The organism is Cupriavidus pauculus, from assembly GCF_002858765.1.
In the GTDB taxonomy this organism is placed as follows: Bacteria; Pseudomonadota; Gammaproteobacteria; order Burkholderiales; family Burkholderiaceae; genus Cupriavidus; species Cupriavidus pauculus_B.
Window position 1 is genome coordinate 1 of record NZ_PJRP01000010.1, and the last position, 56,138, is coordinate 56,138.

At 65.3% G+C, this 56,138-nt stretch carries 55 protein-coding genes (1 of these 55 running past the window's edge); 19 read left to right on the forward strand and 36 right to left on the reverse strand.

The window, feature by feature from the left end:
• Positions 1-212: 212 nt before the first annotated feature.
• Entirely contained in the window at positions 213-1,292 is a 1,080-nt protein-coding gene (gene aroG, locus CYJ10_RS19945; RefSeq protein ID WP_180862996.1) for a 3-deoxy-7-phosphoheptulonate synthase AroG, read from the forward strand.
• 115 nt (positions 1,293-1,407) lie between these two features.
• Here aroG and CYJ10_RS19950 read toward each other — a convergent pair whose 3' ends face one another.
• Entirely contained in the window at positions 1,408-1,806 is a 399-nt protein-coding gene (locus CYJ10_RS19950; RefSeq protein ID WP_101683209.1) for a c-type cytochrome, read from the reverse strand.
• A gap of 13 nt (positions 1,807-1,819) precedes the next feature.
• A complete protein-coding gene (locus CYJ10_RS19955) occupies positions 1,820-2,164 on the reverse strand; it encodes a c-type cytochrome (RefSeq protein ID WP_066738862.1) in 345 nt (114 codons plus the stop codon).
• Between the two features lie 506 nt (positions 2,165-2,670).
• Between CYJ10_RS19955 and CYJ10_RS19960 the strand changes: the two genes are divergently transcribed.
• Genes CYJ10_RS19960 through CYJ10_RS19970 form a run of 3 tightly spaced genes read left to right on the forward strand, consistent with a single transcriptional unit; the run spans position 2,671 to position 5,351 of the window.
• Positions 2,671-3,549, forward strand: coding sequence for an AAA family ATPase (locus CYJ10_RS19960; RefSeq protein ID WP_101683210.1), 879 nt, complete (start codon positions 2,671-2,673; stop codon positions 3,547-3,549).
• A gap of 19 nt (positions 3,550-3,568) precedes the next feature.
• Entirely contained in the window at positions 3,569-4,162 is a 594-nt protein-coding gene (locus CYJ10_RS19965) for a GNAT family N-acetyltransferase (RefSeq protein ID WP_101683211.1), read from the forward strand.
• A 13-nt stretch (positions 4,163-4,175) separates the two neighbouring features.
• Positions 4,176-5,351: a vWA domain-containing protein gene (locus CYJ10_RS19970; RefSeq protein ID WP_101683212.1), complete on the forward strand. Its 1,176-nt coding sequence runs from the start codon at positions 4,176-4,178 to the stop codon at positions 5,349-5,351.
• Between the two features lie 30 nt (positions 5,352-5,381).
• Here CYJ10_RS19970 and CYJ10_RS19975 read toward each other — a convergent pair whose 3' ends face one another.
• Positions 5,382-6,284 carry a LysR family transcriptional regulator gene (locus CYJ10_RS19975; protein WP_101683213.1) on the reverse strand — a complete coding sequence of 301 codons (903 nt, stop codon included), beginning with the start codon at positions 6,282-6,284 and terminating at the stop codon, positions 5,382-5,384.
• A 198-nt stretch (positions 6,285-6,482) separates the two neighbouring features.
• Here CYJ10_RS19975 and CYJ10_RS19980 point away from each other — a divergent pair, with 198 nt between their 5' ends.
• From CYJ10_RS19980 to CYJ10_RS19990, 3 genes are all read left to right on the forward strand, one after another.
• Positions 6,483-7,469 (forward strand): Bug family tripartite tricarboxylate transporter substrate binding protein, encoded by a 987-nt coding sequence (locus tag CYJ10_RS19980; protein WP_101683214.1) that lies wholly within the window; start codon positions 6,483-6,485, stop codon positions 7,467-7,469.
• A gap of 18 nt (positions 7,470-7,487) precedes the next feature.
• On the forward strand, positions 7,488-8,360 hold the full coding sequence (locus CYJ10_RS19985) for an N-formylglutamate amidohydrolase (RefSeq protein WP_101683215.1): 873 nt from the start codon (positions 7,488-7,490) through the stop codon (positions 8,358-8,360).
• A gap of 251 nt (positions 8,361-8,611) precedes the next feature.
• The gene (locus tag CYJ10_RS19990; RefSeq protein WP_257993430.1) at positions 8,612-9,388 is read left to right on the forward strand and encodes a BspC domain-containing protein; all 777 of its coding nucleotides are present in this window, start codon (positions 8,612-8,614) and stop codon (positions 9,386-9,388) included.
• 84 nt (positions 9,389-9,472) lie between these two features.
• Here the strand turns inward: CYJ10_RS19990 and CYJ10_RS19995 are convergent, their stop codons facing one another.
• Complete coding sequence (locus CYJ10_RS19995) at positions 9,473-10,615, reverse strand: M14 family metallopeptidase (RefSeq protein WP_101683217.1); 1,143 nt, start codon at positions 10,613-10,615, stop codon at positions 9,473-9,475.
• Positions 10,616-10,633: 18 nt separating this feature from the next.
• Positions 10,634-11,419, reverse strand: coding sequence for a peroxide stress protein YaaA (gene yaaA / locus CYJ10_RS20000; protein ID WP_101683218.1), 786 nt, complete (start codon positions 11,417-11,419; stop codon positions 10,634-10,636).
• 40 nt (positions 11,420-11,459) lie between these two features.
• Between yaaA and CYJ10_RS20005 the strand changes: the two genes are divergently transcribed.
• Together CYJ10_RS20005 and CYJ10_RS20010 are read left to right on the forward strand one after the other, a co-directional pair.
• A complete protein-coding gene (locus tag CYJ10_RS20005) occupies positions 11,460-12,008 on the forward strand; it encodes a putative toxin-antitoxin system toxin component, PIN family (protein WP_101683219.1) in 549 nt (182 codons plus the stop codon).
• Positions 12,009-12,056: 48 nt separating this feature from the next.
• Positions 12,057-13,244: a pyridoxal phosphate-dependent aminotransferase gene (locus CYJ10_RS20010; RefSeq protein ID WP_101683220.1), complete on the forward strand. Its 1,188-nt coding sequence runs from the start codon at positions 12,057-12,059 to the stop codon at positions 13,242-13,244.
• 118 nt (positions 13,245-13,362) lie between these two features.
• Here the strand turns inward: CYJ10_RS20010 and CYJ10_RS20015 are convergent, their stop codons facing one another.
• Positions 13,363-14,004, reverse strand: a complete 642-nt coding sequence (locus CYJ10_RS20015) for a glutathione S-transferase (RefSeq protein ID WP_101683221.1) — start codon at positions 14,002-14,004, stop codon at positions 13,363-13,365.
• A gap of 176 nt (positions 14,005-14,180) precedes the next feature.
• On the opposite strand from CYJ10_RS20015, the gene CYJ10_RS20020 reads away from it, so the two are divergent.
• The 4 genes from CYJ10_RS20020 (at position 14,181) to CYJ10_RS20035 (ending at position 19,020) form a co-directional block, all read left to right on the forward strand.
• A complete protein-coding gene (locus tag CYJ10_RS20020) occupies positions 14,181-15,704 on the forward strand; it encodes a 3-hydroxyacyl-CoA dehydrogenase (RefSeq protein WP_101683222.1) in 1,524 nt (507 codons plus the stop codon).
• A gap of 110 nt (positions 15,705-15,814) precedes the next feature.
• A complete protein-coding gene (locus CYJ10_RS20025; RefSeq protein ID WP_101683223.1) occupies positions 15,815-16,594 on the forward strand; it encodes an oxepin-CoA hydrolase, alternative type in 780 nt (259 codons plus the stop codon).
• Positions 16,595-16,661: 67 nt separating this feature from the next.
• Positions 16,662-17,738, forward strand: a complete 1,077-nt coding sequence (locus CYJ10_RS20030) for a phosphotransferase (RefSeq protein ID WP_101683224.1) — start codon at positions 16,662-16,664, stop codon at positions 17,736-17,738.
• Between the two features lie 277 nt (positions 17,739-18,015).
• Entirely contained in the window at positions 18,016-19,020 is a 1,005-nt protein-coding gene (locus CYJ10_RS20035; RefSeq protein ID WP_101683225.1) for a Bug family tripartite tricarboxylate transporter substrate binding protein, read from the forward strand.
• A gap of 125 nt (positions 19,021-19,145) precedes the next feature.
• Here CYJ10_RS20035 and ggt read toward each other — a convergent pair whose 3' ends face one another.
• A complete protein-coding gene (ggt, locus tag CYJ10_RS20040; protein WP_101683226.1) occupies positions 19,146-21,059 on the reverse strand; it encodes a gamma-glutamyltransferase in 1,914 nt (637 codons plus the stop codon).
• A 249-nt stretch (positions 21,060-21,308) separates the two neighbouring features.
• On the opposite strand from ggt, the gene CYJ10_RS20045 reads away from it, so the two are divergent.
• From CYJ10_RS20045 to CYJ10_RS20055, 3 genes are read left to right on the forward strand one after another with little or no spacing between them, the layout of a single operon-like run.
• On the forward strand, positions 21,309-23,096 hold the full coding sequence (locus CYJ10_RS20045; protein WP_101683227.1) for a vWA domain-containing protein: 1,788 nt from the start codon (positions 21,309-21,311) through the stop codon (positions 23,094-23,096).
• 22 nt (positions 23,097-23,118) lie between these two features.
• Positions 23,119-23,724 carry an RNA polymerase sigma factor gene (locus CYJ10_RS20050; protein ID WP_101683228.1) on the forward strand — a complete coding sequence of 202 codons (606 nt, stop codon included), beginning with the start codon at positions 23,119-23,121 and terminating at the stop codon, positions 23,722-23,724.
• A complete protein-coding gene (locus CYJ10_RS20055) occupies positions 23,721-25,181 on the forward strand; it encodes a hypothetical protein (protein ID WP_101683229.1) in 1,461 nt (486 codons plus the stop codon). The genes CYJ10_RS20050 and CYJ10_RS20055 overlap by 4 nt, the downstream gene beginning before the upstream one ends.
• 93 nt (positions 25,182-25,274) lie before the next feature.
• Here the strand turns inward: CYJ10_RS20055 and CYJ10_RS20060 are convergent, their stop codons facing one another.
• Complete coding sequence (locus CYJ10_RS20060) at positions 25,275-26,429, reverse strand: CAP domain-containing protein (protein ID WP_257993431.1); 1,155 nt, start codon at positions 26,427-26,429, stop codon at positions 25,275-25,277.
• Between the two features lie 242 nt (positions 26,430-26,671).
• The gene (locus CYJ10_RS20065; protein WP_101683231.1) at positions 26,672-27,616 is read right to left on the reverse strand and encodes a LysR family transcriptional regulator; all 945 of its coding nucleotides are present in this window, start codon (positions 27,614-27,616) and stop codon (positions 26,672-26,674) included.
• A 171-nt stretch (positions 27,617-27,787) separates the two neighbouring features.
• Here CYJ10_RS20065 and CYJ10_RS20070 point away from each other — a divergent pair, with 171 nt between their 5' ends.
• From CYJ10_RS20070 to CYJ10_RS20080, 3 genes are all read left to right on the forward strand, one after another.
• A complete protein-coding gene (locus tag CYJ10_RS20070; protein ID WP_101683232.1) occupies positions 27,788-29,050 on the forward strand; it encodes an acyl-CoA dehydrogenase family protein in 1,263 nt (420 codons plus the stop codon).
• A gap of 121 nt (positions 29,051-29,171) precedes the next feature.
• Positions 29,172-29,864, forward strand: coding sequence for a glutathione binding-like protein (locus CYJ10_RS20075; RefSeq protein WP_101683233.1), 693 nt, complete (start codon positions 29,172-29,174; stop codon positions 29,862-29,864).
• 486 nt (positions 29,865-30,350) lie between these two features.
• Complete coding sequence (locus CYJ10_RS20080) at positions 30,351-30,692, forward strand: helix-turn-helix domain-containing protein (protein WP_257993432.1); 342 nt, start codon at positions 30,351-30,353, stop codon at positions 30,690-30,692.
• Between the two features lie 32 nt (positions 30,693-30,724).
• Here the strand turns inward: CYJ10_RS20080 and ureG are convergent, their stop codons facing one another.
• From ureG to CYJ10_RS20220, 27 genes are all read right to left on the reverse strand, one after another.
• The gene (gene ureG, locus CYJ10_RS20085; protein WP_092594629.1) at positions 30,725-31,348 is read right to left on the reverse strand and encodes an urease accessory protein UreG; all 624 of its coding nucleotides are present in this window, start codon (positions 31,346-31,348) and stop codon (positions 30,725-30,727) included.
• A gap of 17 nt (positions 31,349-31,365) precedes the next feature.
• Positions 31,366-32,058, reverse strand: a complete 693-nt coding sequence (locus tag CYJ10_RS20090) for an urease accessory protein UreF (protein ID WP_101683235.1) — start codon at positions 32,056-32,058, stop codon at positions 31,366-31,368.
• On the reverse strand, positions 32,055-32,687 hold the full coding sequence (locus tag CYJ10_RS20095; RefSeq protein WP_257993433.1) for an endonuclease domain-containing protein: 633 nt from the start codon (positions 32,685-32,687) through the stop codon (positions 32,055-32,057). The genes CYJ10_RS20090 and CYJ10_RS20095 overlap by 4 nt, the downstream gene beginning before the upstream one ends.
• 12 nt (positions 32,688-32,699) lie before the next feature.
• The gene (ureE, locus tag CYJ10_RS20105; RefSeq protein ID WP_101683236.1) at positions 32,700-33,308 is read right to left on the reverse strand and encodes an urease accessory protein UreE; all 609 of its coding nucleotides are present in this window, start codon (positions 33,306-33,308) and stop codon (positions 32,700-32,702) included.
• A 10-nt stretch (positions 33,309-33,318) separates the two neighbouring features.
• Positions 33,319-35,037, reverse strand: a complete 1,719-nt coding sequence (ureC, locus tag CYJ10_RS20110; protein WP_101683237.1) for an urease subunit alpha — start codon at positions 35,035-35,037, stop codon at positions 33,319-33,321.
• Positions 35,037-35,342, reverse strand: coding sequence for an urease subunit beta (locus tag CYJ10_RS20115; RefSeq protein WP_092594635.1), 306 nt, complete (start codon positions 35,340-35,342; stop codon positions 35,037-35,039). Before CYJ10_RS20115 ends, ureC begins: the two co-directional genes overlap by 1 nt.
• Positions 35,343-35,363: 21 nt before the next feature.
• Complete coding sequence (locus CYJ10_RS20120; protein ID WP_101683238.1) at positions 35,364-36,002, reverse strand: HupE/UreJ family protein; 639 nt, start codon at positions 36,000-36,002, stop codon at positions 35,364-35,366.
• A 69-nt stretch (positions 36,003-36,071) separates the two neighbouring features.
• Complete coding sequence (locus CYJ10_RS20125; RefSeq protein ID WP_066738892.1) at positions 36,072-36,374, reverse strand: urease subunit gamma; 303 nt, start codon at positions 36,372-36,374, stop codon at positions 36,072-36,074.
• A 49-nt stretch (positions 36,375-36,423) separates the two neighbouring features.
• The gene (locus tag CYJ10_RS20130; protein WP_180862997.1) at positions 36,424-37,305 is read right to left on the reverse strand and encodes an urease accessory protein UreD; all 882 of its coding nucleotides are present in this window, start codon (positions 37,303-37,305) and stop codon (positions 36,424-36,426) included.
• Positions 37,306-37,409: 104 nt separating this feature from the next.
• Positions 37,410-38,102 carry an urea ABC transporter ATP-binding subunit UrtE gene (gene urtE / locus CYJ10_RS20135; RefSeq protein WP_101683240.1) on the reverse strand — a complete coding sequence of 231 codons (693 nt, stop codon included), beginning with the start codon at positions 38,100-38,102 and terminating at the stop codon, positions 37,410-37,412.
• Between the two features lie 2 nt (positions 38,103-38,104).
• Positions 38,105-38,953, reverse strand: coding sequence for an urea ABC transporter ATP-binding protein UrtD (urtD, locus tag CYJ10_RS20140; RefSeq protein WP_101683241.1), 849 nt, complete (start codon positions 38,951-38,953; stop codon positions 38,105-38,107).
• Positions 38,950-40,149: an urea ABC transporter permease subunit UrtC gene (gene urtC, locus CYJ10_RS20145; RefSeq protein ID WP_101683242.1), complete on the reverse strand. Its 1,200-nt coding sequence runs from the start codon at positions 40,147-40,149 to the stop codon at positions 38,950-38,952. Before urtC ends, urtD begins: the two co-directional genes overlap by 4 nt.
• Before the next feature lies 1 nt (position 40,150).
• Positions 40,151-41,785 (reverse strand): urea ABC transporter permease subunit UrtB, encoded by a 1,635-nt coding sequence (gene urtB / locus CYJ10_RS20150; protein ID WP_101683243.1) that lies wholly within the window; start codon positions 41,783-41,785, stop codon positions 40,151-40,153.
• Between the two features lie 203 nt (positions 41,786-41,988).
• Positions 41,989-43,248, reverse strand: coding sequence for an urea ABC transporter substrate-binding protein (gene urtA, locus CYJ10_RS20155; protein ID WP_101683244.1), 1,260 nt, complete (start codon positions 43,246-43,248; stop codon positions 41,989-41,991).
• A 389-nt stretch (positions 43,249-43,637) separates the two neighbouring features.
• Complete coding sequence (gene cyoD, locus CYJ10_RS20160; RefSeq protein ID WP_101683245.1) at positions 43,638-43,988, reverse strand: cytochrome o ubiquinol oxidase subunit IV; 351 nt, start codon at positions 43,986-43,988, stop codon at positions 43,638-43,640.
• Complete coding sequence (cyoC, locus tag CYJ10_RS20165; protein WP_101683246.1) at positions 43,989-44,633, reverse strand: cytochrome o ubiquinol oxidase subunit III; 645 nt, start codon at positions 44,631-44,633, stop codon at positions 43,989-43,991. It lies immediately after the preceding gene.
• A gap of 5 nt (positions 44,634-44,638) precedes the next feature.
• Positions 44,639-46,612 (reverse strand): cytochrome o ubiquinol oxidase subunit I, encoded by a 1,974-nt coding sequence (gene cyoB, locus CYJ10_RS20170; protein ID WP_101683247.1) that lies wholly within the window; start codon positions 46,610-46,612, stop codon positions 44,639-44,641.
• 8 nt (positions 46,613-46,620) lie between these two features.
• The gene (gene cyoA, locus CYJ10_RS20175; protein ID WP_101683248.1) at positions 46,621-47,589 is read right to left on the reverse strand and encodes a ubiquinol oxidase subunit II; all 969 of its coding nucleotides are present in this window, start codon (positions 47,587-47,589) and stop codon (positions 46,621-46,623) included.
• 592 nt (positions 47,590-48,181) lie between these two features.
• Positions 48,182-48,655, reverse strand: coding sequence for a MaoC family dehydratase (locus CYJ10_RS20180; RefSeq protein ID WP_101683249.1), 474 nt, complete (start codon positions 48,653-48,655; stop codon positions 48,182-48,184).
• A 64-nt stretch (positions 48,656-48,719) separates the two neighbouring features.
• Positions 48,720-49,172, reverse strand: coding sequence for a MaoC family dehydratase (locus CYJ10_RS20185; RefSeq protein WP_101683250.1), 453 nt, complete (start codon positions 49,170-49,172; stop codon positions 48,720-48,722).
• A 64-nt stretch (positions 49,173-49,236) separates the two neighbouring features.
• The gene (locus CYJ10_RS20190) at positions 49,237-50,355 is read right to left on the reverse strand and encodes an acyl-CoA dehydrogenase family protein (protein WP_101683251.1); all 1,119 of its coding nucleotides are present in this window, start codon (positions 50,353-50,355) and stop codon (positions 49,237-49,239) included.
• A gap of 13 nt (positions 50,356-50,368) precedes the next feature.
• Complete coding sequence (locus tag CYJ10_RS20195; protein ID WP_101683252.1) at positions 50,369-51,571, reverse strand: acyl-CoA dehydrogenase family protein; 1,203 nt, start codon at positions 51,569-51,571, stop codon at positions 50,369-50,371.
• 90 nt (positions 51,572-51,661) lie between these two features.
• Entirely contained in the window at positions 51,662-52,129 is a 468-nt protein-coding gene (locus tag CYJ10_RS20200; protein ID WP_101683253.1) for a DUF1178 family protein, read from the reverse strand.
• A gap of 206 nt (positions 52,130-52,335) precedes the next feature.
• Positions 52,336-52,980, reverse strand: a complete 645-nt coding sequence (locus tag CYJ10_RS20205) for an NUDIX domain-containing protein (protein ID WP_101683254.1) — start codon at positions 52,978-52,980, stop codon at positions 52,336-52,338.
• Positions 52,981-53,020: 40 nt separating this feature from the next.
• Positions 53,021-53,329 carry a DUF2818 family protein gene (locus CYJ10_RS20210; protein WP_029050838.1) on the reverse strand — a complete coding sequence of 103 codons (309 nt, stop codon included), beginning with the start codon at positions 53,327-53,329 and terminating at the stop codon, positions 53,021-53,023.
• A 17-nt stretch (positions 53,330-53,346) separates the two neighbouring features.
• Positions 53,347-54,822, reverse strand: coding sequence for an NADH-quinone oxidoreductase subunit NuoN (nuoN, locus tag CYJ10_RS20215; protein ID WP_101683255.1), 1,476 nt, complete (start codon positions 54,820-54,822; stop codon positions 53,347-53,349).
• Positions 54,823-54,841: 19 nt separating this feature from the next.
• A protein-coding gene (locus CYJ10_RS20220; protein WP_101683256.1) for an NADH-quinone oxidoreductase subunit M crosses the window boundary here: on the reverse strand, positions 54,842-56,138 show its 3' portion. The gene runs 170 nt beyond the window's last position; only the last 1,297 of its 1,467 coding nucleotides appear in the window; its start codon lies off the right edge, out of view; its stop codon occupies positions 54,842-54,844.

Here is a 56,138-nt window from a genome sequence, read left to right on the forward strand (position 1 = left end):
AGCCAGCTACAGCCGATCCGATTTCCGCCATGTCCGCCAAGTTTTACTTTTACTTTTTTTGGCATCTCACACCGCTGGCGGATAGAGAGGGACAGCTGTAAGCAACCCCGAATACAAAGAAACCGCCAGCAACCCTGGCGGTTTTTTTATGCCCGCCGGTCGCCGCGCAGAACCCCAACCAGACCAACGACCTCACAAGACCCGGAGCCATCATGCTGAAGAACACCGACGACCTGCGTATTCGAGAACTCAAGGAACTGCTGCCGCCCGCGCACCTGATCCGCGAGTTCGCCTGCTCCGAGGCGGCGTCCGACGTGATCTACGGCGCCCGCCAGGCCATGCACCGCATCCTGCATGGCATGGATGACCGCCTGATCGTCATCATCGGACCGTGCTCGATCCATGACACGCGCGCGGCGCTGGAATACGCCAAGCTGCTGAAGGTGCAGCGCGATCGCTTCGCAGGCGAGCTCGAGGTCGTCATGCGGGTCTATTTCGAGAAGCCGCGCACCACGGTGGGCTGGAAGGGGCTGATCAACGATCCGCACATGGATGGCAGCTTCAAGATCAACGACGGCCTGCGCACCGCACGCGAAGTGCTGCTGAACATCAGCGAAATGGGCGTGCCGACGGGCACCGAGTACCTGGACATGATCAGCCCGCAATATATTGCCGACCTGGTCAGCTGGGGTGCCATCGGCGCCCGCACCACGGAATCGCAGGTGCACCGCGAACTGGCGTCGGGACTGTCGTGCCCGGTCGGCTTCAAGAACGGTACCGACGGCAACGTGAAGATCGCCGTCGACGCGATCAAGGCCGCCTCGCAGCCGCACCATTTCCTGTCGGTGACCAAGGGCGGCCACTCGGCCATCGTGTCGACGGCGGGCAACGAGGACTGCCACATCATCCTGCGCGGTGGCAAAACGCCGAACTACGACGCCGCCAGCGTGGCGGAAGCGTGCGACGCGATCTCCAAGGCCGGTCTGGCCGCGCGCCTGATGATCGATGCTTCGCACGCCAACAGCAGCAAGAAGCATGAAAACCAGCTGCCGGTCTGCGAGGACATCGGCCGCCAGGTGGCCGGTGGCGACCAACGCATCATCGGCGTCATGGTGGAATCGCACCTGGTGGCCGGTCGCCAGGACCACGTCCAGGGCACGCCGGTGGAAGACCTGACCTACGGCCAGTCGGTGACCGACGCCTGCATCGGCTGGGACGATTCGCTGTCGATCCTGGAAACGCTGTCCAACGCGGTGAAGCAGCGCCGCCTGGCCACGGGCAGCGGCAACTGACTGGCTGCCGCGCGATAAGGCACAACGCCGACCCTCGGGTCGGCGTTGTTTTTTGGCGTCTCCACGAAAAAACCGCCCCGGAGGGCGGCTTTCTGCAACGGCACCGCGACGGCGCTTACTTCTTCAGCACCAGATCGCCTTTCAGCGAGCCGATATAGGCGGCGATGTCCTTCAGCTCGGCACGCGTGAACGGGCGCGGCTTGCCATGCTTGTCGGTCACGGCCGGATTGCTGTTGACCTGGCCGGCCATGATGGCATTGGTGCGGCCCACCAGCGGGTTGCCGCTGATCTGGTAGGACGCCAGCGCGTGATAGAGGTAGTCCGGATGCTGGCCAGCCAGCTTCGGATAGTCGGGGGAAATCGGCGCGTTCAGGTCCTTGCCATGGCAGGCCACGCAGCCGCCCTTTTCCACCAGCGCCTTGCCGGCCGTGATATCCGCCGCCGAGGCGGACATGGCAGCGGCGCCAAGCGCGACAGCACCCAGCACGAACGAAACAGCTTTCAGCATCTTCATGATCGGGGGCCTTTTACTTGAGCGGATTGTTCTGCGTGTCGCCCTTCTGCTGCGAGTAGTACGCAGCCACGGCGGCGATGTCCTGGTCGGACAGGCTGTCGGCAATCCCCCGCATGGTCGGATGCTTGCGATCACCCTTCTTGTAGCCGTGCAGCGCGTTCTCGATGTACTTGGCGCTCTGGCCGCCAAGCATGGGCACCTGATAGACCTCGGGGAACGACGCACGGTAACCCGGAATGCCATGGCAGCCGATGCACATGGCCACTTTGTCGCGGGCGGTGTCGACATTGCCCTTGTCCTGGGCATGCGCTGCCGTTGCGGCCGCGCCCAACACTACCATCGTGAGGAGCTTTTTCATTTTCGTAGCTGATTGGGAAGTGTTAAACCGCGTGTGACCTGCCCCTGCTGGAGCGCCAGACGATTTGCTACGAATGGGGATGGGGAGCGGATTGCCGGAGATCTGTCACGGGCGAAGCCGGTCAGACAAAGGCGCAGCCGGGGCGATATGTTGATGTGCCGCGGTGCTCTAACACCATTCTGCAACCATCTCGCGCTGTTGCCGCCTCCCGGTGATCTGCCATGTCTCTGGTGACAGAACTGCCGGGCGTGAGGAGGATATTGACTGGGGGGCGCGTCAAACCGGCGCATTGTACCGCAGCGTGCACGCGCCAGTCCACGGCGTGCGCCTTGGGGTGAGCCCCACTGAACGCGAATGTCGATCTGCTCTTATACTGGCCCATTCCGGCCGAATTTCGGGTTGTTGCCGCCCGTTGTTGCAGGATTTCGGCCCAGCCGGTTGTTGTTTCCCATTGTCATTCGACCGGCCTGCCTGGCAGGCCGGCAGCGATACACCCAGGTTGCCTCATGTCCACCTCCGCCAACGCCAATCCGTCCCAGCAGGTCAAGTTCGAGGGTAGCGCCCAGTATGTGGCCACCGACGACCTGAAGCTGGCCGTCAACGCCGCCCGCACGCTGCAGCGTCCGCTGCTGATCAAGGGCGAGCCCGGCACCGGCAAGACCATGCTGGCCGAGGAAGTGGCCGCCGCCCTGGGCATGCCGCTGATGCAGTGGCACATCAAGTCGACCACCAAGGCCCAGCAGGGCCTGTACGAATACGATGCGGTGTCGCGTCTGCGCGACTCCCAGCTTGGCGACGACCGCGTCCACGACATCAAGAACTACATCGTCAAGGGCGTGCTCTGGCAGGCTTTCGAGGCCGAGCAGCCCGTGGTGCTGCTGATCGACGAGATCGACAAGGCCGATATCGAATTCCCGAACGACCTGCTGCGCGAACTGGACCGCATGGAGTTCTACGTCTACGAGACGCGCGAACTGATCAAGGCCCGCCACCGCCCGCTGGTCATCATCACGTCGAACAACGAGAAGGAACTGCCCGACGCCTTCCTGCGCCGCTGCTTCTTCCACTACATCAAGTTCCCCGACGCCGAAACGATGCAGCAGATCGTCGACGTCCACTACCCCGGCATCAAGCGCGAACTGGTGACCGCGGCGCTGGAGGCGTTCTACGAAATGCGCAACCTGCCGGGCCTGAAGAAGAAGCCCAGCACGTCGGAACTGATCGACTGGCTCAAGCTGCTGATGGCCGAGGACATCCCCGCCGAAGCGCTGCGCAGCCCTGACCGCAAGGCCGCCATTCCGCCCTTGCATGGCGCTTTGCTTAAAAACGAGCAGGACGTGCACCTGTTCGAGCGCCTGGTGTTCATGAACCGCGCCAACCGCTGACCAAGATAGGCGAATGACGATGACGAAGTTCGTCCAGCCCGTCACGCTGACCGGGCAACACGCCACGCTGGCGCCGCTGTCGGCCGAGCACCTGCCCGGCCTGCGCGAGGCCGCCGCCGACGGCGAACTGTTCCGCCTGTGGTACACCAGCGTGCCCTCGCCCGACCGCATGGCCGCCGAGATCGAGCGCCGCCTGGGCCTGCAGACGCAGGATTCGATGCAGCCTTTCACGGTGCTCGATGCCGATGGCCGCGTGGCCGGCATGACCACGTACATGAATATCGACGGCAAGAACCGCCGTGTGGAAATCGGCTCCACGTGGTACGCCAAGCGCGTGCAACGTACCGCGCTCAACACCGAGTGCAAGCTGATGCTGCTGCGCCATGCGTTCGAGACGCTCGACTGCATTGCCGTGGAATTCCGCACGCACTGGATGAACCACCAGAGCCGCGCGGCCATCGCGCGCCTGGGCGCCAAGCAGGACGGCGTGCTGCGCAACCATCTGCGCATGCCCGACGGATCGTTCCGCGACACGGTGGTCTTCTCGATCATCGCCAGCGAATGGCCCACGGTGCGCGCGCATCTGCAGTACCAGCTCGAACGTCCGCGTTGATCGGAGTCAAGCCATGCTGATCGACTTTTTCTTCTCGTTGCGCCACGCCAAGCTGCCGGTATCGGTCAAGGAATACCTGACCATGCTCGAAGCGCTGCGCGCGCAGGTCATTTCGCCGTCGATCGACGAGTTCTACTACCTGTCCCGCATGACGCTGATCAAGGACGAGAAGCACTTCGACAAGTTCGACCAGACCTTTGCCGCCTACTTCAAGGGCGTGGAAAGCCTGGTGGACTGGAAGAGCGACATTCCGCTGGACTGGCTGCAGAAGACGCTGGAGCGCGAGCTGTCCGCCGAGGAAAAGGCCAAGATCGAGGCCATGGGCGGGCTCGACAAGCTCATGGAACGCCTGAAGCAGCTGATGGACGAGCAGAAGGAAAAGCACGAAGGCGGCAACAAGTGGATCGGCACGGGCGGCACATCGCCGTTTGGCCATGGCGGCTACAACCCCGAGGGCATCCGCATCGGCGGCCCGTCCAAGGGCAACCGCACCGCGATCAAGGTCTGGGAAACGCGCGCCTACAAGGACTACGACGACCAGGTGGAACTGGGCACGCGCAACATCAAGGTGGCACTGCGCCGCCTGCGCCGGTTTGCGCGCGAGGGCGCCGACACCGAACTTGACCTCGACGACACGATCCACTCCACGGCGGCCAACGCCGGCATGCTCGACATCAAGCTGCGGCCCGAGCGCCACAACAAGGTCAAGGTGCTGATGCTGATGGATGTGGGCGGCTCGATGGACGACCACATCAAGCGCGTGGAAGAGCTGTTTTCGGCCACCAAGACCGAGTTCAAGCACCTGGAGTACTACTACTTCCACAACTGCCTGTACGACTACGTGTGGAAGAACAACCGGCGCCGTCACGCGGAAAAGATCGCCACGTGGGATCTGATGCACAAGTACACGCCGGACTACAAGGTGATCTTCGTCGGCGACGCGACGATGAGCCCTTACGAAATCCTGCAGCCGGGCGGCTCGGTGGAGTACAACAACCCCGAAGCCGGCGCGGTCTGGCTCAATCGCATGATCGAGCAGTTCCCGCGCTTCGTCTGGCTCAATCCCGAGCCGGAAGGCCTGTGGCAATACCGCCAGTCGATCACGGTCATCAACCAGATCATGAAGAACCGCATGTATCCGGTAACGCTGGCGGGGCTGGAAGAAGCGATGAAGGTGCTGTCGAAGTAATCAGCCGGTGGCGGTGGCGCGGCTGGCCGGTCACGCCACCACGTCGACGCCTTCCATCAGCCACTTCCGGAAGGTCAGCAGCGCCGGCAGGTGGGCCTTCTGCTCCGGATAGCACAGGTAGTAGCCCTTCCTGGCCAGCACGCGCGCCGGGTGCGCCACGATCAGCGTGCCGGTGGCCAGTTCCTCCTCGATCAGGCAGCGCGGGATCAGCGCAATGCCCAGCCCGGACATGGCCGCCTGCGTCAGCAGCGTGAACTGGTCGAAGCGCGCCCCGCTCCATGCCTTCCGCGTCGATACCCCAAGCTCCGACAGCCAGTCGGGCCATGCCTCGGGCACGGTCGTGTGGTGCAGCAGCGGATATTTGAGCAGCGCGGCCGGCGCCTTCGCCACGCCATCGGGCTCCTGGACGAGCAGTCCCGGGCGGCAGACCGGCAGCACCTCGCGGCCGGTCATGTAATCGGCCAGGCTGCCCGGCCAGACTCCATCGCCAAAGCGGATAGCCGCATCGAGATCGGGTTGGGAAAAATCGTAGCCCTGCGCATGGGGCACGAATTCCAGCGTGACCTCGGGATGCCTGGCAAAGAACTGTGGCAGCCGAGGAATCAGCCATTTCGCACCGAGCGTGGGCATGCTGGCGATATGCAGGATGCCGCCGCGCCCCTGGCGTGCAATCAGTTCCACGCTGGCGGCCTCGATCTCGCCAAGACTGGGCCCGATGCGCTCCAGATAGCGCGCGCCGGCCTCGGTCAGCAACAGCCGCTGACGTACCCGCTCGAACAGTTCCACGCCCAGGAACGCCTCCAGGCTCCGCACCTGCTTGCTGACCGCGCCCTGCGTCACATGCAGTTCGCGCGCCGCCACCGTAAAACTGCTATGCCGCGCCGCCGCCTCGAAGGCCATCAACTCGGTCATCGACGGACACAAGCGCCGCATACCGCACCCCTTACTTCAATACCAGATGGAATGAGCTAGGGATTTTAAATCGTTTGCGACGAACTTGCATGGCGCGCAGAATCAGGACGCACGATTTTTGCATTGCCCCCTTATTGCAAGGCATTCGAGGCTAACCATCAGGTCCGCAGAGACCGGCCTTTCCCTCCTTTCCATTACCTTTCGACCGGATTCCTTTCGATGCAACGCCGTCCCCTGCTCAAGATCCTGGCCGCCGCCACTGCCTTTGCTGCTGCCGGCCTGACCCTGCCCGCCTTTGCCCAGGGCACCTACCCGACCAAGCCGATCACGCTCGTCGTGCCGTTCCCGGCCGGCGGCACCACCGATATCGTCGCGCGTATCGTTGCCGACAAGCTGGGCCAGCAACTGGGCCAGGTCGTGGTGGTGGATAACCGCGGCGGCGCCGGCGGCAGCATCGGCACCGGCTACCTGGCCAAGGCCACGCCGGACGGCTACACGCTGGGCATTGCCACCGCTTCCACGCATGGTATCAACCCGGCCGTGTACCCGCGCCTGTCGTACGACGCCACCAAGGACTTCACCACGATCACGAACCTGGCATCGGTGCCGAACGTGATGAGCATCCACCCGGGCGTGAAGGCCACCGACATGAAGTCGTTCATCGCGCTGGCCAAGTCCGAGCCGAACAAGCTGGCCTACGGCTCGGCCGGCAACGGCAGCGTGTCGCACATGATGGGCGAGCTGTTCAAGATGAGCAGCAAGACCGAACTGCTGCACGTGCCGTACAAGGGCGTGGGCCCGGCGCTGAACGACGCGCTGGCCGGCCAGGTGCAGATCCTGTTCGACAACCTGCCGTCGTCGCTGCCGTTCATCGAAGGCGGCAAGCTGCGTGCGCTGGCCGTGGCCGCACCCAAGCGCGTGGCTGCCCTGCCGAACGTGCCGACCTTCGCCGAACTGGGCCTGCCCGAAGTGAACGACGCCGCCTGGTTTGGCCTGATCGCACCGGCCAAGCTGCCGGCCGACATCCAGGCCAAGCTGAACGCCGCCGCCATCAAGGTGCTGGCCATGCCCGAGGTGAAGGCCAAGCTCGAAAAGCTGGGCGCCACCCCGGTGGGCGACACGCCGCAGCACTTCGCGCAACAGATCGCCACCGAAGTGGCCAAGAACAAGAAGGTGGCAGCCGCCGCCAAGATTTCGCTGGACTAACCCTCACCGGCAGTTCGTATGACCGACGCAGAACGAAAGACCGCGGAAAGCCCTTACTTCCTGCAGATGCCGGAAGGCGAGAGCGGCCCGCTCTTTCTTGACTCACCCCATAGCTGCACCACGTACCCGGCGGACTTCCGCTTCGCCAGCAACCTGCCCCTGCCGCTGCTGCGGCAGGCGGAAGACACGTTCGTGGAACAGCTCTACGCCGATGCCCCGGCACGCGGCATCCCGCTGCTGGCCGCCGGCTGTCCGCGCAGCTACCTCGACGCCAACCGCGGCCTGCAGGAAATCGACGAGGCGCTGCTGGACGCGCCCTGGCCCGGCCCGAAACAGGAAACGTCCAAGACGCGCCTGGGCAAGGGACTGGTCTGGCGCGTGCTGGACACCGGCGAGCCGATCTACGACCGCAAGCTGAGCGTGGCGGAACTGCAGGCACGGATCGACAACTACTACCTGCCGTATTACGCGCAGCTGCAGAAGTTGTCGGACGCCGCCGTGGCGCGCCATGGCCACGTGTTCCACATCAACTGCCACTCGATGCCCAGCGAGGCCGCGAAGTTCGCCACCGAGCATCCGGGCCTGCAGCATCCGGACTTCGTGGTGGGCGACCGCGACGGCACCACGTGCGACACGCGATTCACCGATCGCGTGGAAGCCGTGCTCAAGGAGATGGGCTACGACGTGTGGCGCAATCACCCTTACAAGGGGGTGGAGATCGTGCGCGTGGTAGGCCAGCCGCAGGCCAATCGTCACAGCCTGCAGCTCGAAGTCAATCGCAAGCGCTATATGGACGAGGTGGGCCTGACCCACTCGGCCGGCTTCGACAAGCTCAAGCGCGACCTCAACGCGCTGATGGACGACCTGCTGCGCTTCGCCAGCACGTTCTGAGATCGTCCGGAACGGGCGCTGCAATGGCGCCCTGCGCCTCGGGACACGCTTCTTGCGTGTCTCGGGGTTCGCCTGAGTTGCATGAGGACTGGCACATCTGCTATCGCGCGAAGGTAATGGCGCGTGATGCGCGCAAGATGTAAGCAGTTAGAACGAAGGGTAACAAGATTTAGGAACTTCGCCGGCAGGCTTTCCTCTATCATGGCAATCCTTCACCCACCCTCCTTGCTGACTCAAGCAAAGACGATCCCGTGATCAAACGAATTTCCAGACTGTTTGGCAGCCAGCTTCGCTTGCTGACTGCCGCAGTGGCAGGCGCGATTGCGCTGGCCGGCTGCGCCACCGCGCCGACCGACGACACCGCCCAGGCTGCCGCTACGCCAGCCGGCACGCCCGCCACCGCATCGACCGCATCGACCGGCGCCCCCGGCGTCAAGCCGCCCCCCGTCGTCAACAAGAACCCGCCGACCACTACTGTCACGCTACCCGACAAGGGCCGCGTAAGCCTGGCCGAGTATCGCGCGCAGATGCGCGAGCAGTTGATGAAATCGGAGAATGCCTCGGCCGACGTGGCCGACTGCGCGGCACATGCCAGCTGGGTGGTACCGCGTTCGGCCTCGTATGATGCGCTGAAGATTCCCACTGGCGCGCTGTCGGCAAGCCAGGCCACCGAGGAACGCTGGGAGGGCCGCTTCTCGCCCGGCAAGCAGGCGGTGCCCGTGAGTTCGGTGGTGACGTTCAATGCCACCGCCCACAAGCGCAAGGGCGAGGCCCAATGGCAGCCGGTCAAGGTGCGCTGCGGCTACAACGAGGGGATGATGCTGGCCTACGAGCTGCTCGACAGCAACGGCGACACGATCACCGAGCCGGCCGCGGCACCGGCCGTATCCACGGCGTCGCACAGCAAGAAGAAGGGCAAGAGCAGCGCCAAGGCGTCGTCTTCGTCGAAGTCGTCGGCATCGAAGTCAACGTCGACGTCGAGCGCCAAGAGCACGTCATCGTCCTCCAAGACGAAAAAGAAGAACTGAAGCCGCCGTCATGCGGTTGTGCGCGCCCCTCTCCCGCTCGCGGAAGAGGGGCGCAAATCGTCAGCACTCCGCCTCAGCCCGTTCTCAGCCCAGGTACTCCAGAATCGCCTGCAGCATCGCCGTGCCCAGCAGCGCGCTCTTTGCGCCGTTCCAGCCCACGGCCGGATCGGGCAGGTCGGCGTTGTCCTTGAACGGCATTTCCAGCGTCAGCGCCAGGCAGCTAAAGGTGTGGCCGATGTACTTCGAGGCCAGCTTCAGCGCGTCGGCGTTGTACTTGCTGGCGGCGTAGCCATGCATGTCCTGGAAGTCGGGCGTGGCGCGCTTGAAGGCTTCGATAAAGCGTGACTGCTGCTCGCGCTGGACTTCGGTGAAGCCGGGCAGCATCTCGCTGCCGGCCACGAAGTTGTAGGGCAGCGCCTCGTCGCCGTGGATGTCGAAGAACAGGTCCACGCCGGTGCGCTCGATGGCGCGACGCACGTGGTAGACCTCGGGGCTGGTCTCCGGACTCGGCTGCATCCACTCCCGGTTCAGGTTCGCGCCGGCCGCGTTGGTGCGCAGGTTGCCGCGCGACGAGCCGTCCGGATTCATGTTCGGCACGATATGGAACACCGCGCGGTCCAGCAGCTTGCGCGCGACCGGATCGCCATGCCAGGCGCCGGTGCCGGTCAGCCGCTGCAGCACACCTTCGCAGAACCACTCGGCCATGCTTTCGCCCGGATGCTGGCGGGCGATCATCCAGATTGTCTTCTTGCCTGGCCCGGGCTGGCCCAGCGTCACGCAGGTCAGGTCGCGGCCATCGACGGTGCTGCCAAGGTGCGACAGCTTCGCCAGTGGCGACCGCTGGCACGTGGCCAGCAGCGACAGGTGCCGCTCGTCGGAATACGGCTCGAAGTACGCCAGCCACACGCTGTCGTGTTCGGGCGTGAAGTCGACGGTCATCGTGGTGCCGTCGTACTGCGTCGGCACGCGGAACCAGTGCGCGCGGTCGTACGACGCCACGGCGTGGTAGTCGCGCCAGCCATCGGGATAGGTGCATTCGCCGGCGTTCAGAAACTTCAGCCGGCACGCCTGGCCCGCCGCGCCCTGCAGGCGGAAGTGAAACCATTGGCGGAAATCGGCGTGGGAATCGGCGCGGATGCGCAGGCGGATGTCGTCGGCGCGGTCGAGCGCTTCGACTTCGATCGCACCCGAATCGAACAGCGAGGAAATATGGAGTGCCGAGGTCATCGAATTTGTCCTTTGTTCTCAGTCTTCCAGGCGGCGGCGGAATACCCAGCGCGCGTCATCGGAAGCGGCCTTGTCGAAGGCGTAGCCGTCTTCCTTGAAGCGCTTGAGCTGCGCGGGGTCGGTGACCCGGTACGTGACCGCGTAGCGGGCCATCGTACCGCGCGCACGCTTGGCATGGAACGAAATGATCTTGTAGCGGCCGCCCTTCCAGTCCTCGAACACCGGCGTGATGACGCGGGCATCGAGCACCTTGGGGCGCACCACCTTGAAATACTCTTCGGACGCCAGGTTCACCAGCGTGGGCGCGCCCTCGTGCTTGAGGTCGGCCATGTCCTTGTTGAGCAGTCTGGTGACGTCGTCGCCCCAGAATGCGTACAGGTCGCGGCCGGCGGCGTTGTCCAGGCGGGTGCCCATTTCCAGGCGGTACGGCTGCATCCAGTCCATCGGGCGCAGCACGCCATAGAGGCCGGACAGGATGCGAATGTGCTTCTGGGCGAACGCCAGGTCATCGGTGGACAGCGTTTTGGCGTCCAGGCCATCGTAGACGTCGCCATTGAAGGCCAGCACGGCCTGCTTGCTGTTGGCGGCCGTGAACTCGGGCGACCAGTCCCCGTAGCGGGTCACGTTGAGCACGGCCAGCTTGTCGGAGATGTCCATCAGCGACGCCACGTCCTGCGGCGCCAGCTTGCGCAGGCGCTCGATCAGCGTGGCGGAACGGTCGATAAAACGCGGCATCGTATGGGTCTTGACGCGCGGCGGTGTCTCGTAGTCCAGGGACTTGGCGGGAGACAGGACGATGAGCATGGCAAAATCGCGGGCAGAAACAAAGCTGAGATTGTAGCGAATGCCCACCGAAATCACCGCCAACGCCCTGCCCGGCACCTCCGCCCCCCGTGTCGTACTCGATTCCAACGTCTGGGTCGACCTGCTGGTTTTCCGCGATCCGCACGTCGAGCCGATCCGCGCCGCGCTGGCGTCAGGCGCCATCGCACCGGTCATCCGGGCCGACTGCCGCGAGGAATTGCGCCGGGTGCTGGCCTATCCGCAATTTGCCCGGTTCGCAGTCGATATCGACGCCGCGCTGGCCGAGGTGGACCGCCTCACCACGCTGGCCCCGGCCCCGGCCGCCGAAGACGCCGGCGCCATCCGCCTGCCGAAGTGCCGCGACACCGACGATCAGAAGTTCATTGAACTGGCGCACTTTGCGCGGGCGGTGCTGCTGGTGTCGAAGGACAAGGCCGTGCTCAAGCTCAGGAGCCGCCTGCGCCGCACCAGCGGCGTGGACGTGCTGACGCCGCTGGCCTTCTCCGGCTGGCTGGCTGCCCGGACGGCCGCAGATGCCGCAGCGGCCGCCGAAGCGCCCGAAGCCGCCCCGGCGGGCGATCCCCGCTAGAATGTCGCTCTGGTTTCCTGCCCGGTCCTATCCCGTTTCCGCCCAGCCATGTCCGAATCGACCCCTGCCCCGCTGAATCCGCTGAATCCGCTGAATCCGCCGCTGTCCCGCCTGCCCAACGTGGGCACCACGATTTTCACCGTGATGTCGGCGCTGGCCGCCGAAAAGAACGCCGTGAACCTGGGCCAGGGCTTTCCGGACTTCGACTGCGACCCGCGCATCGTCGACGCCGTCACCGGCGCCATGCGCGCGGGCCACAACCAGTACCCGCCGATGGCCGGCGTGCCGAAGCTGCGCCAGGCCATCGCCGGCAAGATCGCCACGCTGTACGGCCACCAGTACGACTGGAACACCGAGATCACGATCACGGCCGGCGCCACGCAGGGCCTGCTGACGGCCATCCTGTGCGCGGTGCACCCGGGCGACGAAGTCATCGTGCTGGAGCCCTGCTACGACAGCTACCTGCCGTCGATCGAACTGGCCGGCGCCAAGGCCGTGCCAGTGCGGCTCGAAGCCCCGCTGTTCCGCATCCCGTTCGACAAGCTGGCCGCCGCGATCACGCCGAAGACGCGCATGATCATGATCAACACGCCGCACAACCCCACCGGCACGATCTGGCGCGCGGAAGACATGCAGCAGCTGGCCGACCTGCTGGCCGGCACCGACATCCTGCTGCTGTCCGACGAAGTCTACGAACACATGGTCTACGACGGCCAGCCGCACGCATCGGTGTCGCGCCACCCGGAACTGGCGCGCCGCAGCTTCGTGGTGTCGAGCTTCGGCAAGACCTATCACGTCACGGGCTGGAAGGTGGGTTATGTGGCCGCGCCGGCCGCGCTGATGAACGAATTCCGCAAGGTGCACCAGTTCAACGTGTTCACCGTGAACACGCCCGTGCAGCATGGCCTGGCCGACTACATGGCCGACCCGGCCCCGTACCTGGACCTGGCGGGCTTCTACCAGGCCAAGCGCGACTACTTCCGCGCCGGGCTGGCCCATACGCGATTCAAGCTGCTGCCGTCGGACGGCACGTACTTCCAGTGCGTCGACTATTCGGCAATTTCCGATATGAGCGAGGCTGATTTCTCGATGTGGCTCACGCGCGAAATTGGCGTGGCGGCCATTCCGGTATCGGCGTTCTATTCCGAGCCGCGCGAATCGGGCGTCGTGCGCTTCTGCTTTGCCAAGAAGGAAGAGACGCTCAAGCTGGCGCTGGAACGGCTGGCCAGGCTGTAAGCGGCCGGCCCGGCTATAAGCGCCGCGCATTCCCGCCATGAAGAAAAGCCCCGCTGGCTTCCCGCCGCGGGGCTTTTTGCTTAATTTGGCGCGTGGTCGTCGCGCCCGCTGCCGGCGCTTACTTGTTCCGGCTCAGCATCAGCTCGGTGTTGGCCTTGCGCTCGGCGTTGACCTTCTGCACGCTCGGCCGTTCCGCCATCGCCTTCAGGTAATCCTTGACCGGCAAACCCGCGAGCAGGTCTTCGCCGTAGATGATCTTGGTGCAGGACGCAATCAGCGGCAGATGGCACACGGCGGCGCAGTCGGCCAGCGTGAAGGTGTCGCCGGCGACATACGGCGAGAACTTGGCCAGGCGGCCGAACGCGGGAATGTACTTGTCCAGCAGGCTGCGCTGGCGTTCCTTGACGCGGTCGCTGACCTTGCCGCCGAAGAACGCTTCGGCATACAGCTCGCGGGCGGTCAGTTCCAAGTAAAGCTCCAGGAACGTGATGATCTCGCGCACCTTGCCGGCCTGGAAGGCGTCCTGAGGCAGCAGCGGCGCCTGGATGTAGGTGGCTTCCAGGTACTCGACGATGGTTTCGGACTCGCACAGCGGGCCGGCATCGGTGATGATGTAGGGAACCTTGCCCAGCGGCGATGCCGCCTGGTCGGTCTCGCCGATCCAGGCCAGCACCTCCTCGAACGGCAGGTTCTTTTCCAGCAGCGCCAGCTTGACCTTGTTGTAATAGTTGCTGGCGGCAAAACCGCAAAGCTTCAGCATGTCGTCTCTCTCCGTATTGGGATGGAATCGGTGGTGTCGACCCGGGGCCGCACCGTCGCCGTCTGCCCTGCCTCACATGGCCGATCAGCGCACGCCGCATGCGCGGCGCCTCTGTCGCGAAAGGTGCAGAAAACGTACGATCGTGCTAATTTAGCCACAACTTTTTTGGACGAACAATGAGCAATTCCACTATCCAGACGCTCGGCATCGTTGGCACTGGCGCCATGGGCCGCGGCATCGCCCAGATCGCCGCGCAGGCCGGCCTGACCGTCCACCTGTTCGACACCAACGCCCAGGCCGTGGCCGCCGCGCGCCAGTACCTGCAGGATACCTTTGCCAAGCTGGCCGACAAGGGCAAGATCAGCGCCGCCGACAGCGACGCCGCACTGGCCCGCGTGAAGGCCGCCAGCGCGCTGGAAGACCTGGCCGCCTGCGACATGGTGGTGGAAGCCATCGTCGAACGCCTGGACGTCAAGCGCGACCTGGTGGCCAAGCTCGAAGCCATCCTGCGTGAAGACGCCGTGATCGCATCGAACACCTCGTCGCTGTCGATCACCGCCATCGCCGTGGGTGCGAAGAAGCCGGGCCGCGTGGTCGGCTACCACTTCTTCAACCCGGTGCCGCTGATGAAGGTCGTGGAAGTGATCGACGGCCTGTCTGGCGATCCCGCCGTGGGCGACCGCCTGATGGAGCTATCGCGCCGCATGGGCCACACGCCGGTGCGCTGCAAGGACATGCCGGGCTTCATCGTGAACCATGCCGGCCGCGGCATGAACATCGAGGGCCTGAAGGCCGCTCAGGAAGGCGTGGCCGAGTTCGTCGACATCGACAACGTCATGCGCGAGCAAGCCGGCTTCCGCATGGGCCCGTTCGAGCTGATGGACCTGACCGGGCTCGACGTGTCGCACCCGGTGATGGAATCGATCTACAACCAGTTCTACCAGGAGCCGCGTTACCGTCCGTCGCCGATCACGGCGCTGCGTTCGGTGGGCGGCCTGCTGGGCCGCAAGACCGGCGCCGGCTTCTACGCGTATCCGGAAGGTCAGAAGCAGGTGCCCGCCGCCCGCGCGGTGCCGGATGCCCGCCCGGCCAGCGTGTGGGTAAGCCGTGCCAATGAGCGCGGCCATGCCATGACCGTGAAGCTGCTGACCGCGCTGGACGTGACCGTCGAAGCCGGCAACCAGCCGTCGTCCGATGCCCTGATCGTGGTCACGCCTCTCGGTCTGGACGCCACCACCGCTGCCCTGGAAGAAGGCCTGGACGCCACGCGCGTGGTAGCCATCGACACGCTGCTGCCGTATGACGCAACCAAGCGCCGCACGCTGATGACCACGCCTGCCACCAGCGCCGCCGCCCGCGACGCCGCGCACGGCCTGTTCGCCAGCGATGGCGTGCCCGTGACCGTGATCCGCGACTCGGCCGGCTTCATCGCCCAGCGCATCATCGGCTGCATCGTGAACATTGCCAGCGACATCGCGCAGCAACGCATTGCCACGCCGACCGACATCGACCTGGCCGTGAACCTGGGCCTGGGCTATCCGAAGGGCCCGCTGGCGCTGGGCGACACGATCGGCGCCAATGTGATTCTGGAAGTGCTGCGCAACATGAACCGCCTGACTGGCGACATGCGCTACCGTCCGAGCCCGTGGCTGTGGCGCCGCGCCGGCCTGGGCCTGTCGCTGCTGACCGAGGAAGCCTGATCGAGTGGGCGCCCCGCGAAAGACACGGGGCGCCCTTTTTGCATGTGCCCCCTGGCATCTGCCGCAAGGCTTCCGCCGCAAGCATTCCGTTTCAAGATAACGAGGCTGCCATGACTGCCCAGTTGCTGTCCGAACGCGTCGACGCGACGCTCGTGCTGACCATCTCCAACCCGGAAGCGCGCAACGCGCTGCATCCGGACATCTACGCCGCCTCGCAGGAAGCCCTCGAAGTGGCCACGCGGGACGACTCGATCCGCGCCGTGGTGCTGACCGGCGCCAACGGTGTGTTCTGCGCCGGCGGCAACCTGAACCGCCTGCTGGGCAACCGTTCGCAACCGCCGGCGGTGCAGGCCGAGAGCATCGAGACCCTGCACCACTGGATCGAATCGTTCCACGCCTTTCCCAAGCCCATCATCGCCGCCGTGGAAGGCCCCGCCGCCGGCGCCGGCTTCTCGCTGGTGCTGGCCTGCGACTACGTGGTGGCCGCCAGCGACGCCAAGTTCGTGATGGCCTACGTCAAGGTCGGACTGACCCCCGACGGCGGCGGCTCGTATGAAATCGCGCGGATGCTGCCGCGCCAGCTGGCCAGCGAAATCCTGATGGAAGGCAAGCCGGTGGACCCGGCTCGGCTGGCACACTTCGGCATCGTCAATCGCGTGGTGCAGCCCGGCCATGCCCTGACCGAGGCGCTGCGCATCGCCGAAAACCTGGCCAAGGAATCGCCCAACGCCGTGCGCGGCATGAAGGCGCTGATCAACCATGCCGGCACCGCCACGCTGACCGAACACCTGGGCGCCGAACGCGACAGCTTCGTGGCCGCGCTGCATCACAGGGACGGCGGCGAAGGCATCACGGCTTTCCTTGAGAAGCGCAAGCCGAATTACAGGTAATCCCACACACCTGTAACGCACCTTCGACAATGATCACAAAATAAAGACACTGCGGAGAGAGACAAACATGAGCAGCAACGTATCGCACTTTGAAGGTACGCGCCCCGTGGCAGACCAGCAGCGCTTTGACGTAGGCGCGCTGGAAACCTGGATGCGCGAGCATGTCGAGGGCTTTGCCGGCCCGCTGACCGTCGAGCAGTTCAAGGGCGGCCAGTCCAATCCCACGTTCAAGCTCATCACGCCGGGCCAGACCTACGTGATGCGCGCCAAGCCGGGCCCGAAGTCGAAGCTGCTGCCGTCCGCCCACGCCATCGAGCGCGAATACCGCGTGATGAAGGCGCTGGCCGGCACGGACGTGCCCGTGGCCCACATGTACGCGCTGTGCGAGGACGAAGACGTGATCGGCCGCGCGTTCTACATCATGGAGTTCGTCAGCGGCCGCGTGCTGTGGGACCAGTCGCTGCCCGACATGAGCACGGCCGAACGCGGCGCGATCTACGACGAGATGAACCGCGTCATCGCCGCGCTGCACACGGTGGACTACAAGGCCATCGGCCTGGCCGACTACGGCAAGCCCGGCAACTACTTCCAGCGTCAGATCGAACGTTGGAGCAAGCAGTACAAGCTGTCGGAAACCGAATCGATCCCGGCCATGGACCAGTTGATGGCCTGGCTGCCCGATCGTATTCCGCAGGAAGATCTGGACCTGACCTGCATCGTCCACGGCGACTACCGGCTCGACAACCTGATGTTCCATCCCACCGAGCCCCGCGTGCTGGCCGTGCTGGACTGGGAACTGTCCACGCTGGGCCACCCGATGGCCGACTTCGGCTACCACTGCATGAGCTGGCATATCGCGCCGGGTCAGTTCCGCGGCATCGCCGGCCTGGACCACAAGGGCCTGGGCATTCCCGACGAGGCGACCTATCGCCGCCTGTACGAGCAGCGCACCGGCCGCCCGATCACCGGCGACTGGAATTTCTACCTCGCCTTCAGCATGTTCCGCATCGCCGGCATCCTGCAGGGCATCATGAAGCGCGTGGTGGACGGCACGGCATCGTCGGCGCAGGCCCTCGACGCCGGCAAGCGCGCCCGGCCCATGGCGGAAATGGGCTGGGAATACGCCAAGAAGTCGGGCGCCTGAACGAAACTCGCACCCGACGGGTTGCGCCCCTCTCCCGCAGGCGGGCGAGGGGCGCAACCCGCTCATGTCATCAGACAACTGAGCACAAACCCGCACATCGTCCGGCTTTCCGCCACCTCGCGCCACGCCAGCCCGCACCCCTCTCGGCCGCTTTGTTGCCACATTTAGCGGCAACTGTCTACGTGTTTTCCCGATAGACCCAATTGAAAAGCGCGCCTACACTCCCATCCAAATCGTTGTACGACGACTGATGATAAGTGTAGACTGGAGACACAGCATGACCTCTTCTCGCCGCCAATTTCTTGGCCAGCTTCCGGGCCTTGCGGCTCTTGGTGCCGTTGGCACGTCCGGCATCCTGGCGCCGGCTTCGGCCTGGGCGCAGGACAAATGGCCGACCCGGCCGATCCGCCTGGTGGTGCCCTATCCCGCCGGTGGTTCGTCGGACATCATCGCGCGCCTGATCAGCAAGCAGCTGGGTGAAGCGCTGGGCCAGCCGATCGTGGTGGACAACCGCCCCGGCGCCAACGGCAACATCGGCGCCGCCATGGTGGCGCAGGCCGGCACCGAAAACCACACGCTGCTGCTGTGCGACGTCGGCGCGCTGGCCATCACCCCGTCGGTCTATACCAAGCTCACGTTCAACCCTGAGAAGGATCTCAAGGGCGTGGCGATGCTGGCCTATTCGCCGCACCTGCTGGTCGTGCATCCGTCGGTGCCGGCCAACAACCTGAAGGAACTGGTCGACCTGTCGCACAAGCAGTCGCTGAACTTTGCCGTGACCGCCATCGGCAGCGCGCCGCACCTGGCCGGCGTGGCCGTGCAGCAGGCTACCAAGGCCGGCTGGCAGTACGTGCCCTACAAGGGCGGTGCGCAGGCGATTGCCGACACGGTTGGCGGCACCGCGCAGGTGCTGATGAACGGCATGCTGGCCACGTACCCGCACGTGCAATCGGGCAAGCTCAAGCTGCTGGCCGTGTCCAAGCGCACCCGCATGGCACTGGTCGGCCAGACGCCGACGATTGCCGAAAGTGGCGTGCCGAACTTTGAATCGGGTACTTGGCAAGGCGTGATGGCGCCGGCCGGCATGCCCGATGCGCTGGTCCAGCGCATCAACACCGAACTGGTGAAGATCATCCGCACGCCGGAAATCCGCGCCAACCTGGCCGGCCAGGGCGCCGAGGTCGTGACGATGTCCCCGGCCGAAACCACCAAGTGGTTCCAGGCCGAGGAAAAGCGCTGGGCACAAGTCGTGAAGGCGGCGGGGGTCAAGCTGGACGCATAAATCCAGCCATCACAACAGGTAGAACTGAAACGGGCGCGAATTTCGCGCCCGTTTTTTCTTGCCGGCCACCTCGGGCTGGCGTTACAGCCGGCGGCCCTCGGCGGACCACCGGACTTGCGCACGGCTCAGTCGCCCAGTGCCACGCCCTCGCGGCGCGGGTCCGCGCCACCGGCCCAGACCGCCTTGCCGTTGACCGTCTTGCGCATGATGGCCTGCGTGCCGCTGGTCATCTCGATCTCGGCCACCTGATGGCCCTGCTGCTTCAGCGCCTGCACCAACTGCGGCGTCACCAGGCCCTTCTCCACCTCGGTGGGGCCGTTACGGCTGCCGAAATTGGCCATGCCCACGGCCTGCTGCACGTCCATGTCCCAATCGAGCAGGCCCACCAGCGTCTTCGACACATACTCGATGATCTGCGAGCCACCCGGCGAACCCAGCGCGGCCACCAGCTTGCCGCTCTGGCGGTCGAACACCAGCGTCGGCGCCATCGACGAACGCGGACGCTTGCCCGGCTGCACGCGGTTGGCCACCGGCTTGCCGTTCTCGGTCGGCGTGAACGAGAAGTCGGTCAGCTGGTTGTTGAGCATGAAGCCGCGCACCATGATGTGCGAGCCGAAATACGACTCGATGGTGGTCGTCATCGACAGCGCGCCACCACGGTTGTCCACGGCCACGATCTGCGACGTCGAAATGCGCGGCGGCGAGCGGTCCGGCGCGAACGACACCTTCACGCCCGGCGGCGTGCCCGGCTGCGCCTTGCCCATGCTCTTGTCACCGATCAGCGCCGCGCGCTCGGCCAGGTAGTCGGAGTTGACCATCGCGGCCACGTCCACCGGCACGAAATCGGCATCGGCCACATAGAGGCCACGGTCCGCGTAGGCCAGCCGGTCGGCTTCGGCGATGGCGTGGACGGCCAGCGGATTCGGCTCCATCAGCGACGGCAGGTCAACCTTCGTCGGCTTCAGGCTGGCCAGCGCGTAGCGCGGATCGCGCTTTTCCAGCGCCTCCAGCGTGCCAAGGATCTGCGCGATGGCGATGCCGCCCGACGACGGCGGCGGCATGCCGCAGATCTTCCACTGCCGGTAGTCGGTGCAGACCGGCACGCGCACCTTGGCCTTGTAGCCCTTCAGGTCCGCCTCGGACAGGCTGCCCGCGTTCTGGTGGCCGTTGACCTTGGCCGCGATGTCGCGCGCGATCGGCCCGTTGTAGAACACGCTCGGGCCGCTCCTTGCAATCTCGCGCAGCGTCTGCGCCAGTTGCGGATTCTTGACGATCGCGCCAACCGGCTTGGCCTTGCCCTGCGCGTCCAGGAAGTAGGCCGTCATCTCGGGCGATCCGCCCATGAACTTGTCCGCCGCCACCTGCGTGTAGAGCCGCTGCGACATCGGGAAGCCCTTGTCGGCCAGGCGAATGGCCGGCTGGAACAGGCGCGCCCAGGGCAGTCGCCCGTGATCGCGGTGCGCCATTTCCAGTGCCCGCAGCACGCCGGGCACGCCGACCGAACGGCCGCCGATCTGTCCTTCCGAGAATTCCATCGGCTTGCCATCGGCACGCATGAACAGGTTTTCGGTGGCGCCGGCCGGCGCGGTTTCGCGCCCGTCGTAGGCCTGCACGCGCTTGCCGTCCCAGTACATGATGAACGCGCCGCCGCCGATGCCGGTGGCCTGCGGCTCCACCAGTGTCAGCACGGCCTGCATCGCCACGGCGGCATCGATAGCCGAGCCGCCGGCCCGCAGGATCTCGCGGCCGGCCTCGGTGGCCAGCGGATTCGCGGCAGCCGCCATGTGCTTCTGCGCATAGGTGGTGGTCATGTCCGGGCGATAGCCCGACGACACTTCGGGGGCTGCCGGCATTGCCACCTGCGCGGCGGGCGCAGAGGCGGGCGCGGCCGAGGCTGCAGGTGTGCCGGCGCCCTTGTCCGGCGTCCCGCAGGCCGCCAGCAGCGCGGTCAGCGCCACGGCCAGCGCGCCGCGCCAGCGCAGGGAATCGGAATGGTGCGCGGTCGGGTCCGCGGAACGGGGTGCCACTGCTTCAGTCATGCCGTGTCTCCTGGTGGAAATCTCCGGCGATTGTAGCGGCGAAAGAGGCTGACGGATGTGCGAATCGTCTGAAAGCCGGCCTTGCGTTTCGCGGCATTTTTTCCTATGCGGCCGCGCCATCGGCTGGGGGAGTCGTATGGCCGACGCGGCATCAGATTTTGTCCATTGATCTCAACCCCATCTGTCCGTCTGCGCCGTTTCATGCCCAGGGCGCGCGTTGCGCCGGTTGCATGCCACAAGGAGAACACCATGCGCACAGGGCTTTCCGCATCGCACATCACGCCGTGGACGGCAGCGCTTGGCGCCGCCCTGGCGTTGGGGCTGGCCGCATGCAGCGGACCGCCGCCGACCGGCCCGGCAGCGCCGATGCCGCCCCCGGTGCCCGCACCCACGCCGCCGTACATCCTGCAACCCCCGACAGACAAGCCCGGCAAGCCCGCGGCATCCCAGGACAGCAGCCGATTGCGCGAGCCTGCCGTGGAGTCCCGCGCGGAAGCCCACAAGGCCATGCGCGCGCCCGCCCCAGTTTCACCTGCGCTGATGGCGATGCCCGCCCCAAGTTTCGCCCCGTCATTCGCCCCGGCGCCGCAGGACCGCGAACGCTATGGTGCGATCGACGAAAACGGCGTGCGGCAGGTGGCGCAGGCGCCAGTCTCCACGTTCAGCATCGACGTCGACACCGGCAGCTACAGCAACGTGCGCCGCATGCTCAATGCGGGACGCCTGCCACCGTCCGATGCGGTGCGCGTCGAGGAACTGGTCAACTACTTCCCCTACGACTATGCCGGCCCCGCCGACGGCAAGCCGTTCGCCGTGCATGCCGCGCTGGCGCCGGCACCCTGGCAGCCGCGCAATGTGCTGCTGCGCATCGGCATCAAGGGGCAGGACGTGGCGCGTGCGAACCTGCCCGCCGCCAACCTGGTGTTCCTGGTCGATGTGTCCGGCTCGATGCACGCGCCCGACAAGCTGCCGCTGCTGAAGGCATCGCTGAAGCTGCTGGTCAACGCGCTGCGGCCGCAGGACCGCATCACGCTGGTCACCTACGCGGGCACCACGCGTGTGGCGCTGCCCCCAACCCCCGGCAGCGACAAGACGGCGATTGCCAGCGCCATCGACCAGCTCGTGGCAGGCGGCAGCACGGCCGGCGCCAGTGGCATCGCGCTGGCCTATCAGGCGGCGCAGCAGAGCCATATCGCGGGCGGCATCAATCGCGTGCTGCTGGCCACCGATGGCGACTTCAACGTCGGCATCACCGACTTCCGCCAGTTGAAAAGCCTGGTCGAGGAAAAGCGCAAGTCGGGCGTATCGCTGTCCACGCTCGGCTTCGGCACCGGCAACTACAACGACCAGCTCATGGAGCAACTGGCCGATGCCGGCGACGGCGCTTACTCGTACATCGACAACCTCATGGAGGGCAACAAGGTGCTGGTCAGCGAAATGAGTTCGACGCTGGCCACCATCGCCCGCGACGTGAAGATCCAGGTGGAATTCAACCCCGCCACGGTTCGTGAGTACCGGCTGATCGGCTATGAAAACCGCCTGCTGGCGCGCGAGGATTTCAACAACGACAAGGTGGATGCCGGCGATATCGGCGCCGGGCATACCGTGACGGCGCTGTACGAACTGACGCTGGCCGACGGCCCGGGGCTGATCGACGACCTGCGCTACCAGCCTGCCGATCGCGGCAGCCCGCCCGTTGCCAGTCGGCACAACGAACTCGCGCATGTGAAGCTGCGCTACAAGCGTCCCGGCGCCAGCGCCAGCGAACTGACCGACATCACGGTCGCCCGCGACGCCATCCGGCCGCTGGCCCAGGGCGATGCCGACTTTCGCTTCGCCGCAGCCGTCAGCGGCTTTGGCCAGGTGCTGCACGGCGGCAGGTTTACCGGCGGCTGGACGCTCGATGACGCACGCACCCTGGCGCAAGATGCGCGCGGCGCCGACCTCTTTGGCTATCGGGGCGAGTTCCTGAAGCTGGTGGCACTGGCACAGTCGCTGCAGACGGCGCCGATGCCGGCGAGTGCCAACGCACGCTGACCGGCGTTCTATACTCGATGCCATGACGCGTGCCAGCCCCGCCCCCGACATTGCTGCGCTGCCCGACGCCGACCTGATGCTGCTGGTGGCCGGCGGCGTCATCGAGGCCCCGATCGGCGAACTGTTCCGTCGCCACAAACACGGCCTGTTCAACTATGTGGCCTGGCTTTGCCGGGGCGACACCGGCGAGGCCGAGGATATCGCGCAGAAGACGTGGATCCAGCTGATGACCCGCTGTGGCGACTACACGCCCACCGCCGCATTCCGCACATTCCTGTTCCAGATCGCGCGCAACGCCTGGCTGGACCAGGTGCGCAGCGCGCATGCCCGGCTGCGCGAATCGATCGACGAGCACGAACCGGCGATGCCGGTCGACGACCTGACGCCCGAGACCGAGGCGCAATTGCGCGAGCATCTGGCCAGCGTGCGCCAGGCGCTCCTGCAGTTGCCCGTGGCACAGCGCGAAGTGGTGGTGCTGCGCTTCTTCAGCGAGATGAGCGTCGAGGAAATCGCCGCGATGCTGGGCGAGAAATTCGAGACGGTGAAGAGCCGGCTGCGCTATGCGTTTGCCCGGCTGCGCACGGTACTGGCCGATGGCGGCATGGTGCCTGGGGAGCCCCGGCCATGACGACACCTCGCCCCGACGACCGCCACCGCGACGCCGCCGAACGCTTTATCGCCGGCGAAGACCGGCTGTCCGCGCTGCTGCGCGACGTGCCGCGCTTTGAAGCGCCCGCAAGCCTGGCCAGTGCCGTGGCCACCGCCGCACGTGCGGTGCAGGCGCGCATGGCAGCCGAAGCGGAACGCGATGCGGTGCGGGCATCGGCGCCGCCTCCTGCTTTCAATGCCCCGCCCACGCTGTCCGACAGCGTGCTGCGCGAGGCCGCGCGGCTGCAGACGGCGCAAGCCGCGCGCCGCGATGTCGTGTTCGAGCAGGTGTTGCAGGGCAAGCCTGCCGACGCCGTACTCGGCGCACCGGTCAGCGCCCCCACCGAGGCATGGTTGCGGACGCAGGCGATGCAGCATCGCGACGAAGCCGCTGCCGTGGCATCTGCCGTGCCACCACCCGCCAGGCGCGCGTCTGCCGTGGCGCGCTGGTGGCGGTCGCTGGGCGTCGCGGCCACCGCGTTTGCCGTGGCGGGCCTGGCCACGAAGATCGTGCTGAGCCAGCTTGACGACGGCACGCCGATGACGGCCTCGCTATCGTCGAATGTCGTCATTGCGGATAAGGCGGGCCCGGCAGTGCAGGGCGAAGCCGCGCTGGCGTCTGCGCCCGCACTCGCCGCCACGCCATCCACGTCATCCACGCCACCGGCGCAGGAAGCGCAGACCGAGGGCGCGCCGTCGACACCCGGCCTGGCGCGCACGGCACCGCCAGCAGAGCCCGTGCGTCGACCGACTACGCCATCGCCGGCAGCCCGCAAGGAGCGCGCACGCGAGCCATCGCCTGCCTTTGCGCCCTCGCCCTCGCCCGCGCCTTCGACTCCACCGGTAACAGCTACTGCGGAACCCGTGCCCCCGACGCCGGCCGCACCCGCCGCTCCGGCTATCCTGGCCGCGCCACCGCCGATGGCATCGATGCAGGCACAAGCCGACGCGGCGCCGGCGCCACCATCTGCACCCGCGTTGGCACCGGCACCGGCACCGCCGCCAGCCGCCGCGCCCGCGCCCGCGCCAGGCGTAGCCGCCGACGCCCGCGCGCGGCGCGTGCCGCAGTCGGCGTTCCTGGCAGCGCCAGCGGCGGCTGGACTGACAGCCGAATCGGCGTCTGAGTCGGCAGCTGAATCGGCTGCCCCCGCGAAGGCCACTGCGAAGGCCGCCGCCCCCGTGGCGCGGAAATCGGCCACCGTCACGCTGGAGGACGATCCCGCTTCGGTCGCCATGCAGTGGCGCCCCGGCAGGGGTCTGCATGTCTGGAGCGCCGAGCCCGACAATGCGGCCGTGCGCGACTGGGTGGCTCGCCTCTGGGCGGCCATGCCCGCCGATGCCCGCCCCGTGGCGCCTTACGGCATCCAGCGCGACGATGCGCTCGCGCGTGGCCAGCTACGCATCGAACAGGGTGCCGAGCGTCCGGACGTCAGGTAGCGGCATCAAGCACGGGCGCCCAATGAAAAACGGGAGGCAGATTGCCTCCCGTCTTCCTTCCCGGCCTCGATCAAGGCGCGATGGATCGCAGCGTCAGAGCGTGGTGAACGACCAGTTCAGGTTCACGCCCTGCCCGTTCAGCGTACCGCTGACGGTTACGTTGTAGCGTGTCTTGCCAGCCAGCGGCGCTGTCGGCGTGCAGATCGCGAGCCCACTCGCGGCGCTAGACATGCCCGACGTGCGCGCATCCACCTTCTCGCACGGCACGTTGTTGCCCGACGCATCGGTGATCGTGAACGTGTCGGCATTGAACGCCAGCGACGTGTTCACTGCCTGCACCGTCACCGGATAGCCCATGGTCTTGCCCGCGTAGGCCGGTGCGGGATTCGGGCTCTCGTTGTTGACCCAGTTGACGGGTACGTCGGCCTGGCCGTTGTACGGGTAGGCCACCATCTGGTTGTCGGCGCCGCCCTGGCTGCGGTCGGCCAGGTCGATGGTCTGGAAGTAGTACGCCTGCGTGCCGCCGCTGCTGCCCGCGCCTACGCTTTCGGCAAACCCGCTGCCGGCCGATCCGTAGCTGCCCAGCAGTGCCGCGCGATGGAACGGGGCATCGACCAGGTCGACCACCAACTGATCCTTCGGCGTCATCGACAGGTTGGCGCCCGCCTGCGACGTCCAGCGGTTAGCGCCCGCCACCACTTCCGCCGTGGCGTTGCTCGGATACGCGGCCTGGATGCGGTCGTTGGGGGCCGCACCGGTGTAGCCGGGCTTGCCCGACTGCTCGTCGTGCGTCAGCGTGTTATTGGCCAGCATGTAGGCCGTGTGGTTCTGGGCCACGGTATTGAGCGCGTCGCGTGCGGTCAGCGGGGCCAGGCCCACCTGTTCGCGGCGATAGTTGGCGTAGCACAGGCCCGCGCTGCGCGCGTCGGCCAGTACGTGATAGCCGGACACGCCCGCGCCACGCGCGGGCAGCACGGCGACCGAACCGGTCACCGGTGCCGGCGCGGTGCCCGATACGGTGTAGCAAGCACGGTCGGTGCCGCCGGCGGTCGGGGCCGCCGCCGCCTGGCCGCTGGCAGCCGACTGGGCCGCGTTGCCCGATTGCGCCGCGCTGCCACTGCCGCTGCTGCCCGAGGCGGTTGCGGAACCGCCGCCGTCACCGCCGCCACATGCGGCCAGCGTCAGGGCCGCGCAGGCGGCGATGGCGCCGAGTGCAATCGGCCGTCCGTTGATGAAAGCAGTGCGCATGAGTTTCCCTGGCATGTGAGCGTGCCTCGATGTCATAGGTCTGGATTGGGGAAACTGCCCGCATCCCGGTGTGTGGACCGGGACGACGCCTGGGCGCTGCTGCGCCGCCATGTAAGGCGTCCGGGACAGATGGAACGCAGTGATGGTAGGGACGCCTGCCCCCACCGTCCACCTTTCCAACACTTTCTTACGCTGTGATCCGAGCGCGCTGCACGCGCCTGGAAGTGCCGGTCAGCCGCGGGTCAGGCGGCGGACCCGGCCGGGATGTCCGTCGTGCCGCTGCCAAGCGATGTCATGACCGCCATCAGCTGCTCGCGCAGCCAGCGGTTGGCGCCGTCGTTCTCGCCGCCTGCATGCCAGTACAGGTGCAGTTCCAGCGACGGCACCTTGAACGGCAACGACAGCAGCCGGTTGGCATAGGGTTCGTTGGCGATGCGCGCGTAACGCAGCGGCAGCGTGGCCAGCAGGTCCGTGCAACTGACCACGCGGCAGGCGGCCGCGTAGTGCTGGCAGCGCAGCCGCACGCGGCGCGTCAGGCCCATGCGGTGCAGCGCCTGGTCCTCCAGCCCCGCCCCGCGCCGGCGCGACGACACATGCACGTGCTCGGCCGACAGGTAGCGTTCCAGCGTCAGTTCCTTCTTCACCAGCGGATGGTCGCGCCGTGCCAGCACCACCATCGGGTCGGACATGAAGGCACTGTGATGGATGGCCGGCGACACCGGCAGCAGGATGTCGATGGCGGTATCCAGCGTGCCGGCCAGCAGTTCGGACTCCATCTCGCGGCGGTCGAAGCGGATGGCCGCGATTTCCACGTGCGGCGCCATGGCGGTCACGCGCGCCATCAGCGGCGGCAGCAGCGTGCTTTCCAGCGCGTCGCGCATGCCGATGGTGAAGCGCCGCGTGGTGTTGGCGGGATCGAAGTGCGGCGTGTCCTGCAGCGTGCGGGCGAACGACTGCAGCGCGCCCCTCACCTCGCCCGCCAGCGACCGCGCCAGCGGCGTGGGCGCCATGCCCTGCCCGCGCCGCTCGAACAGCGGATCGTCGAACAGCGTGCGCAGCCGCCCCAGCGCGTGGCTCACGGCCGGCTGCGTCAGGTTCAGCTGGCGCGCCGCGGCCGTGATGCTGCCTTCGCTGTAGATGGCGTCGAACACGACGAAGAGATTGAGGTCGATCCGGCTGAGTTGCATGGCACCTTCCTGCACGCGTGCTTTACTGAGGCATCAATGTCGCGCATTCTGGCACGGAATGCAGCATATTGATACTGACCAATCCAGAAAATTCATTTTTCTTATTAGTCACGTTCCGCTAGAGTAGCCACAGTCGGCACGGCGTGCCCATCAAAACCCCGAGGAGACCCCATGCAATTTGAATACTCGCCCAAGGTCAAGGAGATGCAGGCCAGGCTGCTGGCCTTCTTCGACAAGCACATCTACCCGAACGAAAAGCGTTTCTACGCCGAGGTGCAGGCCAACCGCGAGGCCGGTAATGCATGGGTGCCGACCAAGGTCGTGGAAGAACTGAAGCCGCTGGCCCGCGAAGCCGGCCTGTGGAACCTGTTCCTGCCGCGCTCGAAGCGGGCCCCGGAAGGCCTGTCGAACCTGGAATACGCGCCGATGTGCGAAATCATGGGCCGGGTGCCCTGGTCGGCCGAAGTGTTCAACTGCGCCGCGCCGGACACCGGCAACATGGAGACGCTGGAGCGCTACGCGTCGGAAGAACTGAAGGACCAGTGGCTGGAACCGCTGCTGCGCGGCGAGATCCGTTCGGCGTTCCTGATGACCGAGCCGGCCGTGGCTTCGTCCGACGCCACCAACATCGAGTGCCGCATCGAGCGTGACGGTGACCACTATGTGATCAACGGCACCAAGTGGTGGTCGTCGGGCGCCGGCGACCCGCGCTGCAAGGTCTACATCGTGATGGGCAAGACCGACCCCGAAGCAGGCCGCCATGAGCAGCAATCGATGATCGTGGTGCCGGCCGACACGCCGGGCATCACCATCAAGCGCTTCCTGCCCGTGTTCGGCTACGACGACGCGCCGCACGGCCACATGGAAATCGAACTGAAGAACGTGCGCGTGCCGGCCAGCAACATCCTGCTGGGCGAAGGCCGCGGCTTCGAGATCGCCCAGGGCCGCCTGGGCCCGGGCCGTATCCACCACTGCATGCGCAGCGTCGGCGTGGCCGAGCGCGCGCTGGAACTGATGTGCAAGCGCAGCCTGCAACGCGTGGCGTTCGGCAAGGAAGTGGCCCGTCAGGGCGTGACGCAGGAGCGCATCGCCGAAGCGCGTTGCGACATCGAGATGACACGCCTGCTCACGCTGAAGGCCGCCTACATGATGGACACCGTGGGCAACAAGGTGGCCAAGGCCGAGATCGCCATGATCAAGGTGGTGGCACCGAACGTGGCGCTGCGCGTGATCGACTGGGCCATCCAGGTACATGGTGCCGCGGGCGTGTCCGGTGACTTCCCGCTGGCCAACTGGTGGGCGCACCAGCGCACGCTGCGCCTGGCCGATGGTCCGGACGAGGTGCACCGCAACGCCATCGCCAAGCTGGAACTGGCCAAGCACATGAACGTGAGCGCCGACAGCATCCAGATGCCCGTGACGCGCGGTTCTTGACAGGCATCGTCGCCTGACAGACAAAGCCCGGCCCCGTGCCGGGCTTTTTCATGTGCCGCCAACAGGGTTATTCACTCTGTGCTTAAATGCCTCGGCCAATCTTCCATGGAGAGCGTTGCACATGATCGACGTCTACACCTGGGCCACCCCGAACGGCCACAAGGTCCACATCATGCTTGAGGAATGCGGCCTGGCGTACAAGGTCCATCCCATCAATATCGGTGCCGGCGACCAGTTCGGCGCCGACTTTCTCAAGATCAGCCCCAACAACAAGATTCCGGCGATCGTCGACAGCGACGGCCCCGACGGCGAGCCAATCTCGCTGTTTGAATCGGGTGCGATCCTGCTGTACCTGGCCAGCAAGACCGGCAAGTTCCTGCCCGACGACGTGCGCGGCAAGTACGATGCGCTGCAGTGGCTGATGTTCCAGATGGGTGGCGTCGGCCCGATGCTGGGGCAGGCGCACCACTTCCGCATCTATGCGCCCGAGAAGATCGAGTACGCGGTGAACCGCTACACGAACGAGGCCAAGCGCCTGTACGGCGTGATCGACAAGCAGCTGTCGCAACACGCCTGGCTGGCCGGCGACAGCTATTCGATCGCGGACATCGCCACGTTCCCATGGCTGCGCAGCTGGCAGAACCAGGGCGTGGAACTGGACGACTACCCGCATCTGAAGCGCTGGTTCAACGAGATTGCCGAGCGTCCGGCCGTGAAGCGCGGCGTGGAAGTGCTGGCGAAGGAACGCAAGCCGCTGCAGTCGGACAAGGAACGCGAGATCCTGTTCGGCGCCACGCAGTACCAGCGGCGCTAGGCGCGCGGCATCACCCGGACGGGTGCCTCAATCCGCACGGGTTCAGGCCAGCGTCCGGGCCCAGCCGTTGCCGGAATGACACAGAAATGAGAATCGATGCCGAGTCCGGTGTCGATTGTCCAGGTCAGCTGACAGCGCCTGTGGCAGCAGCGAACGCGACAAAATCCGCATGGCAATTCGTTGAAAGCGGCACTTGCGGGCGAAGGGTGCGGGAATGCCGAATGGACCGCGTGGCGCGGATTTGCGCCTCATGAGCGAGGCGCGATCATCACGTTCCGAGACGGTCTGTGATGACTGCCCGACCCGGCAACTGTGTCGCATTGGTGACAGGTGTATCGCTTACGATGAGGATCTGGCACCGATAGAACGACCAACTATAAGTTGTCGTTCCGCATAGGTCGAACCCTTAGGCTCGATCGACTTAGCGACTTAATATCCACACAGCAGCATATGACAGCAGACCCACTCAAGCTGTTCGGGCGACATTTGACCTGGTTGCGCAAGCAGCGTGGCTGGTCTCAGGAAGCGCTGTCGCTGGAAAGCGGCCTGGCCCGATCCTACCTCAGCGGCATCGAGCGCGGCACGCGCAATGTTGCGCTATATAACATTTGTACCCTTGCAGACACGCTTGGCGTTGCGCCAACCGAGATGCTTGACTTTTTCAAGCATCGGCCAGAAGAGACGCAGGAAGCGGCGCGCTCACCGTTCGACGCAGAGCAGTCGCCCGCAGTGCAGGCAACGTTGCGTTATATGGCCGATCTGACCGACGTCGATCGCGATGTCGTGGCTGGCGTGGCACGGGCACTGGCGCGCCGGCACGCTCGCTGAAACGCCCCGCCCGAGGCAGGGCGCATGCGGGCTCAGACGTTCAGCATGCCCTGCTGCTCGATAAAGGCGATCACCTGGTCCAGGCCCTGCCCTGACTTCACGCTGCCCATCACGAACGGACGATCGCCGCGCATCTTGCGCGTATCGCTTTCCATGATGTCGAGCGACGCCCCCACATAGGGCGCCAGGTCGGTCTTGTTGACCACCAGCAGGTCGGACTTCGTAATCCCTGGTCCGCCCTTGCGAGGAATCTTCTCCCCCCCAGCCACATCGATCACGTAGATCGTCAGATCGGACAATTCCGGGCTGAAGGTCGCGGCCAGGTTGTCGCCGCCGGATTCGATGAACACCACGTCGGCATCCGGAAACCGGGCCAGCATGCGGTCCACGGCCTCCAGGTTGATCGACGCGTCCTCGCGGATCGCCGTATGCGGACAGCCGCCCGTTTCCACGCCCATGATGCGCTCGGCCGGCAAGGCGCCCGAGATCGTCAGCAGGCGCTGGTCTTCCTTGGTGTAGATGTCGTTGGTGATCGCCACCAGGTCATAGCGGTCGCGCATGGCCTTGCAGAGCATCTCCAGCAAGGTGGTCTTGCCGGAGCCCACGGGGCCGCCCACGCCAACGCGCAGCGGAGGATTCTTCTTGGTACGGGTCATGATTCGGTCCAGGAACGCTAGGAGCGGAAAAGCCGGGAATACTGGGTCTCGTGTCGCGCCGACAGCAGGCCCAGCATCGGAGAAAACGTGGAAAGCTGCGGCGGATCGGCATCGGCGCGCCGCGCCGCCTCGTCCACGGTGTCAAGCACATGGCGTTGCAGCCCGCGCAGGATCTGCTGGCCCGCCACCTGGCCCAGCGGCACGGCCTTGAGCGCGGCGGCCACCTGGTTTTCGGCCCAGTTGAAGGCGTAGGCGGCCAGCCCGTCGCGGGCATCGATATCCAGCGCCACGCATGCCGCGGTAAAGGCCGTGGGCAGGCACAGCGGCGACAGGCTGCGCAAGGTGTCGCGCAGCCACGCATCGCCCCATTCCATCTGCGCGATCAGCTTGGCCAGCGACCAGCCCATCTGCTCGGTTTCGAGCCGCAACTCGGACGTTTCACGGGTCACGTGGAACCACTCGTTCCAGCGGCTCACCGATGCGGCGTCCTGCTGACGCCAGGCACGATGCAGCAGCAGCCAGACCGGCGCCTCGCACTGGGCCTGCACCTGCACGAGGTTGTCGCGAATCCAGCGCTCGGCACTGGCGGCATCGCTCACCAGCCCGCAATCGATGGCCGCCTCAAGCCCCTGCGAATAGCTGAACCCGCCAATCGGCAACGCCGGCGAGGCAAGGTGCAGCAGCGAGATCAGCTGGGGGAGCGCGGTCATGTTGTCGCAGACCCTTGCTTTGGCCGGTTACCCTCTCCCACCGCCCCTCTCCCGAATGGGAAAGAAGAACGCGGGCCAATGGCATTTGGAACGCTGGCGGGATTCTCCCCTCTCCCGCGCGCGGAAGAAGGGTCGGGGGAGAGGGCGGGCGGCTCAACGAAGTCCTTGGCCAGCACGGCTTGCCGAATCGCCTCCAGCACACCTTCGATCTCGTCTTGAATCTGGTTATTCCAGAATCTCAGGACCGTGTAGCCCTGATCCTGCAACCAGACATCGCGGTCGAAATCGCGAAGCGTGCCATGCTGACCGCCGTCGGCTTCGACGATCAGTTTGCGCTCCATGCAGATGAAATCGGCAATGTATAGGCCAACCGGCTTCTGACGTTTGAATTTCAGGCCCAGGAAGCGGTGGGCACGCAGGAAGTACCACAGGCGCTCTTCGGCCGCGGTTTGGTGCGAGCGTAGCTCTTTCGCGAATTCGTGGTTGGTCAGCCGCCTACCCTCTCCCCCGGCCCCTCTCCCGCTAGCGGGAGAGGGGAGCAAACCAGCGGCATTGGCATCGCAGTCGGTGGTCTCCCCTCTCCCGCACGCGGGAGAGGGGTTGGGGGAGAGGGCAAGCGTCTGATTCACGATCACGTCCGGTTAATGCTTGTGCCCGCAGTGTTCGTCATGCACGTGGCCGTGCCCATGATCGTGATCATGGCTATGCGATTGATCATGCCCATGGTCATGCCCATGATGTTCGTGAAACACCGCCTGGGCCGCCGCGTAGTCTTCGGCGAAGGTGGCGTCGTGGCCGTGCTTGTGGCCGCCGCCGTAGGCGCCCGCCTCGGGCTCGAAAGGCTGTTCGGCGCGTGCGATCTGTACGCCCAGGCGCGTCAGCATGTCCGCCAGCACCGGGTCGTATTCCAGGCGGAGGTAGTCTCGGCCCACTTCCACCGGCGTGTGGCGGTTGCCGAGGTGGTACGCCGCGCGCATCAAGGCCAGCGGATCGGTGGCCGTCACCTGCAGCACCGATTCCGGCGCTGCCTGCACCTCGACGAAGGTGCCGTCTTCGGCCACCAGCAGGTCGCCGCCGCGCAACACGGTGCCGCGCGGCAGGAACAGCGCCGCTTCGGTGCCGTTGTCGAGCGCCGCGCGCAGGCGGCTCTTGCTGCGGTCGCCGAACGGCAAAACCAGCTTGGGGGCGCGCCGCACCAGCACCGGTGCGATACCGTGCGGCGCGGGCAGGACTTTGTCGATCTTGATCACGGCTTCAGCTTCAGAACAGGAAGTAGCGCTGCGCCATCGGCAGCACGGTAGCGGGCTCGCACATCAGCAACTGGCCGTCGGCCACCACCTGGTAGGTTTCGGGGTCCACCGTGACGTGCGGCTGCCAGTCATTGTGCACCATGTCGCGCTTGCTGACGGTGCGGCATCCGCGCACGGCGGCCAGGGTCTTGGCCAGCCCGTAGCGCCCGCCCACATCAGCTGCCAGCGCGGCCTGCGAGACAAAGGTCAGCGACGACCTGGGCAACGCGCCACCGGCCGACGCGAACATCGGCCGGTAATGCACCGGCTGCGGGGTCGGGATCGACGCATTGGGGTCGCCCATAGCCGCCGCCGCGATCATGCCGCCCTTCATGATCAGGCTCGGCTTCACGCCGAAGAACGCCGGCTTCCACAGCACCAGGTCAGCCCACTTGCCCACCTCGATCGATCCCACCTCGTGCGCGATGCCGTGCGTCAGCGCGGGGTTGATCGTGTACTTGGCGATATAGCGCCGCACCCGGAAATTGTCGTGGCCGCCACGCGCATCGTGCGGATCGCCGGGCAGCTTGCCGCGCTGGGCAGCCATCTTGTGCGCGGTCTGCCAGGTGCGGATGATGACCTCGCCCACGCGTCCCATGGCCTGCGAATCGCTGGAGATCATCGAGAAGGCGCCCAGGTCGTGCAGGATGTCTTCCGCCGCGATAGTCTCGCGCCGGATGCGCGACTCGGCAAACGCGATGTCCTCGGCGATGGCCGGGTCCAGGTGATGGCAGACCATCAGCATGTCCAGGTGCTCGTCCAGCGTGTTCACCGTGTACGGCCGCGTCGGGTTGGTCGACGACGGCAGCACGTTCGATTCCCCGCACACCTTGATGATGTCCGGCGCATGGCCGCCGCCCGCGCCTTCGGTGTGGTACGTATGGATCGTGCGGCCCTTGAACGCGGCGATGGTTGCCTCGACGAAGCCACCTTCGTTGAGCGTATCGGTGTGGATGGCCACCTGGGTGTCGGTGTCATCGGCCACGGACAAACAGGTGTCGATGGCCTGCGGCGTGGTGCCCCAGTCTTCGTGCAGCTTCAGGCCGATGGCCCCCGCTTCCACCTGCTCGGTCAGCGGCGCGGGCTGGCTGGCGTTGCCCTTGCCCAGGAAGCCGATGTTCATCGGATAGGCATCGGCAGCCTGCAGCATGCGCTCCATGTACCACGGGCCGGGCGTGACGGTGGTGGCGAAGGTGCCCGTGGCCGGGCCGGTGCCGCCGCCGATCATCGTGGTCACGCCGCTCATCAGCGCCTCGTCGATCTGCTGCGGGCAGATGAAGTGGATATGCGTGTCGATGCCGCCCGCCGTGACGATCATGCCCTCGCCCGCGATCACCTCGGTGCCGGGGCCCACGACGATGGTCACGCCCGGCTGGATGTCCGGGTTGCCGGCCTTGCCGATGCCCGCGATCCGGCCGTGCTTGAGGCCGATGTCGGCCTTGACGATGCCCCAGTGGTCAACGATCAGCGCGTTGGTGATGACCGTGTCCACGCAGTCCTTCGACATGCGCTGGCTTTGGCCCATGCCATCGCGAATCACCTTGCCGCCGCCGAACTTCACTTCCTCGCCGTAGATCGTGAAATCCTTTTCCACCTCGATGACCAGCCCGGTGTCGGCCAGCCGCAGGCGGTCGCCGGTGGTGGGGCCGAACATCTCGGCATAGGCCTGCCGCGAAATCTTCACGCTCATCACAGCGCTCCCATGATCTTGCCGTTGAACCCATAGACGATGCGGTCGCCGTCCAGCGCCACCAGCTGCACCGTGCGCGACTGGCCCGGCTCGAAGCGCACCGCCGTGCCGGCCGCGATGTCGAGCCGGAAGCCGCGCGCAGCTTCGCGGTCGAACGACAGCGCCGCGTTGGTTTCGTAGAAATGGAAGTGCGAACCAACCTGTACCGGCCGGTCGCCCGTATTGGCCACGGTCACGCTGACCGTGGCGCGGCCCGCGTTCAGTTCGATCTCGCCGTCTAGCGGCATCAGTTCACCGGGAATCATCGCCAGGCTCCTTTGCGAACTTCAGGCCACCAGCAGGCCGACGCCGTACAGCGCCACGCCCGCCCCGGCCACACGCGCCATCCAGCCCGCATGGCGACGCAGGAACGCGCCCACGCCGATACCCATCACGTGCAGCGTCATCGTGCTGACGGCAAAGCCGCCGACATAGGCCAGCACCCCAGGCAGTGCGGCGGCGGTCGCCGGCAGTTCGGCGCCGTGCGCGTAGCCGTGGAACAGCGCAAAGCCGCCGACGATGGCCATGCCGGACAGCGCCGACAGCTTGGCGCGCATCGCCACCAGCAGGCCGATCACGAGCAGCGAGACCGCGATCATCGGCTCCACGGCCGGCAGCGTCACGCCGGCCAGCCCCAACGCGGCCCCCACCAGCATCATGGCGACGAAGGCCAGCGGCAGGCGCAGCACGTCCAGCTTCGACGTGTCCTGCCCGAATGCACCCTTCGGCGCGGCGATCAACGCGCTCCAGACGCCCACGGCGGCCATGGCAAGCAGGTGATCGGCCCCTGTGAACGGATGGGCCAGGCCGGCAAGCAGGCTGGCACCAACCGTGGCGGCGTCGTGGCCCGGGTGGGCGAAGGCCGAGGCGGCAGCCAGCGAGAGCGTGGCGCCGGTCATGACGCGGGCGAAAGTCGGGCGGTGCATAGGGTTGGTCCTCTTATTGTTGAGCGTTCGGTTCGGGCGATCGTTGGGGGATGGATTGGGCGATCGGATTCAGACGATCGGGTGGTGCACGGTGACCAGCTTGGTGCCGTCCGGGAACGTGGCTTCCACCTGGATTTCCGGAATCATCTCGGCCACGCCGTCCATCACGTCCTCGCGCCGCAGCACGGTGGTGCCTTCGTGCATCAGCTCGGCCACGGTGCGGCCGTCGCGCGCGCCTTCCATGATGGCGGCCGTGATCAGCGCCACTGCCTCGGGGTAGTTGAGCTTGAGCCCGCGCGCCCGGCGGCGCTCGGCCAGCAGGGCGGCAGTGAAGATCAGCAGCTTGTCTTTCTCGCGCGGAGTCAGTTCCATGTTGGCGTTCCGTTCTGGTGTTCTTGTTGGCGTTCTTGTTGATGTCCGGTCAGGTGGCCCAGAGCCGCAGCGGCCGGGCCGGCACGCCGTGGATCGGCATGCGCAGGGTGCTCCAGCAATCGATCATCAGGTGGCGTACGGCCTCCATGTCGCGGCCCAGCACGCGCACCAGCAGCATCGACTGGCCTGCGGGTTGCCCACGGCCTGCCAGGCAGGTCACGCCGGCGCGCAGGTCCGGGCGATACGGCAACCGCTCGGCCAGCGATTCGGCCAGTTCCTGGGTGGCGCCCTGCCCCACGGCCCACAGTGTGGCCAGGATGGGCAGGCCCTCCATGCCGGCCACCGCGCCGCGCAACGGCGAAGCGGCGTCAAGGTGCGACTGCTCGATCCACAGCGCGCGATCCGGGCTGGCAATACGCGTATCGAGCCACAGCGAACCCCTGGCCCAACGCTCGCCCGACGCCAGCCGGCCCAGCACCACGGCGTCCCAGCCGATGGCGCTGCCGCCGGGCGCCACCACCACATCGGTGGCAATGCGCGCGCGGGCATCGTCGAACACGATGTTCTCCTGCGGCAACCAGTCCAGCTTGGACCCTTCGGCCACGTCGATGCGCACCTGCTGCGCCGCGTCGCGGCCCTGCGACTTGTACCACTTGGTGGCGCCGGGCGTCGCCAGCACGGCGTGCGCGCCGGCTTCCACGGCGATGTCGATATCGAGCAGATCGCCCCCGGCCACGCCGGCCGGCGGGTGCAGCACCACGCCATGGCAGATCGTGCCTTCCGGGTACAGCGGCTTCTGCACGCGCAGCGGCCCCTCGTGCCGGCGCTCGACCATGGCGGTACGGCCCGCGCGTTCGGCAAAGCGCAGGCGCAGGCTGGCGTGCCATCCAACAGGCATGGCGAGCGACGAAGGAAAATCCGGATGACGCATGAAAAAAAAAGGCAGGCGCGGGGGCGCGCGGAGGTATCCCACGGATCATAGCGCGCGGCCGGCATCACCGGAAGGTGAAGCCGCACGCACGCCGCCGAGGGGCATCACACCGCGATCAGTTCCCGCACGCCGTCCTGCTCCATCGTCGCACCGACGCCCTTGGCCACCACTTCGCCACGGCTCATGACCACGTAGTGATCGGCCAGATGGCGCGCGAATTCGTAGTACTGCTCCACCAGCAGCACGGTCATGCCGAACTCGTCCACCAGCAGGCGCAGCGCGCGGCCAATGTCCTGGATGATCGACGGCTGGATGCCTTCGGTGGGCTCGTCCAGAATCAGTAGCTGGGGCCCGCTCATCAGCGCGCGGCCGATGGCCAGTTGCTGCTGCTGGCCACCCGACAGGTCACCGCCGCGACGCTGGCGCATCGTGCGCAGCACGGGAAACAGCTCGTAGATGCGGTCGGGCACGCCGGCTGGCTTGCCACGGCTGGCGGCGCCGATCAGCAGGTTTTCCTCGACGGTCAGGCGCGGAAAGATCTCGCGGCCCTGTGGCACGTAGGCCAGCCCGGCCGACACGCGCTCATAAGGCGCCTTCTTTTCCAGCGCCTTGCCGTCCCAGCTGACGCTGCCGCTGCGCGTGGGCACCACGCCCATCAGGCATTTGAGCAGCGTGCTCTTGCCCACGCCGTTGCGGCCCAGCAGCGTCGTCAGCTTGCCGTGCGGCACCTCGAACGACACGTTGCGCAGGATGTGGCTGCCGCCGTAGTACTGGTTCAGTGCATTAACCTGCAGCATGGTTATCTTCCCAGGTAGGATTCGATCACGCGCTCGTCGCGCTTGACGGCATCGAGTGTGCCCTCGGCCAGCAGGCTGCCTTCGGCCAGTACCGTCACGCGGCCTGCGTCGCCGGCCAGTGCGGCCACGAACTCCATGTCGTGTTCCACGACCATCATCGAGCAGCTGCCGCGCAGGCTGTTGAGCAGCCCCGCCAGTTGCATGGTTTCCTCGTCGGTCATGCCGGCCACCGGTTCGTCGAGCAGCAGCAACTGCGGTTGCTGCATCAGCAGCATGCCGATTTCCAGCCGCTGCTTCTGGCCGTGCGACAGCAGGCCGGCGGGCCGGTAGGCCTCGTCCTCCAGACCCGTCAGCGCCAGGGTTTCCTCGATCCGGCGATGCCCCTCGCCGGTCAGCCGCGCACGCAGCGACGACCACCAGCGCTTGTCGGCCTTCATCGCCAACTCCAGGTTCTCCCACACCGCGTGCTGCTCGAACACGGTGGGCTTCTGGAACTTGCGACCGATGCCGGTCTGGGCGATCTTCGGCTCGGTCATGCGCATCAGGTCAATGGTCTGGCCCAGGAACACCCGCCCCGTGACGTTGGCATTGCGCGGGCCCGTCTTGCCAGTGATGACGTCCATCATGGTCGTCTTGCCGGCGCCATTCGGGCCGATCACACAGCGCAACTCGCCGTGGTCGATCGCCAGCGACAGCTTGTTCAGCGCGCGGAAGCCGTCGAACTGCACGGTCAGGTCCTCGATATAGAGGATGGGGCCGTGCGTGGTGTCGATGACACCGGGTTCGACGATGCGGCCCAGGCCGGTGGCGTCGCCGCTCTCCGCCTGTTGCAGTCCCAGCGCGGCGTTCATGCGTTGCTCCCTTGTTGCGGCGCCACCACCGGTTCGTCGGTGGCCGCCTCGATCTTTTCCGCGGCGGTACGCTGGCCGCGCAGGCGACGCACCAGGCCGACGACACCATCGGGCAGGTACAGCGTCACGAGCACGAACATCGCGCCAAGCAGGAACAGCCAGTACTCGGCAAAGTAGGCCGTGAACATGGTCTTGGCACCGTTGACCAGGAACGCGCCGACGATGGGCCCGATCAGCGTGCCGCGGCCACCCACGGCCACCCACACGGCCATCTCGATCGAGTTCGCCGGCGACATCTCGCCCGGGTTGATGATGCCCACCTGTGGCACGTACAGCGCGCCCGCAATGCCGCACAGCACGGCCGAGAACGTCCAGACGAACAGCTTGTAGCCCAGCGGGTTGTAGCCGGAGAACATCACGCGCGTTTCGGCATCGCGCACGGCGGTCACCACGCGGCCGAGCTTCGACGTGACGATGTAGCGGCAGGCAATGAAGCCCGCGATCAGCGCCAGGAACGTCAGCACGAACAGGGCGGTGCGGGTCTGCGGCGCGGCCACCGCGAAGCCGGCAATGCGCTTGAAGTCCGTAAAACCGTTGTTGCCGCCAAAGCCCGTCTCGTTGCGGAAGAACAGCAGCATCGCGGCATAGGTCATGGCCTGCGTGATGATCGACAGGTACACGCCCTTGATGCGCGACCGGAACGCGAAGAACCCGAACAGCCACGCCAGCACGCCGGGTACCAGCACCACCAGCAGCAGCGCATACGGCAGGTGCTCGGTGCCATGCCAGAACCACGGCAGCTCCTTCCAGTCCAGGAACACCATGAAGTCGGGCAGGTCGCTCTTGTAGACGCCCTGGCGGCCGATCGAGCGCATCAGGTACATGCCCATTGCATAGCCGCCCAGCGCGAAGAACAATCCATGGCCCAGGCTCAGGATGCCGCAGTAGCCCCAGACCAGGTCCAGCGCGATGGCGGCCAGCGCAAAGCACATGATCTTGCCGAACAGCGTCAGCGCATAGGCGGACAGATGCAGCGGATGGTTTTCGGGCAGCACCAGCGCACAGATGGGCACGCCGATGGCCACGACCACGGTCAGCAGTACCAGCAGCGTCCACACGCGGCCCGAGAACAGCGGCTGGCGCTCCGGCACCGAGAGCTTGAACGGCTTGCGGGATGAAGAGGAAAAGCTGCTCATGTCAGGCCTCCGCGCTGCGCCCCTTGAGCGCGAAAAGTCCCTGCGGCCGCTTCTGAATAAACAGCACGATCAGCACGAGGACGAAGATCTTGGCCAGCACCGCGCCGTAGAACGGCTCGATGAACTTGTTGATGATGCCGAGGCCGAACGCCCCGACGATGGTGCCGGCCAGCTGCCCCACCCCGCCGAGCACCACGACCATGAAGGAATCGATGATGTACGCCTGCCCCAGGTCGGGGCCCACGTTACCGATCTGGGACAGCGCGCAACCGCCCAGCCCGGCGATGCCGGCGCCGAAGGCAAACGCATAGCTGTCCACCTTCCACGTGCGCACGCCCACGCAGGCCGCCATGGTGCGATTCTGCGTCGTGGCGCGCACGAACAGGCCCAGCCGGGTGCGGTTCAGCACGGCCCAGGCTACGGCCACCACGGCCAGCGCGAACAGGATGATGACCACGCGGTTGTACGGAATCACAAGCCCGGCCATGGCATCGAAGCCGCCGCTCATCCACACCGGGTTGGCCACCTCCACGTTCTGGGCGCCGAAGATCGTGCGCACGGCCTGCATCAACAGCAGGCTGATACCGAACGTGGCCAGCAGCGTTTCCAGCGGACGGCCGTACAGGTGCCGCAGCACGATGCGCTCCAGGGCAAAGCCGACCAGGCCGGCCGCCAGGAACGACGCCGGCAGCGCCGCCACCAGGTACCAGTCGAATGCATTCGGCGCATAGGCACGGAACAGCGTCTGCACCACGTACGTGGCATAGGCGCCGATCATCAGGAATTCGCCGTGCGCCATGTTGATGACGCCGATCAGGCCGTACGTGATGGCCAGGCCCAGCGCCGCCAGCAGCAGCACGCTGCCCAGGCTCAGGCCCGCGAACAGGTTGCCCAGCAGGTCGGCACGCCGCTGTTCGCTGCGCAGTTGGTCGATGGCTTTCTGCGCGGCGACGCGCACGTCCTCGTCAGCTTCCTTGTACTTGCCGGCCTCGTCCTTTTCCACCAGCGGCGTCAGCTTCTGGCGCGACTGCGGATTGCTGTCGCTGCCCAGGATGCGGATGGCATCGAGCCGAGCATCGCGCGTGGCCTCGGTGCCCTGGGCCAGCACGGTATTGGCCCAGATCACGTCCAGGCGGGCGCGCAACCCGGCGTCGGCCTCAGCCTTGCGGGCGGCCTCCACCCCTTCGCGCGATGCGTTTTCGGGCTGGTCGAACAGCGTGTTGATGGCCTGCGTGCGCACCGCGATGTCTGGCGACTGCAGCAGCAGGCTGCTGGCGGCGCTGTCGACGATGGTGCGCAGGCTGTTGTTCAGCGTCAGCGATTCCAGCGCATCGTTCTTCACGGCGACGGGCTTGCCGCTGACGGCATCGAGATACTTGTCGCCATCCTGGCGCACCATGCCGACCGACGGCTCGTACTGCAGCGCATCGTCCTGCAGCGCCTTCAGGATCGGGCCGGCCTGCTCTGCCGGCGCCTGCGTCAGTTTGGTCAGCGCGGCGGTCTTGGCGTCGAAGTCGTCTTCGGCCAGCGGCTTCAGGTCAGCCTGCGTGAGCGGCGTGGCGGCCCAGAGCGGGGCAGCGGCCAGCAGCAACGCGGCAAACGTGGCGCATAGCCATGTTCGGATGGGTCGGTGCATTCAGGAGTCTTGTTTTGGCGCGATGGTTCGCGTCTTGGGGTTGTTTGGCCTTGCTCCCCACTCCCGCTTGCGGGAGTGGGGCTGGTGGAGAGGGCTCGGCGGCTCAAACCGGCACACGTCGCAGCTTGAACCTAGGCGCCCTCTCCCCCACCCCTCTCCCATGCCATGGGAGAGGGGTGCGCATCACCACGGAAACTGGCTACTCAATTCCCCGCCACCTTGTCGGCCTTGCCTTCGTTACCCGCGATAAACGGGCTCCACGGCTGTGCGCGGATCGGCTTCGGCGTCTTCCAGACCACGTTGAACTGGCCGTCGCCCTTCACTTCGCCGATCATCACGGGCTTGTACAGGTGATGGTTGTCGCCCATGGTCAGCGTGAAGCCGTCCGGCGACTTGAAGGTCTGGCCGTACATGGCGGCGCGCACCTTGTCCACGTCGGTGGTGCCGGCCTTCTTCACGGCCTGCGCCCACATGTGGATACCCACGTAGGTGGCTTCCATCGGATCGTTGGTCACGCGCTTGTCGCCGCCGGGCAGGTTGTTGGCCTTGACCCATGCCGCCCATTGCTTCTTGAACGCGTCGTTCTCGCCGTTCTTGACCGACATGAAGTAGTTCCAGGCGGCCAGGTGGCCCACCAGCGGCTTGGTGTCGATACCGCGCAGTTCTTCCTCGCCCACGGAGAAGGCCACCACCGGCACGTCCTTGGCCTTCAGGCCGGCGTTGCCCAGTTCCTTGTAGAACGGCACGTTGGAGTCGCCGTTGATCGTCGAGATCACGGCCGTCTTGCCGCCCTGCGAGAACTTCTTGATGTTGGCGACGATGGTCTGGTAGTCGCTATGGCCAAACGGGGTGTAGACCTCTTCGATATCCTTGTCGGCCACGCCCTTGCTCTTCAGGAACGCGCGCAGGATCTTGTTGGTGGTACGCGGGTAGACGTAGTCCGTGCCCAGCAGGAAGAAGCGCTTGGCGCCGCCGCCTTCCTTGCTCATCAGGTATTCCACGGCCGGGATCGCCTGCTGGTTCGGTGCGGCGCCCGTGTAGAACACGTTCTTGGACATCTCCTCGCCTTCGTACTGCACCGGGTAGAACAGCAGCGCATTGGTCTCTTCATAGACCGGCAGCACCGACTTGCGCGACACCGACGTCCAGCAACCGAACGTGACGGCAACCTTGTCCTTGGTGATCAGCTGGCGGGCCTTCTCCGCGAACAGCGGCCAGTTGGAAGCGGGGTCCACTACAACAGGCTCAAGCTTGCGGCCCAGCACGCCGCCGCTCTTGTTGATCTCGTCGATCGTCATCAGCGCCACGTCCTTGAGCGACGTTTCGGAGATGGCCATCGTGCCGGACAGCGAATGCAGGATGCCGATCTTGATCGGCTCCTTCGTCTGCGCCATCAGCGGGCTGGTACCGATCATCGCGGCGGCGGCTACCGCCGACAGCTTCAGCATGTCACGTCGTTTCATTGCAGCTCCCATTTCGTCCAATTTGTCGTATGTGGTCAGGGACTACGCACCCCGGGTAACGCTTCTGCAACTAGCGTGCCAAGAGTGACCGGGGCCGCAAACCGTTGCCAGGCAACGGCGGCGAGACAAATCGGAGGGGACGGATCGGCGGCGCACCAGTAAGGTGCCGGGCTTGCGGAGGGGGCGGAACGGACGCATGCACCGGCGTCGTGCATCGGCCCGATGCGGTGCATGGCAGGATGGGATCGGTGCGTGGCGCACCAGAGGCAAGATTCCGGGCGGGGGCACCTGCCCCGCCGTCCCCGTCGCCGCCCAAGGTCGGCCGGGAAAGAATGCAATAAAAAACGGGGCCGCAGGGGCCCCGTTTCTTCAGATACCGGTGACGACGGTCACTTGCTCATCCACGGCATCATGTTGGCGTTCATGTTGTGCATGATCCAGAGCGAGCCGGCCAGCACGATGAACAGGATCAGGCCCGTGAACAGCAGGGCCATCACGTTCCACTTCTGCCCCTCAGAACCGTCCAGGTGCAGGAAGTACTTCAGGTGCACGATGATCTGCACCACGGCCATGCCCAGGATGATCCAGAGCGTGGTGGCGCGGTCGATCGACCCGTCCATCACGATCTTGAACGGGATCACGGTCAGGATCACCGCCAGCACGAAGCCGATCACATACGACTTGACGCTGCTGTGGCCATGCGACGCGCCATGGGCGGCGCTTGCGTGTTGCTGTGCCATTTACATTGCTCCCATCAGGTAGACCACGGTGAACACACCGATCCAGACCACGTCCAGGAAGTGCCAGAACAGGCTGAGGCAGTTCAGGCGCTTGGCCACCATCGGGGTCAGGCCCTTCTTCGACAGCTGGTACATCAGCACGAGCATCCAGACCATGCCGCTTGCCACGTGCAGGCCGTGGGTGCCCACGAGCGTGAAGAACGACGACAGGAAGGCGCTGCGGCTCGGGCCGGCACCTTCATGGATCAGGTGCGCGAACTCGTTGATTTCCATCGCCATGAAGCCTGCGCCCAGCAGGAACGTCACGGCCAGCCAGAACATCACGCGGCCGCGCTGCTGGTTCTGCATCGACACCATGGCAAAGCCATAGGTGATCGACGAGAACAGCAGGATTGCCGTTTCCACGAGCACGTAGTTGAGCTCGAACAGCTCCTTGCCCGACGGGCCACCCGCCACTTCGCCGCGCAGGACGGCGAACGCGGCGAACAGGCACGCGAACAAGATGCAGTCGCTCATCAGGTACAGCCAGAAACCGAAGATGGTGTTCTCGCTGGTGTCGTGATGGGCGTGGTCGTGCGACTCGTCGTGCGAGTGCGCATGCGCGGGGGCTTGCGCCCCAAAGCGGTCAAGAACTTCTGTCGACATCGTTATCAGCCCTGTGCAGCCACACGCTGCTGGTAGCGGGTTTCGATCTGCTCGACCTCGGCGGCCGGCACGTAGTAGTCGATGTGGTCATCGTTGGCGCGGCGGATGAACGCCACCACCATGCCGACCAGACCGACGGCGGCAAGCCACCAGATATGCCAGACCAGCGCAAAGCCCAGCGCCAGGCTCCAGGCACCCATGTAGAAGCCGGCAGCCGTGTTCTTCGGCATGTGGATCTGCTCGAAGCCGCTGGTCGGCAGCTTCTCGCCACGGGCCTTCATGTCGGCGAACGCGTCCAGGTCACGCACCACCGGGGTGTGCGCGAAGTTGTAGAACGGCGGCGGCGACGACGTAGCCCATTCCAGCGTACGGCCACCCCACGGGTCGCCCGTCACGTCGGCCAGCTTCTTGCGGTCGCGGATCGACACAACGATCTGCAGCACCTGGAAGAAGATGCCCAGCGCCACGAACACCACGCCCACCACGGCCAGATGCAGCCAGGGCGTCCATTCCGGGTTGTTCGTGTGGTTCAGACGACGGGTCATGCCCATCAGGCCCAGCACGTACAGCGGCATGAAGGCGAAGTAGAAGCCGACGATCCAGCACCAGAAGGCGCACTTGCCCAGACGCTCGTTCAGCTTGAAGCCAAACGCCTTCGGCCACCAGTACGTGATGCCGGCCAGGTAGCCGAACAGCACGCCGCCGATGATCACGTTGTGGAAGTGGGCGATCAGGAACAGGCTGTTATGCAGCACGAAGTCGGCTGCCGGCACGGCCATTAGCACGCCGGTCATGCCGCCGATCACGAACGTGATCATGAAGCCCAGCGTCCACAGCACCGGCGACGTGAACTGCACGCGGCCACGGTACATCGTGAACAGCCAGTTGAAGATCTTCACGCCCGTCGGGATCGAGATGATCATCGTCGTGATGCCGAAGAACGCATTCACGTTGGCACCCGAGCCCATCGTGAAGAAGTGGTGCAGCCACACGATGAACGACAGCACCATGATCGCGCTCGTCGCATACACCATCGACTTGTAGCCGAACAGCTTCTTGCCCGAGAACGTGGCGATGATTTCCGAGAAGATACCGAAAGCCGGCAGCACCAGGATGTAGACCTCGGGGTGGCCCCAGATCCAGATCAGGTTCACGTACATCATGGCGTTGCCGCCACCGTCGTTCGTGAAGAAGTGCATGTCGAAATAGCGGTCCAGACCCAGCAGGGCCAGCGACACCGTCAGCACCGGGAAGGCGGCCACGATCAGCACGTTCGTGCAGAAGACCGTCCACGTGAACACCGGCATGCGCATCAGGGTCATGCCCGGGGCGCGCATCTTCAGGATCGTCACCAGGAAGTTCACGCCAGTCAGCAACGTGCCCAACCCTGAAATCTGCAAGGACCAGAGGTAGTAGTCCACCCCCACGCCCGGGCTGTAGTCCAGGCCCGACAGCGGCGGATAGGCCAGCCAGCCCGTACGCGCGAATTCACCAACCCCCAGCGAGACGTTGACCAGCAGCGCGCCGGCCACGAACAGCCAGAAGCTCAGCGTGTTCAGGAACGGGAACGCCACGTCGCGCGCGCCAATCTGCAGCGGCACCACGAGGTTCATCAGGCCCGTCATCAGCGGCATGGCCACGAAGAAGATCATGATCACGCCGTGGGCCGTGAACACCTGGTCATAGTGCTCGGGCGGCAGGAAGCCGGTGGCGCCATTGGTGGCAACCGCCAGCTGGGTACGCATCATGATGGCGTCGGCAAAGCCGCGCAGCAGCATGATCAGTGCCACCAGCGAGTACATCACGCCGATGCGCTTGTGGTCGACCGAGGTAATCCACTCGACCCACAGGTAATTCCACTTCTTGAAATACGTGATCGCGCCGAACAGCCCCAGCCCGCCAAGGGCCACGCAGCACAGCGTGATCATGATGATCGGCTCATGAAACGGAATCGCCGACAAACTCAATTTGCCAAACATCATTGCTCCTAGATTTGCGCGCCCACGGCCGGCTTGGCCGGCGTGGTCATGGATACACGCTCTTCGCCAAGCGTGTTACGCGACGTGCAGACCGGACCGCCATCGAAACCTTCGCGGGCCATGGCACGGCCGTCGTGCCCCATGTATTGATGCAGGATGCCGGTGAACAGGCCGTCTTCGATCTTGCCGAAGTACGTCACCGGATCTGCTTCGCTCGGCTTGGCCAGGACCTTGTAGTCCTCGGCGGCGAGCTGCTTGCTGGACGCGCGCACCTGCTCCACCCACTTGTCGAACTCGAAGTTCGACATGGCGATGGCCTTGAATTTCATGCCCGAGAAGCCGCCGCCGCTGTAGTTGGCGGACATGCCGTCGTACGTGCCGGCTTCATTGGCGATGAGGTGCAGCTTGGTCTCCATCCCGGCCATGGCGTACACCTGGCTGCCCAGTTGGGGGATGAAGAACGAATTCATGATCGAATCCGACGTGATCTTGAAGTTCACCGGCGTGTTCACCGGCAGCGCCAGCTGGTTGACCGTCGCGATCTTCAGTTCCGGATAGATGAACAGCCATTTCCAGTTCATCGCCACGGCTTCGACCTGCACCGGCTTGACGTTCGATTCGAGCGGCTTGTAGGGGTCGAGATCGTGCGACGACTTCCAGGTGATGATGCCCAGCGCGATGATGATCAGGCAGGGAATCAGCCAGACCACGACTTCGATCTTGGTCGAGTGCGACCAGTCGGGGTCGTAGGTGGCCGACGTGTTGCTGGCGCGGTATTTCCACGCGAACACGACGATCAGGATGATCACGGGCACCACGACCAGCAGCATCAGCCAGGTGGCGATCAGGATGATGCCCTTGATGTCGACGCCGACTTGCCCTTTCGGGTTCATCAGTGCGTAGTCGCAGCCGGCCAGCAGGAGCAGGCCAAGGCAAGGCAGGTACCGCATCAGGCGCGGCATTGTTGATGTGTTCATGTCACGACGGTCTGGTTGCGCCACGCCTGTGCACAAGCGAGGCACTGCCGCCTGCTGCACGAGGCAACGGGCTGGCTGGGCTGGGAAAAACCGGGGACGTGTCCAAAGCAGGCGCAAGCGTTGATGGGGCGAGCAAGCACCGGCGGACCATGCGGCCGGGCAACGCCATGAGCGCGGCTGGACAGCAACTGACGACTGCGTGCGCGAAACGCCGGGGGCGGAAGCGTGCGCTGAGGTAACCGACTGCCTGAACTGCGATCGTTCCCGGTTCGGAGCAGCCACCGGGACAAGCGTTGTGTCACGATGCTTACGCGATTTCCGCCTGCTTTTGACCCACCCACCAGCGCAGCGAGCACGGTCTCCGAGCGGATATCGCATTACTTAAAACATCGTTGGCCGCGAATGTACCGCAACGCAACATTGCGGGTAAACCCAAAGGCAGCGGAAACACTGTTCTTTTAACCGGACAATGTTTTTGATGTCGCGCAAAGGAAACAGATCACGCCGTGAACGTAATTTGTCATGCAATTCTTCTGGACAAAAGAAAGGGGCCGCGTTCTAGCGGCCCCTCTGTCTATCCACCTGCAACGCGCTACGAGTAGCGCCGGCTGATCGATTCCGCCACGCAGACCGGACGATCGCTGCCCTCGCGTTCGATGGTGACTTCCCACGTCGATTGCGCACCCACCAGCCCGTTCGGCAGCGGGTCGAGCCGCTCGACCTTGAGCAGCTTCACGCGTGCGCGCAGCTTGCTGCCGACCGGCACCGGCGACGTGAATCGCACGCGGTTGAGTCCGTAGTTGACACCCATCTTGACGCCCTCCATGTGGATGGCGTTCTGCATGAACTGCGGCAGCAGCGACAACGTCAGGAAGCCATGGGCCACTGGGGCGCCGAACGGCGATTCCCGTTTGGCACGCTCGACATCAACGTGGATCCACTGGTGATCCCCCGTCGCCTCGGCAAACAGGTTCACCTGCTGCTGCGTGATCTCGGACCAGTCGCTGACGGCCACTTCCTGGCCCTGGAGGGACTCCAGCTCTTCCAGCGATGCAATGGTGCGCATATGACTTGTCTCCTATTGTCTTATCGTCTTGCTGTCTTGTTTGGGCGCCTCGTCCCCGAGCGACTCAGGTCGGGCGGCGCTTGTACATGCCCATGCCCTTGACCGTACACACCACCTCGCCCTTCTGGTTCGTGCCGACCCACTGGGTCAGCACCACGCCGCGGTCGGGCTTGGAACTCGACGGACGCGTCTCCAGGATTTTCAGCACGGCGGTCAGCGTGTCGCCGGCGTAAACCGGCTTGATCCAGCGCACCTCGTCCACGCCTGGCGATCCCATGCTGGTCGAGCGGTCGCCCATCGACTGTACCAGCAGCCGCATGATGATGCTGCAGGTCATCCAGCCGCTTGAAATCAGGCCGCCATAGATGCTGTTCTCCGCGGCGGCCTTGTCGATGTGGAACGGTTGCGGATCGTACTGGCGCGCAAACGTGAGGATTTCCTCCTCCGTGACGTGATAGCTGCCAAGCGGAATCTCGCTGCCGACGACATAGTCTTCAAAGTACATCTTGTTGGACATCGTGCGCTCCAAAGCAAAAAACCGCGCTCGGGGTCACCGGCGCGGTTCAGGTCATACGCTGCGATCAGGCGGCTTCCTGGAAGCCCGGCTGGCTGGCGAAGCGGCCCAGATGATGGTCCACGTCACCGAACGTCGTGTTGATCAGCGTCAGCCGCTTGAACATGTGTGCGGCTGGCAGTTCGTCGGTCACGCCCATGCCGCCGTGGATCTGCACGGCTTCCTGGCCGACCGAGCGAGCGGCCAGGCCCACACGCGCCTTGGCGGCGGACACGTAGCGGCTGCGCTCTTCCGGCGTGGATTCCTCAAAGCGTGCGGCAGCCAGCAGCGTGATCGAGCGCGACTGCTCGGCATGGATGAACATCTCGACCATGCGGTGCTGCAGCGCCTGGAAGCGCGCGATGGGGACGCCAAACTGCTGACGCGTCTTGGCGTATTCCAGCGTGGCGGCGTTCAGCGTGTCCATCACACCCACGGCCTCGGCGCACAGCAGCACGGCGGCGTAGTCTGCCGTGGCTTCGAGCACGTCCCAGCCCTTGCCTTCGGCGCCCAGCAGCGTGGCCGGCGTGTCGGCAAACGTCACATCGGCGGCACGCAGATTGTCGATCGTGCGGTAGTCCTTGATGCTGACGCCAGCCGCGTTCGTATCGACCAGGAACAGCGAAATGCCGTCACGATCGGATTGCGCTCCGCTGGTACGGGCCGACACCACGAGCTTGTCAGCCTGGGCACCGTGGATCACCACCACCTTGCGGCCGTTGAGCTTGCCACCCTTGGCCGTCACCGTCACGTTGTTCAGTTCGTAGCGCGCCTGCGGCTCGTTGAACGCCGTGGCCAGCTTCACCTCGCCGCCCGCCACCTGTTCCAGCACCGACTCCTGGCCACCGGCCAGCTTCAGCGCGTGCGCGGCTACCACGGTTGCCAGGTACGGTTCCACGATCAGGCCGCGGCCCAGTTCCTGCTGCACCACCATCATGTCGACGGCCGTGCCCGAGAACCCACCCTGCGCTTCCGGCACCGGCAGCGCGGTCAGCCCCAGCTCCACCAGGGCGCCCCAAGCCTGCTCGCCGTGGCCGGCGTCGGTCTTGATGTTCTTCTTGCGCGACTCGAAGTCGTAGCTCTTCTCGACAAATCGGCGGATCGCGTCGGCCAGTTGCTTCTGTTCGTCGCTGAGATTGAAGTTCATGTTGCGTGTCTCCTCACAGCCCCAGAATCATCTGGCTGATGATGTTCTTTTGAATTTCGTTGGAACCACCGTAGATCGACGTCTTGCGGTAGTTGAAGTAGTACGCGGCCAGCGGGGCGGCATCGTCGTAGCCGGTCACGGCATGCTCGTGCTCGCATTCGAGATAGGCGGTGTCGAACGGCTGTGCGTACGGGCCAACAGCCTCCACCATCAGCTCGGTCAGCATCTGCTGGATCTCGGTGCCCTTGATCTTGAGCATCGAGGCTTCCGGGCCAGGGCCCTTGCCGGCGGCTTCGCTCGACACCACGCGCAGCACGGTGATTTCCAGCGCCATCAGCTCGATTTCCAGCGCGGCCACCTTGGCGCCGAACACCGGATCGGCCAGCAGCGGCTTGCCGTTCTTCTGCTGCTGACGCGCCACGCGCTTCAGGAAGCCCAGTTCGCGCTTGGAATTGGCCACACGGGCAATACCGGTACGCTCGTGGCCCAGCAGGTACTTGGCGTAGGTCCAGCCGCGGTTTTCTTCACCCACGCGGTTTTCGACCGGCACCTGCACGTTGTCGAAGAAGACTTCGTTCACCTCGTGCTCTTCATCGAGCATGATGATCGGGCGCACGGTGATGCCCGGCGTCTTCATGTCGATCAGCAGGAACGAGATGCCTTCCTGTTTCTTGGCTTCGGGATCGGTGCGCACCAGGCAGAAGATCATGTCGGCGTGCTGGCCCAGCGTCGTCCAGGTCTTCTGGCCGTTCACGATGTAGTGCTTGCCGTCCGACGTCAGTTCGGCGCGCGTCTTCACCGACGCAAGGTCGGAACCCGAACCGGGCTCCGAATAGCCCTGGCACCACCAGTCGGTGCAATCGAGGATACGCGGCAGGTAGTACGACTTCTGCTCGGCATTGCCGTACTTCATGATCACGGGCGCGACCATCGCCACGCCGAACGGCAGCACGCCGGGCGCGCCGACGCGGGCATTTTCCTCGTCCCAGATATGGCGTTGCGTGGCGTTCCAGCCCGTACCGCCGAATTCCACCGGCCAGTGCGGCACCGACCAGCCCTTGCCGGCCAGGATCTTGTGCCAGCGCACCAGATCGTCGCGGTTGGGGCGGCGGTGGTTGAGCACCTTTTCGCTGATTTCCGCCGGCAGGTTGGCTTCGAGCCAGCTGCGCACTTCCTGACGGAAGGCGTTGTCCGCCGCCGAGTAGTTGAGATCCATGCCCGTCTCCATAGGTGGTGCCGGCGGGCGCCGGCCGATTGTTTTACCTGCGCATCGCTGCGCTGGTAAAACCGGGCACAGGATGCTTGTTCAGTGGGCCGTCTGCTTCAATGCGTCCGGCACGATGAGCGGAAAGGTGTCGATGCCCTCTTCAGCCAGCGCCTGCACGTCCTCGGCGGTGGCCGAACCGCGAATGCCGCGTTCGGGCGCCTCCTCGTAATGCATGCGTCGCGCTTCCTCCACGAAGCGGTCTCCCACGTCCTCGGTCTGCGCCAGCACCTGCCGCACGGCCTTCAGGTAGTGCGCCTGCAGCGCCTGCATCATCTGCTGGGCTTCGGCATTGCCTGGTTCGCCATCACGGCTCTGCGTCGGCGCCGGCTTCGCGGTGGCACCCGAAAGATTCAGGCGCGGCGCGCTGGGCAGGCGGCTGACGGCATGGTCGCCACAAACCGGACATTGGACGAGGTCGCGTGAAATCTGCGATTGCGCATCTTCCTCCGAGGCAAACCAGCCCTCGAAACGATGGTCATGCGCACAGCGCAGGTCGAGCACCTTCATGATCTTTCCAGCCCGTCGGGGCAATGTTAGCTGTGAATCGAAATTTTGTGAACGGTCGTGCTAATTTTTTTGCAGCCGTTTTTGCCTGGCAGGATGCGTAGGAAACACAATCGTGCCAAAGGCAGCCCATTTGGGCGCAGAGCCTTGAAAAATCGAGGGAAAACCCGTGGTCGGCGCCTCGCCAAGCTTAGCAGCAAAGCGACGTTCTAGCCGGCCGCCCGTGCCCGCGGGAACGGCGGCTCGGCCTGTTCGCCAGGTTGCCAGGTGCCCGAGACAATCTTCTCCAGCCAGAATGCGCCGATGATCGTCTTCACGTCGGTGATGCGGCCCTGCCGCACCCAGTCGATCACCTGCCCCACGGGCGTGACGAAGGTTTCCAGGAATTCGCCGTCGTCGAGTTTCGACTCGCCGGCCGTCAGGTCGCGCGCCAGGAACAGGTCGATGAACTCGGTCGAATAGGAAATCACCGGATGGATGCGCGTCAGGTAGTCCCAACGTTTGGCGGTATAGCCGGTTTCCTCCAGCAGTTCACGTTGCCCGCACACCAGCGCGCCCTCTTCCGGGTCGAGTTTGCCGGCCGGGAATTCGAGCATGACTTCGCCCACCGGGTAGCGGAACTGGCGTTCCATGAGCACGGTGCCATCGTCGAACAGCGGAATCATCATGACCGCGCCCGGATGCAGCACGTACTCGCGGCCGGTCTGCTTGCCGTCGGGCAGGCGCACGATGTCTTGCTTGAGGGTAAGGAATTTGCCGCGGTGAATGGTTGCCGAAGCGACCGGCGTTTCGCGGAGATGGTCGTCCGAGACTTCGGATGACTGGGAGGAAGCGGGGAGAGTCTTGTCGGTCATGCGCGCTCCGGAGATGACACGGACCGGAGCAGGCAAGCCCTCAGGCCGTGCGATGTTTGACCAGGTATTGCCAGGTGAAGCCCGGGAAGGCAAACACCAGCATCATGCAGGCCGTGATGGCGTAGAACTGCCAGCCCTGCGGGAATGCGTTGCCAAGGCCCGCTTCCACCGCAAAACCGGCAACACCGGCCACCACGTACCAGACGAACAGTTCCACGGCCCGCAGCCACAGCGGCTTGCGGGCCCACTTCAGGCCCACCGCCGCGAACAGGCGCTGGTTGACGAACGGCAGGTTGGCACAAACCAGTGCCAGCAGAATGACAAACCAACCGCCCGCCGAGGAACTCATGTCGTCACCTTGTCACGTTACGAGGCCAGCGTGGCGCGGATGGCCTGATAGCACAGGTTCATCAGCGCGGCCGGGAACAGGCCCAGCAGGATCACGGCCAGGCCGTTCAGGCTCAGGACCGAGCGCACACCAACCGAGGCTTCCAGCGGCTCTTCGCCAGCCGGGGCATCGAAGTACATCAGCTTCACGATGCGCAGGTAGTAGAACGCGCCGATCAGCGAGAACACCACAGCCACCACGGCCAGCCAGCTCATGCCGGCCTTGACCACGGCCGACAGCACGGCCAGCTTGGCGTAGAAGCCAACGGTCGGCGGGATGCCGGCCATCGAGAACATCATCACCAGCATCAGCAGCGCGAACCACGGATGACGGCGCGACATGCCCTTCAGGTCGTCCAGCGTCTCGGCCTCGAAGCCCTTGCGCGTACGGATCAGGATCAGGCCGAACGTGCCGAGCGTGGTCAGCATGTAGGTGATCGAGTAGAACATCGACGCGCTGTACGCATTGGCTGCGCCATCCGCCTTGTTCGCCACCACGCCGGACAGCATGCCCAGCAGGATGAAGCCCATGTGCGAAATGGTCGAGTACGCCAGCATCCGCTTCAGATTGGTCTGGACGATCGCCGTCAGGTTACCGATGGCCAGCGACGCGATCGACAGCACCACCAGCATCGTCTGCCAGTCGGTAGCCAGCGGCAGCAGGCCTTCCACCAGCAGGCGCATGATCAGCGCGAACGCGGCAACCTTCGGGCCAGCGGCGATCAGCAGCGTCACCGCGGTCGGCGAGCCCTGGTAGATGTCCGGAATCCACATGTGGAACGGTGCGGCACCCAGCTTGAACGACACACCGGCCACGATGAACACCACGCCGAAGGCCAGCATCGTCGTGTTGACGCGACCCGACTCCACCACGCGGAAGACTTCACCCAGGTTCAGCGAACCGGTGGCGCCGTACATCATCGACATGCCGTAGAGCAGGAAACCCGAGGCCAGCGCACCCAGTACGAAGTACTTGATGGCCGATTCCGACGTCACACGCGACTCACGGCGCAGCGCCACCAGAGCGTACGACGACAGCGACAGCAGCTCCAGGCCCAGGTACAGGGTCAGGAAGTTGTTGCCGGTGATCATCACGAGCTGACCGCCGAGCGTGAACAGCGCGAGCATGTAGAACTCGCCCGCGAACATGTCGCGATTGCTCAGGTAGGTGCGTGTGTAGACCAGCGTCAGGAACATGCCCAGCGAGCAGAACGCCGACAGCACGTTGGCCATCGGATCCACCACCACGAGGTTGGCGAATACGTAGTGCGTCTCGCCGTTGGCGGCGTCCAGTGCGAACCAGAAGGTCAGCACCAGCGTCGTCAGCAGCGCCAGCGGGTAAGCCACGCTGGTGCGGCCCTTGCCGCGCGCTAGGTCGATCCAGTTGATCGCCGCGATGGCGACCGCCAGGAAAATGATTGGCGCCACTGGGGCCAGGCTAGAGGACGATTGCATGTTGATTTCTCTCCCCCGCTTACAGCTTGGACTGTGCCACGTGGGACAGCAGGTTCACCACCGACGCGTGCATCACATCGGTGAAGGGTTTCGGGTACAGACCCATGTACAGCGTCAGGATGGCCAGCAGGCCGAACATCAGGAATTCGCGCTTGTTCAGGTCCACCAGTTCGCGCACGTGCTGATGCACGATGTCGCCAAAGATCACGCGCTTGACCATCCACAGCGAGTAAGCCGCGCCCAGGATCAGGGCCGTGGCAGCCAGCAGGCCGATCCAGAAGTTGAACTTGACCGAAGCCAGGATGACCATGAACTCGCCGACGAAACCCGAGGTTGCCGGCAGGCCGCAGTTGGCCATGGCGAAGAACACCGAGAACGCGGCGAACTTCGGCATCACGTTCACCACACCGCCGTAGTCGGCGATCTGGCGCGAATGCACGCGGTCGTACAGCACGCCAATGCCAAGGAACATCGCGCCCGACACGAAGCCGTGCGAGATCATCTGGATGATGCCGCCCTCAACGCCCATGTCGTTGAAGATGAAAAAGCCCAGCGTCACGAAGCCCATGTGGGCAATCGACGAGTACGCCACCAGCTTCTTCATGTCGGACTGGACCAGTGCCACGAGGCCGATGTAGATCACCGCGACCAGCGAGATCGTGATGATGAACGGGGCCATGTAGTGGCTGGCGTCCGGGGCGATCGGCAGCGAGAACCGCAGGAAGCCGTAGGCGCCCAGCTTCAGCATGATCGCGGCCAGCACCACGGAACCGCCGGTCGGCGCTTCCACGTGGGCGTCCGGCAGCCAGGTATGCACCGGCCACATCGGCACCTTCACGGCGAAGGCCATGAAGAAGGCCAGGAAGATCGCGATCTGCTCCTCGAACGACAGCTTGGCCTGGTGCCACGACAGGATGTCGAACGTACCGGTCTTGTTGTACAGGTACAGCAGGGCAACCAGCGTCAGCAGCGAGCCGAGCAGCGTGTAGAGGAAGAACTTGAACGCAGCGTACACGCGGTTCGGGCCGCCCCAGACACCGATGATGATGTACATCGGGATCAGCGTGGCCTCAAAGAACACGTAGAACAGCATGCCGTCCAGCGCGCAGAACACGCCGACCATCAGGCCCGACAGGATCAGGAAGGCGGCCATGTACTCGGCCACGCGCTCGGTGATCACTTCCCAGGCCGAGATCACGACGATCACGGTGATGAACGAGGTCAGCACGACGAACCACATCGAGATGCCGTCAACGCCCAGGTGATAGGCAATGTTGAAGCGCTCGATCCAGTTCGCCTGCTCGACGAACTGCATC

What these genes read in the sequence shown, in the direction of transcription:
- aroG (WP_180862996.1), top strand. Translation starts at nt 213, where the DNA reads ATGCTGAAGAACACCGACGACCTGCGTATTCGAGAACTCAAGGAACTG.
- CYJ10_RS19950 (WP_101683209.1), bottom strand. Translation starts at nt 1,806, where the DNA reads ATGAAGATGCTGAAAGCTGTTTCGTTCGTGCTGGGTGCTGTCGCGCTT.
- CYJ10_RS19955 (WP_066738862.1), bottom strand. Translation starts at nt 2,164, where the DNA reads ATGAAAAAGCTCCTCACGATGGTAGTGTTGGGCGCGGCCGCAACGGCA.
- CYJ10_RS19960 (WP_101683210.1), top strand. Translation starts at nt 2,671, where the DNA reads ATGTCCACCTCCGCCAACGCCAATCCGTCCCAGCAGGTCAAGTTCGAG.
- CYJ10_RS19965 (WP_101683211.1), top strand. Translation starts at nt 3,569, where the DNA reads ATGACGAAGTTCGTCCAGCCCGTCACGCTGACCGGGCAACACGCCACG.
- CYJ10_RS19970 (WP_101683212.1), top strand. Translation starts at nt 4,176, where the DNA reads ATGCTGATCGACTTTTTCTTCTCGTTGCGCCACGCCAAGCTGCCGGTA.
- CYJ10_RS19975 (WP_101683213.1), bottom strand. Translation starts at nt 6,284, where the DNA reads ATGCGGCGCTTGTGTCCGTCGATGACCGAGTTGATGGCCTTCGAGGCG.
- CYJ10_RS19980 (WP_101683214.1), top strand. Translation starts at nt 6,483, where the DNA reads ATGCAACGCCGTCCCCTGCTCAAGATCCTGGCCGCCGCCACTGCCTTT.
- CYJ10_RS19985 (WP_101683215.1), top strand. Translation starts at nt 7,488, where the DNA reads ATGACCGACGCAGAACGAAAGACCGCGGAAAGCCCTTACTTCCTGCAG.
- CYJ10_RS19995 (WP_101683217.1), bottom strand. Translation starts at nt 10,615, where the DNA reads ATGACCTCGGCACTCCATATTTCCTCGCTGTTCGATTCGGGTGCGATC.
- yaaA (WP_101683218.1), bottom strand. Translation starts at nt 11,419, where the DNA reads ATGCTCATCGTCCTGTCTCCCGCCAAGTCCCTGGACTACGAGACACCG.
- CYJ10_RS20005 (WP_101683219.1), top strand. Translation starts at nt 11,460, where the DNA reads ATGCCCACCGAAATCACCGCCAACGCCCTGCCCGGCACCTCCGCCCCC.
- CYJ10_RS20010 (WP_101683220.1), top strand. Translation starts at nt 12,057, where the DNA reads ATGTCCGAATCGACCCCTGCCCCGCTGAATCCGCTGAATCCGCTGAAT.
- CYJ10_RS20015 (WP_101683221.1), bottom strand. Translation starts at nt 14,004, where the DNA reads ATGCTGAAGCTTTGCGGTTTTGCCGCCAGCAACTATTACAACAAGGTC.
- CYJ10_RS20020 (WP_101683222.1), top strand. Translation starts at nt 14,181, where the DNA reads ATGAGCAATTCCACTATCCAGACGCTCGGCATCGTTGGCACTGGCGCC.
- CYJ10_RS20025 (WP_101683223.1), top strand. Translation starts at nt 15,815, where the DNA reads ATGACTGCCCAGTTGCTGTCCGAACGCGTCGACGCGACGCTCGTGCTG.
- CYJ10_RS20030 (WP_101683224.1), top strand. Translation starts at nt 16,662, where the DNA reads ATGAGCAGCAACGTATCGCACTTTGAAGGTACGCGCCCCGTGGCAGAC.
- CYJ10_RS20035 (WP_101683225.1), top strand. Translation starts at nt 18,016, where the DNA reads ATGACCTCTTCTCGCCGCCAATTTCTTGGCCAGCTTCCGGGCCTTGCG.
- ggt (WP_101683226.1), bottom strand. Translation starts at nt 21,059, where the DNA reads ATGACTGAAGCAGTGGCACCCCGTTCCGCGGACCCGACCGCGCACCAT.
- CYJ10_RS20045 (WP_101683227.1), top strand. Translation starts at nt 21,309, where the DNA reads ATGCGCACAGGGCTTTCCGCATCGCACATCACGCCGTGGACGGCAGCG.
- CYJ10_RS20050 (WP_101683228.1), top strand. Translation starts at nt 23,119, where the DNA reads ATGACGCGTGCCAGCCCCGCCCCCGACATTGCTGCGCTGCCCGACGCC.
- CYJ10_RS20055 (WP_101683229.1), top strand. Translation starts at nt 23,721, where the DNA reads ATGACGACACCTCGCCCCGACGACCGCCACCGCGACGCCGCCGAACGC.
- CYJ10_RS20060 (WP_257993431.1), bottom strand. Translation starts at nt 26,429, where the DNA reads ATGCGCACTGCTTTCATCAACGGACGGCCGATTGCACTCGGCGCCATC.
- CYJ10_RS20065 (WP_101683231.1), bottom strand. Translation starts at nt 27,616, where the DNA reads ATGCAACTCAGCCGGATCGACCTCAATCTCTTCGTCGTGTTCGACGCC.
- CYJ10_RS20070 (WP_101683232.1), top strand. Translation starts at nt 27,788, where the DNA reads ATGCAATTTGAATACTCGCCCAAGGTCAAGGAGATGCAGGCCAGGCTG.
- CYJ10_RS20075 (WP_101683233.1), top strand. Translation starts at nt 29,172, where the DNA reads ATGATCGACGTCTACACCTGGGCCACCCCGAACGGCCACAAGGTCCAC.
- ureG (WP_092594629.1), bottom strand. Translation starts at nt 31,348, where the DNA reads ATGACCCGTACCAAGAAGAATCCTCCGCTGCGCGTTGGCGTGGGCGGC.
- CYJ10_RS20090 (WP_101683235.1), bottom strand. Translation starts at nt 32,058, where the DNA reads ATGACCGCGCTCCCCCAGCTGATCTCGCTGCTGCACCTTGCCTCGCCG.
- ureC (WP_101683237.1), bottom strand. Translation starts at nt 35,037, where the DNA reads ATGAGCGTGAAGATTTCGCGGCAGGCCTATGCCGAGATGTTCGGCCCC.
- CYJ10_RS20115 (WP_092594635.1), bottom strand. Translation starts at nt 35,342, where the DNA reads ATGATTCCCGGTGAACTGATGCCGCTAGACGGCGAGATCGAACTGAAC.
- CYJ10_RS20120 (WP_101683238.1), bottom strand. Translation starts at nt 36,002, where the DNA reads ATGCACCGCCCGACTTTCGCCCGCGTCATGACCGGCGCCACGCTCTCG.
- CYJ10_RS20125 (WP_066738892.1), bottom strand. Translation starts at nt 36,374, where the DNA reads ATGGAACTGACTCCGCGCGAGAAAGACAAGCTGCTGATCTTCACTGCC.
- CYJ10_RS20130 (WP_180862997.1), bottom strand. Translation starts at nt 37,305, where the DNA reads ATGCGTCATCCGGATTTTCCTTCGTCGCTCGCCATGCCTGTTGGATGG.
- urtE (WP_101683240.1), bottom strand. Translation starts at nt 38,102, where the DNA reads ATGCTGCAGGTTAATGCACTGAACCAGTACTACGGCGGCAGCCACATC.
- urtD (WP_101683241.1), bottom strand. Translation starts at nt 38,953, where the DNA reads ATGAACGCCGCGCTGGGACTGCAACAGGCGGAGAGCGGCGACGCCACC.
- urtC (WP_101683242.1), bottom strand. Translation starts at nt 40,149, where the DNA reads ATGAGCAGCTTTTCCTCTTCATCCCGCAAGCCGTTCAAGCTCTCGGTG.
- urtB (WP_101683243.1), bottom strand. Translation starts at nt 41,785, where the DNA reads ATGCACCGACCCATCCGAACATGGCTATGCGCCACGTTTGCCGCGTTG.
- urtA (WP_101683244.1), bottom strand. Translation starts at nt 43,248, where the DNA reads ATGAAACGACGTGACATGCTGAAGCTGTCGGCGGTAGCCGCCGCCGCG.
- cyoD (WP_101683245.1), bottom strand. Translation starts at nt 43,988, where the DNA reads ATGGCACAGCAACACGCAAGCGCCGCCCATGGCGCGTCGCATGGCCAC.
- cyoC (WP_101683246.1), bottom strand. Translation starts at nt 44,633, where the DNA reads ATGTCGACAGAAGTTCTTGACCGCTTTGGGGCGCAAGCCCCCGCGCAT.
- cyoB (WP_101683247.1), bottom strand. Translation starts at nt 46,612, where the DNA reads ATGTTTGGCAAATTGAGTTTGTCGGCGATTCCGTTTCATGAGCCGATC.
- cyoA (WP_101683248.1), bottom strand. Translation starts at nt 47,589, where the DNA reads ATGAACACATCAACAATGCCGCGCCTGATGCGGTACCTGCCTTGCCTT.
- CYJ10_RS20180 (WP_101683249.1), bottom strand. Translation starts at nt 48,655, where the DNA reads ATGCGCACCATTGCATCGCTGGAAGAGCTGGAGTCCCTCCAGGGCCAG.
- CYJ10_RS20185 (WP_101683250.1), bottom strand. Translation starts at nt 49,172, where the DNA reads ATGTCCAACAAGATGTACTTTGAAGACTATGTCGTCGGCAGCGAGATT.
- CYJ10_RS20190 (WP_101683251.1), bottom strand. Translation starts at nt 50,355, where the DNA reads ATGAACTTCAATCTCAGCGACGAACAGAAGCAACTGGCCGACGCGATC.
- CYJ10_RS20195 (WP_101683252.1), bottom strand. Translation starts at nt 51,571, where the DNA reads ATGGATCTCAACTACTCGGCGGCGGACAACGCCTTCCGTCAGGAAGTG.
- CYJ10_RS20200 (WP_101683253.1), bottom strand. Translation starts at nt 52,129, where the DNA reads ATGAAGGTGCTCGACCTGCGCTGTGCGCATGACCATCGTTTCGAGGGC.
- CYJ10_RS20205 (WP_101683254.1), bottom strand. Translation starts at nt 52,980, where the DNA reads ATGACCGACAAGACTCTCCCCGCTTCCTCCCAGTCATCCGAAGTCTCG.
- CYJ10_RS20210 (WP_029050838.1), bottom strand. Translation starts at nt 53,329, where the DNA reads ATGAGTTCCTCGGCGGGCGGTTGGTTTGTCATTCTGCTGGCACTGGTT.
- nuoN (WP_101683255.1), bottom strand. Translation starts at nt 54,822, where the DNA reads ATGCAATCGTCCTCTAGCCTGGCCCCAGTGGCGCCAATCATTTTCCTG.